At 35.4% G+C, this 57,671-nt stretch carries 36 protein-coding genes and 2 tRNA genes (2 of these 38 cut by a window edge); 15 read left to right on the forward strand and 23 right to left on the reverse strand.

Going from position 1 to position 57,671, the window contains the following annotated elements:
- On the forward strand, positions 1 to 1,228 hold the 3' portion of the coding sequence (gene htpG / locus ODR02_RS16625) for a molecular chaperone HtpG (protein ID WP_209789273.1). Its footprint begins 665 nt before the window's first position; only the last 1,228 of its 1,893 coding nucleotides appear in the window; its start codon lies off the left edge, out of view; it ends in the stop codon at positions 1,226 to 1,228.
- 473 nt (positions 1,229 to 1,701) lie between these two features.
- A complete protein-coding gene (locus ODR02_RS16630; RefSeq protein ID WP_209787255.1) occupies positions 1,702 to 2,097 on the forward strand; it encodes a helix-turn-helix transcriptional regulator in 396 nt (131 codons plus the stop codon).
- Positions 2,098 to 2,385: 288 nt separating this feature from the next.
- On the opposite strand, the gene ODR02_RS16635 is transcribed toward ODR02_RS16630, so the two are convergent.
- On the reverse strand, positions 2,386 to 2,682 hold the full coding sequence (locus ODR02_RS16635) for an MGMT family protein (RefSeq protein WP_209787254.1): 297 nt from the start codon (positions 2,680 to 2,682) through the stop codon (positions 2,386 to 2,388).
- A 73-nt stretch (positions 2,683 to 2,755) separates the two neighbouring features.
- Here ODR02_RS16635 and ODR02_RS16640 point away from each other — a divergent pair, with 73 nt between their 5' ends.
- On the forward strand, positions 2,756 to 2,902 hold the full coding sequence (locus ODR02_RS16640; RefSeq protein WP_185097866.1) for a hypothetical protein: 147 nt from the start codon (positions 2,756 to 2,758) through the stop codon (positions 2,900 to 2,902).
- 335 nt (positions 2,903 to 3,237) lie between these two features.
- Here ODR02_RS16640 and ODR02_RS16645 read toward each other — a convergent pair whose 3' ends face one another.
- The 5 genes from ODR02_RS16645 to ODR02_RS16665 form a co-directional block, all read right to left on the reverse strand.
- Entirely contained in the window at positions 3,238 to 4,212 is a 975-nt protein-coding gene (locus ODR02_RS16645; protein ID WP_105681482.1) for a deoxyhypusine synthase family protein, read from the reverse strand.
- Positions 4,213 to 4,541: 329 nt separating this feature from the next.
- Positions 4,542 to 4,922 carry a GreA/GreB family elongation factor gene (locus ODR02_RS16650; protein ID WP_105681483.1) on the reverse strand — a complete coding sequence of 127 codons (381 nt, stop codon included), beginning with the start codon at positions 4,920 to 4,922 and terminating at the stop codon, positions 4,542 to 4,544.
- Between the two features lie 294 nt (positions 4,923 to 5,216).
- On the reverse strand, positions 5,217 to 5,858 hold the full coding sequence (locus tag ODR02_RS16655) for a hypothetical protein (protein WP_309512824.1): 642 nt from the start codon (positions 5,856 to 5,858) through the stop codon (positions 5,217 to 5,219).
- 48 nt (positions 5,859 to 5,906) lie between these two features.
- Positions 5,907 to 6,299, reverse strand: a complete 393-nt coding sequence (gene arfB / locus ODR02_RS16660) for an alternative ribosome rescue aminoacyl-tRNA hydrolase ArfB (RefSeq protein WP_309512825.1) — start codon at positions 6,297 to 6,299, stop codon at positions 5,907 to 5,909.
- A gap of 10 nt (positions 6,300 to 6,309) precedes the next feature.
- Positions 6,310 to 7,338: an AMP-binding protein gene (locus ODR02_RS16665; RefSeq protein ID WP_309512826.1), complete on the reverse strand. Its 1,029-nt coding sequence runs from the start codon at positions 7,336 to 7,338 to the stop codon at positions 6,310 to 6,312.
- A 99-nt stretch (positions 7,339 to 7,437) separates the two neighbouring features.
- Between ODR02_RS16665 and ODR02_RS16670 the strand changes: the two genes are divergently transcribed.
- The 5 genes from ODR02_RS16670 (at position 7,438) to ODR02_RS16690 (ending at position 14,246) form a co-directional block, all read left to right on the forward strand.
- Positions 7,438 to 7,508 (forward strand) — tRNA-Gln (locus ODR02_RS16670).
- A gap of 603 nt (positions 7,509 to 8,111) precedes the next feature.
- Complete coding sequence (locus ODR02_RS16675) at positions 8,112 to 8,852, forward strand: prefoldin domain-containing protein (protein ID WP_309512827.1); 741 nt, start codon at positions 8,112 to 8,114, stop codon at positions 8,850 to 8,852.
- Between the two features lie 82 nt (positions 8,853 to 8,934).
- Entirely contained in the window at positions 8,935 to 13,671 is a 4,737-nt protein-coding gene (locus tag ODR02_RS16680; protein ID WP_309512828.1) for a leucine-rich repeat protein, read from the forward strand.
- Between the two features lie 9 nt (positions 13,672 to 13,680).
- Positions 13,681 to 13,881, forward strand: coding sequence for a hypothetical protein (locus ODR02_RS16685; RefSeq protein WP_209787232.1), 201 nt, complete (start codon positions 13,681 to 13,683; stop codon positions 13,879 to 13,881).
- Positions 13,882 to 14,175: 294 nt separating this feature from the next.
- Positions 14,176 to 14,246 (forward strand) — tRNA-Gln (locus tag ODR02_RS16690).
- 356 nt (positions 14,247 to 14,602) lie between these two features.
- On the opposite strand, the gene ODR02_RS16695 is transcribed toward ODR02_RS16690, so the two are convergent.
- The 7 genes from ODR02_RS16695 to ODR02_RS16725 form a co-directional block, all read right to left on the reverse strand.
- A complete protein-coding gene (locus ODR02_RS16695) occupies positions 14,603 to 14,938 on the reverse strand; it encodes a hypothetical protein (protein WP_209787167.1) in 336 nt (111 codons plus the stop codon).
- A gap of 384 nt (positions 14,939 to 15,322) precedes the next feature.
- Positions 15,323 to 15,955 (reverse strand): HdeD family acid-resistance protein, encoded by a 633-nt coding sequence (locus ODR02_RS16700; RefSeq protein WP_309512829.1) that lies wholly within the window; start codon positions 15,953 to 15,955, stop codon positions 15,323 to 15,325.
- A 235-nt stretch (positions 15,956 to 16,190) separates the two neighbouring features.
- Positions 16,191 to 17,297: an agmatine deiminase family protein gene (locus tag ODR02_RS16705; protein WP_209787163.1), complete on the reverse strand. Its 1,107-nt coding sequence runs from the start codon at positions 17,295 to 17,297 to the stop codon at positions 16,191 to 16,193.
- 342 nt (positions 17,298 to 17,639) lie between these two features.
- Entirely contained in the window at positions 17,640 to 19,058 is a 1,419-nt protein-coding gene (locus tag ODR02_RS16710) for an amino acid permease (protein ID WP_209787161.1), read from the reverse strand.
- A gap of 260 nt (positions 19,059 to 19,318) precedes the next feature.
- Positions 19,319 to 19,933, reverse strand: coding sequence for a response regulator transcription factor (locus ODR02_RS16715; protein WP_309512830.1), 615 nt, complete (start codon positions 19,931 to 19,933; stop codon positions 19,319 to 19,321).
- The gene (locus ODR02_RS16720) at positions 19,930 to 22,899 is read right to left on the reverse strand and encodes a sensor histidine kinase (RefSeq protein WP_309512831.1); all 2,970 of its coding nucleotides are present in this window, start codon (positions 22,897 to 22,899) and stop codon (positions 19,930 to 19,932) included. The genes ODR02_RS16715 and ODR02_RS16720 overlap by 4 nt, the downstream gene beginning before the upstream one ends.
- Positions 22,900 to 23,184: 285 nt before the next feature.
- Complete coding sequence (locus ODR02_RS16725; protein WP_105681498.1) at positions 23,185 to 23,478, reverse strand: helix-turn-helix domain-containing protein; 294 nt, start codon at positions 23,476 to 23,478, stop codon at positions 23,185 to 23,187.
- Positions 23,479 to 23,661: 183 nt separating this feature from the next.
- On the opposite strand from ODR02_RS16725, the gene ccoN reads away from it, so the two are divergent.
- The 5 genes from ccoN to ODR02_RS16750 all read left to right on the forward strand — a co-directional run bounded on the left by ccoN (position 23,662) and on the right by ODR02_RS16750 (position 35,467).
- A complete protein-coding gene (gene ccoN / locus ODR02_RS16730; RefSeq protein ID WP_209787152.1) occupies positions 23,662 to 25,941 on the forward strand; it encodes a cytochrome-c oxidase, cbb3-type subunit I in 2,280 nt (759 codons plus the stop codon).
- Between the two features lie 19 nt (positions 25,942 to 25,960).
- Positions 25,961 to 26,848: a cbb3-type cytochrome c oxidase N-terminal domain-containing protein gene (locus tag ODR02_RS16735; RefSeq protein ID WP_309512832.1), complete on the forward strand. Its 888-nt coding sequence runs from the start codon at positions 25,961 to 25,963 to the stop codon at positions 26,846 to 26,848.
- Positions 26,849 to 27,139: 291 nt separating this feature from the next.
- Positions 27,140 to 32,167: a translocation/assembly module TamB domain-containing protein gene (locus tag ODR02_RS16740; RefSeq protein WP_309512833.1), complete on the forward strand. Its 5,028-nt coding sequence runs from the start codon at positions 27,140 to 27,142 to the stop codon at positions 32,165 to 32,167.
- A complete protein-coding gene (gene tamL, locus ODR02_RS16745; RefSeq protein WP_309512834.1) occupies positions 32,167 to 34,494 on the forward strand; it encodes a translocation and assembly module lipoprotein TamL in 2,328 nt (775 codons plus the stop codon). Before ODR02_RS16740 ends, tamL begins: the two co-directional genes overlap by 1 nt.
- A 1-nt stretch (position 34,495) precedes the next feature.
- A complete protein-coding gene (locus ODR02_RS16750; protein ID WP_309512835.1) occupies positions 34,496 to 35,467 on the forward strand; it encodes a YihY/virulence factor BrkB family protein in 972 nt (323 codons plus the stop codon).
- A 52-nt stretch (positions 35,468 to 35,519) separates the two neighbouring features.
- On the opposite strand, the gene argS is transcribed toward ODR02_RS16750, so the two are convergent.
- The 8 genes from argS to ODR02_RS16790 all read right to left on the reverse strand — a co-directional run bounded on the left by argS (position 35,520) and on the right by ODR02_RS16790 (position 52,426).
- Complete coding sequence (gene argS, locus ODR02_RS16755) at positions 35,520 to 37,280, reverse strand: arginine--tRNA ligase (RefSeq protein ID WP_209787136.1); 1,761 nt, start codon at positions 37,278 to 37,280, stop codon at positions 35,520 to 35,522.
- Between the two features lie 139 nt (positions 37,281 to 37,419).
- On the reverse strand, positions 37,420 to 39,066 hold the full coding sequence (locus ODR02_RS16760; protein ID WP_209787134.1) for a SusD/RagB family nutrient-binding outer membrane lipoprotein: 1,647 nt from the start codon (positions 39,064 to 39,066) through the stop codon (positions 37,420 to 37,422).
- Positions 39,067 to 39,090: 24 nt separating this feature from the next.
- Positions 39,091 to 42,117 carry a SusC/RagA family TonB-linked outer membrane protein gene (locus ODR02_RS16765; protein WP_209787132.1) on the reverse strand — a complete coding sequence of 1,009 codons (3,027 nt, stop codon included), beginning with the start codon at positions 42,115 to 42,117 and terminating at the stop codon, positions 39,091 to 39,093.
- Positions 42,118 to 42,450: 333 nt separating this feature from the next.
- Complete coding sequence (locus tag ODR02_RS16770; RefSeq protein WP_209787126.1) at positions 42,451 to 42,897, reverse strand: lipocalin family protein; 447 nt, start codon at positions 42,895 to 42,897, stop codon at positions 42,451 to 42,453.
- Positions 42,898 to 42,947: 50 nt separating this feature from the next.
- On the reverse strand, positions 42,948 to 44,408 hold the full coding sequence (locus ODR02_RS16775; protein WP_309512836.1) for a SusD/RagB family nutrient-binding outer membrane lipoprotein: 1,461 nt from the start codon (positions 44,406 to 44,408) through the stop codon (positions 42,948 to 42,950).
- A 4-nt stretch (positions 44,409 to 44,412) separates the two neighbouring features.
- A complete protein-coding gene (locus tag ODR02_RS16780; RefSeq protein WP_209787122.1) occupies positions 44,413 to 47,373 on the reverse strand; it encodes a SusC/RagA family TonB-linked outer membrane protein in 2,961 nt (986 codons plus the stop codon).
- Between the two features lie 409 nt (positions 47,374 to 47,782).
- Complete coding sequence (locus tag ODR02_RS16785; protein WP_209787109.1) at positions 47,783 to 49,396, reverse strand: SusD/RagB family nutrient-binding outer membrane lipoprotein; 1,614 nt, start codon at positions 49,394 to 49,396, stop codon at positions 47,783 to 47,785.
- 24 nt (positions 49,397 to 49,420) lie between these two features.
- Positions 49,421 to 52,426 (reverse strand): SusC/RagA family TonB-linked outer membrane protein, encoded by a 3,006-nt coding sequence (locus tag ODR02_RS16790; RefSeq protein WP_309512837.1) that lies wholly within the window; start codon positions 52,424 to 52,426, stop codon positions 49,421 to 49,423.
- A gap of 296 nt (positions 52,427 to 52,722) precedes the next feature.
- Here ODR02_RS16790 and ODR02_RS16795 point away from each other — a divergent pair, with 296 nt between their 5' ends.
- Positions 52,723 to 53,307, forward strand: coding sequence for a ribonuclease HII (locus ODR02_RS16795; RefSeq protein ID WP_309512838.1), 585 nt, complete (start codon positions 52,723 to 52,725; stop codon positions 53,305 to 53,307).
- A gap of 132 nt (positions 53,308 to 53,439) precedes the next feature.
- Here ODR02_RS16795 and yidC read toward each other — a convergent pair whose 3' ends face one another.
- Together yidC and ODR02_RS16805 are read right to left on the reverse strand one after the other, a co-directional pair.
- Complete coding sequence (yidC, locus tag ODR02_RS16800) at positions 53,440 to 55,239, reverse strand: membrane protein insertase YidC (RefSeq protein WP_309512839.1); 1,800 nt, start codon at positions 55,237 to 55,239, stop codon at positions 53,440 to 53,442.
- A 178-nt stretch (positions 55,240 to 55,417) separates the two neighbouring features.
- On the reverse strand, positions 55,418 to 57,025 hold the full coding sequence (locus ODR02_RS16805) for a CTP synthase (protein ID WP_309512840.1): 1,608 nt from the start codon (positions 57,023 to 57,025) through the stop codon (positions 55,418 to 55,420).
- A gap of 153 nt (positions 57,026 to 57,178) precedes the next feature.
- On the opposite strand from ODR02_RS16805, the gene ODR02_RS16810 reads away from it, so the two are divergent.
- Positions 57,179 to 57,671: the 5' portion of a CDP-alcohol phosphatidyltransferase family protein gene (locus ODR02_RS16810; protein ID WP_309512841.1), read on the forward strand. It continues 110 nt past the right edge of the window; 493 of the gene's 603 nt are visible here — the first part of the coding sequence; its start codon is at positions 57,179 to 57,181; its stop codon lies beyond the right edge, outside the window.

A 57,671-nucleotide genomic window follows, 5' to 3' on the forward strand; every position in this document is an offset into this window, starting at 1 on the left:
AGCTGAAACAGAAGAGGTAGACAATATTATCAACAATCCGGTACCAGCGTGGACAATTGCTCCAAGCGAACTGACCAACGAGGATTATATGAAGTTCTACCACGAACTATATCCTATGCAGTTTGAAGAACCGTTATTCAACATCCACCTGAATGTTGATTATCCTTTCAACCTTACAGGAGTTCTGTTCTTCCCGAAACTGAGCAACAATTTAAATATCGATAAGGATAAAATTCAATTATACCAAAATCAGGTATTTGTAACGGACGAAGTAAAAGGAATTGTTCCAGACTTCCTGATGCTTCTGAGAGGAGTAATTGATTCTCCGGATATCCCATTGAATGTATCCCGTTCTTATTTACAGGCAGATGGTGCCGTAAAGAAAATTTCATCTTATATCACGAAAAAAGTTGCCGACAAAATGGCTTCTTTAATCAATGAAAATCGTGAAGACTACGAGCAAAAATGGAATGATATTAAAGTCGTTATCGAGTACGGAATTGTTACGGAAGAGAAATTTGCTGAAAAAGCAGACAAATTCACATTATATCCTACAACAGATGGGAAATACTTCCTTTGGGATGAATTGGTAGAGAAAATCAAGCCTATACAAACAGACAAAGACAATAAACTTGTGGTACTGTATGCAACGAATGCTGATGAACAGCACAGCTACATTCAGTCTGCGAGAGATAAAGGGTATGAAGTTCTGTTATTGGACTCTCCTATTATTTCACACGTGATTCAAAAACTGGAAACTTCAAAAGAAAATATTTCATTTGCAAGAGTAGATGCAGATCATGTAAACAACCTGATCAAAAAGGATGAGCCGGTAATTTCAAAATTAAACGAAACTGAAAAAGAATCTTTGAAAAAGAATGTAGAAGAGGCTATTCAGGATTCTAAATTTACGGTTCAGCTTGAAGACCTTGACAGTAATGATGCTCCGTTCACTATTACACAGCCAGAATTTATGAGAAGAATGAAAGAAATGCAGGCAACAGGCGGAGGAGGAATGTTCGGAATGGGAGGTTTCCCGGAGATGTATAATCTTGTGGTGAACTCCAACAGTGAACTTTCTAATCAGATTTTAAAAACGGAGAATGCTGAAGAGAAAGAAAGCCTGATCAAATATGCGCTGGATCTTGCGAAACTTTCACAAAATTTACTGAAAGGAAAAGACCTGACAGATTTTATACAGAGAAGCTATAAGCAACTTGAAAAATAATACACTAGAGACTGTTTCATTTTGAAGCAGTCTTTTTTTATCTTTTTAACCACAAAAGCCACAAAAGATCCTGGGCACTTAAGCTTTTTGAAAATCTTAAATTTCCACAGATGTTTGTGGAGAGTTTTTTGGGAAACGCAAAGACGCTATTTTTTTATATACTATGTGTTTTAAGGCGCAAGGATTTTATCTCCGATAAAATTGTATCCTGCTAAGTCGTTATCCATTATTCTTGCTGAAAATCTTTGATTTTCTTGCGTCTTACAACAGTTTAAAAATAGAAATCCTTGCGCCTTTGCGTTTTTCCAACAATCCCAAACAATCTAAAAATTGTACACAATTAATCCAAATAAGATTTATATTATACAGCTTTTCTGCCTTTTCTATTCGCTTTCATTGCTTTGCTCTACATTTTTTCTGTTTTCTATTGTATAGATTCTGCTTTTTTGCCATTTTTGTATAAAATGTCGGTCATGCAAAAAGAAAAATTACGTCTCATCAGAAAGCAAAAAGGCTACACTCAACAACAGGTAGCTGACTTCATCGCAACGGATGTATCGAATTACAGCAGAAAAGAAAGTGGTGATGTAAGGATTGTAAAAGATGAATGGGACAAACTTGCCCGTTTTCTGGATGTACCGTTTGAGGACATTTATGAAGAGGATGAAGCAACGCTTGTTGTTAATAATGATCATCCTGTGTTTAATGACAATTCTGGTACTTCTGCTGGGACAATTAATAGTCAGAATAATTATAGTAATATTCCAGGATCTATTATTGAAAACCTTCAAGGTTATATCGCTTTATTAAAAGAAGAAAACGAAAGGCTAAAAGAAGAAGCGAAAGGTCTCCCAAAAGGAAGAAAATAATATGGTTTTAAACTGTAAAAATATAGATGTCACTCATATTAAATTATGGAGTGACATTTTTTCTGTATTAATGCATACTAGTTTTTTTTAACGCAAAGAACTAATGATTCGAATGTTTTATTTCAGGAAGCAAAGAATTCCGACTTTGTCGTTGAGGAAGCTGTGTGGTAATGCGTTCGCTTAGAAAGAATCAATGGAATTGATTCCGACTTTGCTCTCTTAAAAATATTACAGAATACGGAGAAAATCTTTGCGTTAAAAAATTCTTTGATTTAAATCCTTTGAAATTTACAATTCAGTCAATGGATCCCAGAATAGTTTTTTAAAATTTTTTATTCTAAGATTTTCCACAGTGATTCCTTCTGCTTCCAGTTTAGGCTGAAATTCCGGGACAGATAATACTCCTGAGCTGGAAATCACACGGTGGGCAGGAACATCTTTCGGACATCCACCCATTGCTTTTCCTACATGCCTGGAATGATTTGGATAGCCAACAGCCTTTGCTATGGCTCCATAAGTAGACACTCTCCCTTTCGGAATAAGTCTTGCCACTTCGTAAACCTGTTGTTTGAAAATTTCTTCCATAGCTGAGTATTCTCTTTTTGCATCATTTTTGAACTCTATCAAATTCGATGATGTTTCATTAAAAGATAAAGATATGAAAAAATCATTTTTCAGGCTGCTGAATGCCGTTAATAAAAAAGTTCTTCCGAAGCTGAGTAAGAAAGATCCTAATCATCTGACTAAGGTTGAAAAGGGAATTCTGGCGTATCGATATTTTGTGCTGGTGAATTCTTTGGATTGATTTTTCTGGATTTGTGTGAATGTTTTTCCCGCAGATGACACAGATTTTCATAGATTTTGGTGTTGAATTTTGGGAAACGCAAAGACGCTATTTTTATATACTATGGGCTTTAAGACGCAAGGATTTTATCTTCGATAAAATTTTGGACTATTAAATCTATACAGAATCCTTGCTGAAAATCTTTGATTTTCTTTCGCCTTAAAAATATCCACATACTTAGGAACTCTTTGCGCCTTTGTGTTTTCCAACAAAATTACACTTACTTATGGTAATAAAAAAAGCGCTCCAAATGAATTGAAGCGCTGATATTGTAATCTCTGATGAGATGTTTATTCTTAAGCGTTTTCTAAGATATAAGAGAACATTAATGGTGCACAGATTGTTGCATCACTTTCAACGATAAATTTCGGTGTAGTGATATCCAATTTACCCCAAGTGATTTTTTCATTGGGAACAGCTCCTGAATATGAACCGTAAGATGTTGTAGAATCAGAAATCTGGCAGAAATAAGACCAGAAAGGAATGTCATGCATTTCCATATCCTGGTACAACATTGGAACTACACAAATAGGGAAATCTCCTGCGATACCTCCACCAATCTGGAAGAATCCAACTCCTTTTCCTGCAGAGTTTTTAGTATACCAGTCCGCAAGATAAGTCATATATTCAATTCCTGATTTCATTGTAGTAGCTGTAAGCTCTCCTTTGATACAGTAAGAAGCGAAGATGTTCCCCATGGTAGAATCTTCCCATCCCGGAACTACGATTGGTAAATTGGCTTCTGCCGCAGCAATCATCCAAGAATTTTCTCTAGGAATTTCATAGTACTGCTCCAATACTCCTGAAAGGATCATTTTGTACATGAATTCGTGAGGGAAATATCTTTCTCCTTTAGCTTCTGCATCTTTCCAGATCTCTACGATATGTTTTTGTAATCTTCTGAAAGCTTCTTCTTCAGGAATACATGTATCAGTAACTCTATTTAAACCTCTTTCTAAAAGATCCCACTCATCCTGAGCCGTTAAATCTCTGTAATGAGGAACTCTTTCATAGTGAGAGTGTGCCACAAGGTTCATTAAATCTTCTTCAAGATTCGCCCCTGTACAAGAGATAAAATCTACTTTCCCCTGACGGATCATTTCTGCAAGAATTTTACCCAATTCAGCAGTAGACATTGCTCCAGCTAAAGTGATCATCATTTTCCCGCCATCTTTAAGATGGGCAACATACCCTTTAGATGCATCCACCAATGCAGCTGCATTGAAGTGCAGGTAATATTTCTCTATAAATTCAGAAATTGGTTTGCTCATTTTTTTAATTTTTGCAAAGATAAAACTTAAAAACGGAATGCAGTCAAAGCACTTGAAGAAAGTATCATAGAGAAGTATTTTTTTATCATTTGTTAAATAAGTTGTTGGAAAACGCAAGGACGCAAAGGATTTTATATTATCTGCAAAATTAACGTGAGACAAATTATACAATATAAAATTTTATCGAGATAAAATCCTTGCGCCTTACAACTATTTAGTATTTAAAAAATTTGCGCCCTTGCGTTTTCCAACACATTACTATAAAAAAGCGCAGCCCAAAATGAGCCACGCTTTCATTAACAATCAACTTAATAATATTCAACAAAGGGTTATCCTTCCCAGGTTTCCACTTTCAGAATCTCGATTTTCCTTTCTCCGTCTCTGAAAGGCCAGTCTATCACATCTCCTACTTTATATCCAACGACTGCCAGGGCAATATCCGAAAGGATAGAATGTTTATTCTTTTTTAGCTTTTGTTTGGTAGAAGGCACAAATATATATTCATGCTCAAAATCTAATGTATGGTCTTTTAAGGTCACTTTTCTGTCAACGGTTACAATATCGGCAGGAAGATCTCTTCTCAGAACCTGTTTTGCCTTTCTAAGTTCTTCCGTTAATCTCTTTTCTTCTTCGATGCTCACTTTTTTTCTTCTGAGTGTATCTTTTATAGCATCATAAATTCCGGTGGTTACAATAATATGATTGGACATTTTCTTCAATTTTTAAAATTAAATGCAGTTATTCCCTGATGATCCAATGTAGAATCCAGGTGTAGAACAGCCTTCTTCCATAGAAAACTGCAAAAAAGTAATACATAAAATCCGAATTGATTCCCTGTCTTGGATCCTGACAGGGCTTATGTGATGAAGTCCTTAGAACTTTTCAGAAAAGAATCTGTGTGAAGATAAAGTAAAGACAGCAGCAATCCTGACCGGCGGCGTTCTGCAGATAAAAAGATTGTTGCTGTCATTATCAATTATTATTAACTCTAACAAAGATACAGCTTAAAAACGGAATGTGGCAGCTGCACTTAAAGAAACTCTGTGCAAACCTTCTTTTTGATCACCATCAAATTTATAAGTGACTCCGTTATACTTCATTTTATTGAGGGTTCCACCACTTAAACCTACTTTTGGGCCAATCAGAAAATTCTTGCTTACCTGATACTGATACCCAAGATCAACTTCTGCCCCGAACGTGGTTCCTGTACCTTTTACATCTCCTGTTTTTGTGGTATAAGACATTACTCCCAACGCTACATCTGCAAATATTTTATGTCTCGTGGCCAAATGATTATTTGAAATAAGCCCGGAGAAACCGAAAAATGTAATATTATCCTTTGTCGTTACAGGAACAGACACAGGCATTCCATTTACATAACCAAGCAGAAATCCGTCACTGGATGCACTGTAATTAGAATATTTTAATCCGAATGCAAGACCATTTTTCACTTCATAATGGGCTGCAATGTCAAAGTTCAATCCATTTTTCAGGTCTTTTACATATTCTTTTTCTTCTTTACTAAGTCCGGAAATTGTTTTTGCAGTTCTCCATGCGTACCCAACGGAAGGTCTGATGGAAAATTTCTGAGCGAAAGACATGATGGAGATTGAGAATACTCCAACTAAGATTAATTTTTTGATCATGGTTTTAAAAGTTTCCGCAAAAATAATGCTTTCTGTGAGAGAAACAAGTTAAAACCTGAAGCGTCTGTTTTCTTTTTTATCTGAAAGTTTTTTCTTGCCATCCAGCCTTTTTTGCTTCTGCGCTTTTGAGGGTTTTGTTGCCGTTCTCTTTTTGGGAACAATGAGTGCTTTGTTTACGATTTCAATTATTTTTTCAATGGCTTTATTTTTATTCATCAGCTGGGTTCTGCTTTCGGAAACCGTCAGGAATAAAAAACCATCGATATTGATTCTGTTTTTCAGTTTATTATGAATCAGTAATTTTTCATCTTCACTAAAAACTTCTGATGCACTTACTTTCCAAAGCACGGTAACAGCAGTTTCCACTTTGTTGACATTCTGTCCTCCTGCACCACTGCTGCGGGAAGTTTTGAAACTGAGTTCTTTTGAAAAGTCTTTCATTTTTTGGTGACTAGAGGTTTATGTTGATGCTTTTATACAGTTCCATTCTGTTTACTTTCCCGTTAGGGGTTCTCGGAATTTCACTGATGAAGATAATTTCTTTTGGTTTGTGGAAATTTTTATCAAAAGGGATATCCATCACTGTTTTTATCAATTCATCGGATTTATTTCCTTCTATAATCAATATCAGTTTCTGACCCAAACTTTCATCAGGCAAACCCATAAACACCGCTTCATTCGAAAGTTCTTTTTTCACCAATGTCTCCAGTGTTTCCGGGAAGATTTTTGCTCCTCCTGAGTTAATCACATTGTCAATTCTTCCAAGGAATTTAAACTGTTTTTCATTTCTAATATCAACTAAATCATTAGTTTGCAGTTCGTCAGCATTTACATTGGGAGCAAAGATCTTCAGGCAACCTCTGTCGTCCAAAGAAATAGACACATTTTCAAAAACAGTGAAATAGTCTTCCTGTTCCGGCATCAATTGTTTTAAGCCAATATGGGAAAGGGTTTCAGACATTCCATAGGTTTCAAAAATACGATTTGAAGGGCTAAGGTTCATTTGCAGAATTTTACTTTTCAGGCTTTCTGAGACGGCAGCCCCTCCAATGATCAGGTTTTTAATCAGATAAAGCTTTTCCAGAGAGTTTTCTACCTGAAGAGGTGTCATGGCACAAAAGTCTATTTCTTCATCCAGATTTTCCACTGGTTTTAAAGAGGGTTCAGCAATTTTTAATTTTAATTTTCTTTCTATGGAACGGACAATCATCATTTTTCCTGAGATGTATTCTACAGGCAGGCAAAGTAATGCACTATCCCCTTCTTTTAATCCCAGAAAATTACAGGTCATTACTGCGGAATTGATCATTTTCTTTTTCTCAATTTCAAAAATTTTCGGAACTCCGGTAGAACCTGAAGTCTGAACATTTACTTCTGTTTTTTCTGAAAACCATTCTTCCAGAAAAATTTTCACTTTCTTTTCAAATTCCGTATCGAATGATAATTTATTAGTATTGAGATTATTGAAGTCTATCAGCATGTTTTCTGTAAATAAATTCTACAGTAAATTTAAAAAAAAAATCAAAAAGTTCTTGTATATAAAGAAAAAAGCTGTAAATTTGCACCACCAAAATAAAACAGACCTATAGTGTAACGGTAACACTCCGGTTTTTGGTACCGTCATTCGGGGTTCGAATCCCTGTGGGTCTACAAACCACTCTTTTTTAAGGGTGGTTTTTGTTTTTTGTTCTCTTTTGAAAAATAAAAAAGGATAAAAACTTAGAGCCGGATAAAGATAGGCGGCTTTATCAAAAAATGATCAAACTCAAATCTGTTTCCTTATTTCAAATCACTTCCCAGTAAAAATATATAACTGCGATTACAATATTCACGAGTCCATTTATCGTGAATTGATTATTAATTCACACCGTCTTATCTCTGTTAAAAATACGTATTACTGCAACTACAGAATAGCGAGGTCAAAAAACTTTTATAAGGACCAAAAAACAATGAAATTTGCACTCTAAAGAATGTGAATGATCATTGGAATCAAAAAAATATACCAAGAAAACAGTATAGAAAAAATGTAAAAGAATGTAGTTGATTTAAAATAAATTACAAAAAAACATTGCGAAAATATATGTTTTCTAAGTTGCAACCATATTAATAATTCACTAATTGACAGTACGATAAAAGAGGGCGAAAATCAATAATTACCCAAAAGAAAGAGACTTCTATTTAACTACAATAAGTCTATCAGGAACCAACTTTCCCTCAAATCATCAATTTTATAAAAACTAATTTTCAATAATAATGAAAGTACCATTAAAAACAATATTTAGCTGGTTTGAAAAGGGTGATATACCCACAGAAAATCAATTTCAGCAGACCTTTTCTTCATTCCGTCATTTAGATGAAAATATCAGGATGGATGAGGTAACGGGTTTAAATGAAACTTTTCAAAAAACGGTATCCAGCACAACTTTTACAAATCATCTGCAAGATGAAAGCGCACACCATTTAGTGCTCGCAAGACTTAATGCATCCAATCTTACTGCCAGAAATATAGAAGAATGGAAAGAAAAATTAAAGATCAAACTGGCAGCCACTATAGACGATGGTGAAGAGACCGGAAATGTCTATACAAAGGAGCAAATCGAGGAAATTGTAAATATACTTCAGGCAAAAGATAATGAAATGCTTGAGCTGATTGCAAAAATCAACGAAATACTAACTTCGAATGATGATAATCTTGATAAGCTTCAGAAAATCGTAGACTACATCAAAGAAAACAGGGAGCAGATAGAATTGCTTAAAGGTTCAGGAGCAAATTCTTCCTTTGGAGGAATTTTAAGGCCTACTGATCATATTATTGTTGAGCCTGGATCAGCAAAATGGTTTTGGGCAGGGAGTGGAGTCTACGAAAATGCTTCAGGAGTTAAGGTTGAAAATTTCGGGATAATTTCCTATGACGGTTTGGTTTGGTCTGTTCTGGAGGTTAATATGCCTGGAGGTGGAACAGATGGTTTTATTGATTTAACACAAGAAGATTAAAATGAGATATACAGGAAGAATTTATTTTACAAATTATGAAAGATCAGATAAAGAAGTTGCAGATAACTTCATTTATCCCGTGATGTTCTTCATTAAAAATGAAGAGGGAAAAATCATTAAACAGATTGCATATTCAGCGTTAGGAGAAAAGTCAGAAAGTGAATATGGAACTGGTGGAGGAACCGGAGGAGCCAATGGAATTGTTTTCCGCGCAAAATCTGAAATACCTGCATCATTCATAAAATCATTTGGAAGCGAAGTTAAAATAGTTTTTTCGTGGTCATCCATCGACAGCGTTGATGGTAGTGAGACTGGCGGAGGAACTGCAAGTATTTTAAAAGGAAATACGATTCTATTTAATAAAAACATTAATCAGGGAGTCAATGAGATAGATATTACGTCATATATTTTGGCGGGAGATAATACAATAACGCTTAGTATCACCGATAGTTATGGAAATAATAGGAAATTAAAATATGACATTCAAACAATAGCACTTGCTTTAAGTACTACCTACGACAAGACCACTATTAATTCGGGACCAATCATTTTTCGATATATTCCAACCGGGAATGTAGAGAAGACGATTCATTTCAAATTAAATGGATCAGATCTTCCACCAGTAGTTACGTCAATAAATAACAAAGAGCTTCTTTATGAAATTCCTGCACAGTCGCACGGAGTTCATATTTTAGAGGTGTATATGACCGCTGATTTGTCCGGAGAGATCATTGAAAGCAATCACTTATTTACAGATATTATCAGTGTTGCTGCTGGTAATTTAACACCTCTGGTGTCTTCAGCAAATAATGTTGCCGCTAATCAATATGCTCCAGCTTCGATTGAATATCTGGTATATTCACCATCATCAAATTATAGCGATGTTGAGATTTTGGTCGACGGATTGAAGGTTTCAGAATTGGTAGTAAATAGAAGTTTGCAGAAGTTCACCTATACATTTATGGACTCAGGTGCGCATACTGTAACTTTTAAATGTGGCAATGTCACGAAAAATACTTCAGTAGTTGTAACAGCATTTGATATTCAGGTTGAAGCCGAAACGTTAGGCCTGGAATTATTTTTAAGCAGTCGAAACAGAAGCAATTCAGAGATTAACAAAAACGAGTGGAAATACAAAAACCTGTCATGTACTCTTACTGATTTTGATTTCAGCACCAATGGATGGGTTCAAGATTCAAAGGGTTCTGTGGCACTTAAAGTGAGCGGAAATGCAAGGGTTGAGATTCCTTTCAAGATTTTTGAAAATGATTTTAAAACAGGTGGTAAAACATTAGAATTTGAATTTTCAACTTCAGATATAAAAAACAGTGACAGTACTATTTTTTCTTGTAAAAATGGAAATGTTGGATTTGTTGCTACCTCAAATTCGTTTTCGTTCAGTTCTGAGCAGGACAGTACTTCCATATTTTTTAAAGAAGAGGAAAGGATCCGTGTAAGTGTAGTCGTTACAAAGGTTGCAGATCAAAGATTGGTATTTGTGTATATCAATGGAATTATATCTTCATTATATCAGTATAATTCATTAGACAGCTTTTTACAACAAGCTCCTCAAAACATTACCATTGGAAGCAGTGATTGTACTATTAATCTATATAATATCAGGGTGTATAATAATAATCTAAACGCCGATCAGATGTTGTCAAATTACATCGCTGACATGGATAACCTGGTTGAAAAAGTCAATATTTACGAGAGAAATAAATTGTACGATGCATTCGGAAATTTGTCCTACGATAAATGTTTACAATCAATTCCATGCTTAACCATTGTTGGAGATCTGCCAACTTATAAAGGCGATAAAAAAACAATTGTTGGAGAGTATGAAAATGCTCAGGATCCTACAAAATCGTTTTCTTATGTAAATGCGAGTATTGATGTCCAGGGTACATCATCACAATATTATCCCCGAAAAAACTTTAAAATCAAATTTAATGGAGGTTTTAAAAATGGTGAAATAAATTCTTCAAAATACAAGCTTCGTGATAATTCATTGGCGGAAAAGACATTTACTTTTAAAGCCGATTTTATGGAGTCTTCTGGCTCTCACAACATAGGTTTGGCGAGGCTTGCACAAGATTCCTTGAATCAATTGGGTTATTTAGTTCCACCACAATTAATTAATCCTGATATCCGTACTACGATGGACGGGTTTCCAATGCTTATATTTCACAGAGCGACACCAGATTCGGAGCGTATTTTCTTAGGAAAATATAATTTTAATAATGATAAGTCTAATGAAGCAACAACAGGTTTTACAGGGGGTCAGGAATGCTGGGAATTTTTGAACAATACGTCAGATAATACATTATTTATTGCTACAGATTTTCAAAGTGTAGACGGAAATGGTAAGCATTTATGGAAGAATGATTTTGAGGGAAGATATCCGGAAGATAATGAAGATACATCGAATCTTGAAGCTTTGCATACATGGATTGTGAGTTGCAAAAATAATCCTGCAAAATTCAAAGCCGAGGCTCAAGATCATTTTAATATTCAATTTTTATTGTTTTATTATGTATTCACTGAGTTTTTTGCAATGGTTGATCAGCGCGCTAAAAATCAGATGTTTGCGATGTATCCGGATGCGCAAGGAAACAACCGTTGGTATCTTATATTTTATGATAATGACACGGTTTTAGGTCTTAATAACGAGGGCCACAATGTGTATGATTATTGGGTGGAAGCTCACGACCAAGTAGGAAGTGGTTTTGTCTGGAATGGCGCGCTTTCAGAGCTTTGGAAACTGGTTGAAGTGGCTTTTGATACTGAAATTACCGCATTATACCAGCAAATGAGAACTTCAGGAATTCTGACTTATGATAAGTGTAATACTTATTTCAACACATTAGAATCTGACAAATGGGCGGAAAGTATTTTCAATGAAGATGCGAAATATAAATATATAGATCCTTTGGTTATTGCCGGGAACGGAAGTTACTTATACACCGCACAAGGCTCAAGAAAATCGCACAGAAATTATTGGTTATTAAATAGATTCAGATATATGGACGGAAAGTATGACACGTCTACTTTCTCATCTGATTATATCACGATGCGACTTTATACACCTTCGGGCACGCCTGTAGTTGCTCCCAATGCTAATTTTTTACTAACTGCTCAAAAAGACGGATACACTAAAATTAAATTTGGTTCCTATATCAACCGTGCGAGGCTTAGAAAAAATGTTGCATCTTTAGTTCAAGCTCCGGCTATTACTTTTAACGATACAGAAACCATTATTTATGGTGCATCTGCAATTAAAGATCTTGGAGATTTGTCAGGAAAGTATCTGGGTACTTTAGATGTTTCAAAAGCGACGAATTTGTCGAGGCTTCGGATTGGAAGTCAAATTTCCGGTTATTCAAATCAAAATTTAAGAAACTTGTTTATTGGTAATAATACAATTTTAGAAGAATTAGATATTTCAAATTGCCCAAATTTAAAACAATCAATAGATTTAACTGCTTGTACAAGTATTAAAAATATTTCCGCTGCAGGAACAGGAATATCGTCGGTATTATTGCCAAAAGGAGGTTTGCTTGCTTCTTTAATTTTGCCAAGTACAGCAAATACTTTAATATTAGATAATCAAAAATTTATTAAAAATTCTAATTTAACTTTTACGGAAAGTTCTATAAAAACTCTTGTAATTAAGGATTGTCCTTTAATTAATGTTAATGATATTGTTTCAAATCTTAAAAATTTGAGCAGAGTGAGAATTAATAATCTAAATGGAAGTAGTACTTCTAGCGAAAATTTCTTTCCACTTATAAATGCTAAAGGAGTTGATGATTTAGGTAATACAGCCCCACATTCTATCGTTGAAGGAAAATGGACTTTTACTAATATTTATCAAGAAGATAAAGATTTCATGGAAGCTAATTGGCCCGACTTTCATTTTACTTATACAAACATTACCAATTTTATTCAGATTTCGGATATAACAAGAAAAACTACATTATTAAAAGCCTATGATACTAATGGTGATGGTGAATTAAGCTTTTCAGAGGCAAGATCTGTTACTGATATACCTGCCAGTAGTTTTAATCCTTTTATTAATTCAGAAACATTCTTAGGTGGAAGTTTTGATGAATTTAGATTTTTTACAAATGTAGAAACTATTGGAGATCATGCATTTGACAACAACTCATTGCTAAGTATAACTTTTCCACCCAATATCAAGAAAATAGGGAGAAATGCCTTTCAATTATACGAAACAAGTATTATAAATGGCAACTTTGATAACGTTGAAGAATTGGGTATTTCCCCAATTATGGGAAAATACCTAGACATTAATTTGTTTAAAAATGTTAAGATTTACGATGCATATTCGTTTACCTACAAGTATCCCAAAGCTGGTAAGTACAATCTCCCTTATATCACGCGAATATTTCCGGAAATGCTTACCACGAATATAAACAATCCAAATGTTGAAGATTATGTTACTAATTTTATTGATCTTACAGGATGTACAAGTCTGGAAAGAATAGATTCATTTGGTTTAAGACTAAGATTAAGAACGGGTGAAAGTGAAATAACTATTATATTTCCCGCTTCTATTAATTATATGGCAAATGGCTGCATGCATCTGATTGCAGCTGGTGGTCAAACCAGTGTTAAAAAAGTAGTAGTAAAAGTATTGGCAACTACACCTCCTATTTTGGTAGGTACAAATCTCGTTTCTGATGGGATTATTATTGATAAAGTAGAAATTCATGTTCCTGCAGCAAGCGTTTCTGCTTATAAAACGGCAACCAACTGGAGCTATTTTGCTGCAAAAATTTATCCGATAACATAATAATAAAATATGACACAGACAGACAATATAATTAAAGCGGATCCTGGGAAATGCTTTAAAAGAAAAACAGATGGAGTTGTTTTTGGCGATGAAATCTATTTGGGAACGACTTATTATCTTGATGGAATTAAGCTTCAAGAACCCATTCAGGAAACTCCTGATGATTTTGAAGAAATTGATATTGAGGTGAAAACAGAAGAAATTAATTAATATGCTCAAAATACGACCGAATATAATGATGAATCAGTTAGAATAATACTATAATTACAAATATGTTTTTATGATGTTAGCTTTGATAGAACTATAAGGTCTTCAACTATTTGGTTCGACATTTGTTCGCTTTTGACCACAAACCATCCTTTTCAAGGATGGTTTGTGTTTTTATCCATCCATCAATTGTTATGGGAGTAAAAATCTATTTTTTTAAGGTAAACAGCAGAAAATTGAAAGAAGATATTTGTAAATAAGAAAAAAATATATAAATTTGCATCACCAAAATAAAGCAGACCTATAGTGTAACGGTAGCACTCCGGTTTTTGGTACCGTCAGTCGGGGTTCGAATCCCTGTGGGTCTACAAACCATCCTTTTTTAAAGATGGTTTTTGTTTTTATTCTACATAGTAAATTTTATAATAATAAGAATTATTATAAATCAAACGCAAAATTTGGGGATTAAACCAAAACACCAACTAGTCAACACTCTTTCTTTCAACCATCTAAGCTAGATAGTACAGGAAAATATTCTTCTATTTTAATAATCAATCTTTCAAATTTAAATTACAAAAGTTGAAAATTCTATTTTTCATTGCTTACTTTCAGGCAAAAGAATCCTTTGATATGAAAAAAATAAAGTGAGATTACGAAAAAATAAGAGTGGAATTTCTTCCACTCTTATCTAATTGGATGATAATTATTAGAGCAAGTATTAAACTTACTTATAAGGCTTTCCTTTACAATACCAATCATGTCTGATAATAGTATCTTTTTTATGAATAACAAGTTCTAGATTTCCTGCTCTCTTAATTATTGTATCTCCCGCTTCCACTTCATTATAGTCGTCAATCCAATTATTATGTACCATAATATTTGATTTTTCATAGGTTATGGGATGATAGCCTGTAATTTTGATCCAGGAATTATCTATACTTGCTTCTCCGACAATCAAATTATACTCATCAGGGTAGAACGCTTTTTTCACATCATTGCAATCAGGTTCTCCACATGAAGACACCAAGATTAAAAAGCTAAAAAAGACAAATATTTTCATAGTTTAATCGAATTGAGGTTTAAGGTAAATATGTTTTTTAAACCAACTTTCATTTATTCTTGTTGTCTCAGTAGCAGCAACTCCTATATCATTACCTATCATTAAATTTATACTTCTAGTTGCTGTCCCATAGTTTACAGCACGTCTATTTTTAGAACTTCTATTCATTTCTCAACCTAGTAAGAATGATCCAGCCTCAAAACACTATTAGCAATGTTTAATATGAGTTTTATCATTTATAAATGCAAAGATATTCATACAAAACGACCGATCTTGTCGCAACAAAATCCAATTGATATAAGTATTCAAAATACTATTGAGGTACAAAAAAAGCATACAAAAAGACCTTTTGCAAGGCCTTTTATATTTAGATTTATTCGTTTATTATTTTTTAAGCTCATCAATCTCTTCCTGTATCGATTTGATTCTGTCTCTTAATTCCTGGCTTATTTTTCCCGGAATCTTTTTGACTTTCCTTAAATCCAGAGCGAGCATAATGGAAGCAATTCCCATGAAAATGAAAGAAACGCCTGTAAGGGTCACTAACGAAATTCCTGTAAACATCGGATTAAATATCAGCAACAGAGAAAAAATGATTCCTCCTACACTGGCCAGCGCTACATTTCCCCAACTCATAATTCTCATGCTTTTCAGATCGAAGGCAAATCCTAATAATTGAAAGGAGCGAAACAGCAAAGTAAATCCTATTACAAAAGGAAGTACTGTCATAGAAATCTGAGGGTTTGCAATAAGATAAACCCCTATTGCAGTTGTTAATAATCCACTTACAAGAAACCAGCCCCATCCCTGTAAGGATTTACTGTTTTGCAGGGAAAAAAATATTTCAGTAATTCCTGAAAATAAAAATGAAACACTGAAAAAAATAGAAAGTGTAACATACGTTGCAAGGGGTACACTGAATACATAAAAACCACAGATAAGGAAAAGAATTCCAAAGATTAATGGGATGTACCAATGTTTTACAGTGTTGGTAAGGGTTTGAAATAAATTGGCCATAGGTGTCTTTTTTGGTCCTGCCTACTTTTTTGTAACGGTTTTCGGCTTATCCGCAGGTATTTCAAACAGATTATAATTTTCACCTGAATTTGAAATATACCCTCTTACCAATTTACGAAAAATAACCGAGGAACCTTTCAGATTCCGTGAATTGTTTTTACAAAAATCAAATGAAGCAATTTATTCAATTAACTTCATCTGATCTACAAAAAATTAATTTCAATATTCTTTAAATTTATCTTACCAGATTTCCGGCAGGCTGCTGCTGGGTTACACAATGCACCATTCCTCCGTTTTCATATAGGTTTCTTACATCTATTCCTATTACTTTTCGATCCGGATATTGATCCTGAATAATCTTATTGGCAATTTTATCATTAGGATCTCCATAATTCGGAACTAATACAACAGTGTTGGCGACATAATAATTAACATAGGAGCCTTTTTCTTCCAATTGCTTTCCGTACGCTGTTTTCACTTTATTTTTAGTGGATGGTACGTAGACTTTTTTATATTCTTTTCCGTTGACATTGGTTGCTGTATAAAGGGTATTGACATCTTTTTCAGAAAGTCCCAGCTCAAGAAGATCATCATCTTTCATGGTAAGCATCGTATTATGGTTAATAAACTTCATAAATCCGTCAATATGCATATCGGTAACATCCAGGCCTGTCACTCCTTCCAGCCAGATTACTTTAGATACTCCATAATAAGTTTCAAACATTTCTTCTGCTTCCTTCTGAGTGATGTCTTTGTTTCTGACAGCTCCTTTTTTCTGACTGATAACAGAGCTTTTGCAAGCCATTAAAACACCATTTCCATCAGTTTCTACAGAACCTCCTTCGTTGACCATTTCTTCATTCAGGTTGATTACTTTTACTCCAAGGTCTGCCCCTATCTTTTGTGGAATTTCATCACAGTTTTCAAAATCAAATTTCTCACCCCATCCATTAAATCCCCAATCTTCAATAAAAACATTTCCTTTGTTGTCTTTTACGAAAATAGGTCCGTTATCTCTGATCCATACATCATCGGTAGGATAAACCTTAAAATCAACGTTTTTCATCGGAACTTCATTTTCTTCCAAAAGATGGATAATTCTGTTTTTTTCTTCATCATTATAGGTAATAATGTGAACTTTCTCGCCGGACTGAAGGGCTTTTGTCATATCTACCCATGTTTGCTCTACCCTTTTACGGTAAGTCATTCCATGTTGATAGTGATGCGGCCACTGCAGCCATGTTCCTTCATGTCGTGAAGATTCCTCTGGAAAATGATAGTCTGTCTGTGCCATACTTAGTATAAAACTCAATACAAAAGTGAGTGTGAATAATTTTTTCATATCATTAAAATTTCTTTTCAATTAATACCTCCAAATTAGTAATGGCCTGCGTAGAAATCCGTGACCAGGAAAAAAAAGCAAGAGGATGAGGAGAAATATATTTTTCATTCTATTTGTTTTTTAAGTTTTACACTGCAGCTTCATCATTGTGATGATTTACAGGTGCAAAATTACATCTCTCAAAAAACCAAATCTTGTCCTAAATTGACATTCTTTTCATACAGAGAAAATAAAAGACAGGTACTCATATTCTCTATCTAATTTACAGAAAATAAAACAAAAGAGGTGAAAACCGTATGATTTTCACCTCTTCCAAACCCATCTGAATGAGTTGTTATATTCTTATTTTGGTTTGTACAATTTATACATTACGAACAAAAAGCCAATCCATATCGGAATCAGGATCACCTGAATTTCCATTCCTGTGATACTCATCAGCCCAAGAATCAGAACCAAAAATGCAATACAGATATAGTTGGAAATCGGGTAAAATATAGATGGGAATTTTGATTGAACACCTTCTGCATTTATAGATTTTTTAAACTTCAAATGGGTGTAGCATATCATCAGCCAGTTGATAATCAATGTAGATACTACTAAAGCCATCAGGTATTCAAAAGCTTTTTCCGGTACTAATTTATTGATGATAATACAGATCCCGGCAAAACATGAAGAAATAATGATTGCATTAGTAGGAACGGAGTTTTTGTTCAGTTTTTTCAGGAATTTCGGAGCATTTCCCTGCTGGGCTAATCCGAAAAGCATTCTGCTGTTACTGTAAACACTACTGTTGTACACGGACAAAGCAGCTGTCAAAACAATCAGGTTAAGAACATTCGCAATTAATGTATTGAACTGTACAACCTTTCCAAAAAGACTGAATTCAAGCCCATTCAGATTTTGAAATACCATTACAAACGGACTGGATCCTTCTGTAATATCTCTCCACGGACTTAATGAAAATAAGATCACCAAAGCACCTACGTAGAAAATAAGAATTCTATAGATCACCTGGTTGGTAGCCTGTGGAATTGTTTTTTCCGGATTTTTTGCTTCTGCAGCAGTAATCCCGATAAGTTCAAGGCCTCCAAATGAGAACATGATCATCGCCATTGCCGCAAACAATCCTGAATATCCGTTTTCTGTTTTATTAAATAATCCTTTCGGGAAAAATCCGCCATCATTCCACAGATTGGTGATCGTAGCTTTTTCTCCTCCAGTACCACTGATTAAAAGGTATACTCCAAAGATAATCATCGCAATAATAGCGACTACTTTAATGATGGAAAACCAGAATTCAGTTTCTCCATAAACCTTTACAGAAGCCAGATTAAGGGCATTGATGACGATAAAAAAGAATAAACTGGAAACCCAAAGTGGTATTTCCGGCCACCAAAAGTGGATATAATGCCCGATTGCCGTGAGTTCGGCCATACTTACCAGAATATAGAGAATCCAGTAGTTCCATCCGGAAGCAAATCCAGGGAAATTTCCCCAATATTTGTAGGCAAAGTAGCTAAAACTTCCCGATACGGGTTCCTGAACGACCATTTCACCAAGCTGACGCATAATAAAAAAGGCGATAATTCCAGCCAAGGCATAGCCTAAGATTACGGATGGTCCTGCCAGTACTGCAGCAGGTCCGATTCCTAGAAATAACCCTGTTCCTATGGCACCTCCAAGGGCAATTAATTGTATGTGTCGGTTTGTTAATCCCCTAACTAAAGTCTCGTTTTGTCCTGTTTTATTTTCGTTGCTCATTGAATGAATTATTCGGTCGCTAAATATATAAAAACTTTTCAGAGAAATTCACATTCCATGGGGCAAATTGACAATTTGTAATTCACGGGACAAGAAAAAACCTTAACAATTTGCCAAGGCCTTTTCTGAGTATAAATATAAAATCGTTGATCTTTTTTATTGCAATTGGTTTTAAAATTCTTTTTCGTAGAAATGTCCAATAATTTGTAAAAAATTCTTTTCAGCGGTTTCATCTCTTTAACAAAAATAAAGAAGTTGTATTAATGAATTTCGCTGTAGATTTCCAGCAATTCAACAAGATTGGTGATCTTTAATTTTTGATAAACCCTTCTTTTATAAGTTCCTACAGTAGATTCTTCGATATCAAGAACATTGGCAATTTCAAGATTACCATTTCCTTTTGCCAGAAGATTAAAAACCTGCAGTTCTCTCTCTGATAAATTCTCAACGGCTTTTCGTTTTTTATTTCCTTTCAGCAATTCATTCAATATCTCCGGAGTGTAATACTGTCCATCTTTAAAGAGCGCCTCAACAGCTTTGACAAAATTTTCGGGATCACTTTGCTTATTCAAAAAACCGTTTGCTCCTTCTTCAATGTATTGCAACGCAATATTTTCTTTGTAGGATGTAAATATTAAGATGAGTGTGTCTTCAGCAATTACTTTGATCTCTTTCACCATTGATTTGAGAATACTTCCCGGAAGTTCAATATCAAGAATAACCAGATCATATTTTTCCGATTGTATTTTCTGTTTTACCTCATCATAGGTTTCTGCAAAATCGACCTCAAAATGGTTAAAATTTTTCTCCAGGATCATCGCGGTTCCAATTCTTACCACATGATGATCATCTGCAATGAGTATTTTTTTCGTCATATTTTAATAAAGATTTTAATGGTGGTTCCTTTCGGAGTATTTTTATGAAAAGTCATTTTGGAATTAATCTTCATGAGCAGCTGAACAACCATATGAAGACCTAACCCATAGTTTTTGAAAATCATATGTTCATCATTTTCCTTTTTCTTAAAGAGCCCAGAATAGTAAATTCTCTGTTCCTCAGACATTCCGTTCCCTGTATCTGAGATATTGATTTCCAAATGGGACGCTGCGGAAGCTGATGTAATGGTAATTTCTCCGTCTGAAGTATTTTTCACCGCATTATCTATGATATTGTGGAAAACTGCAAGGAGAATGTTTTTATTGAGCCGTGTTCTCAACTGGTGATCACAAAAGTTGTAGATAAATGTATTTTTCTGCGCTGCAATTTCTTCAAACAGTAATCTTTTGGTTTCAATCAGATCATAAATAGAGTATTCTTCATTGGCTGTATTTTCCTGCTTGTACAGTTCGGTGTATTCTTTAAGGCTTAAAGTAAATTTATACAGCTGTTCGGAAGTTTTGTAAATACTGTCAAAATATTTTTTCTGTGTCTTCAAGTCCTGAGACTGGTTGAGTTCCTGAGAAAGGAGGGCAATAAATTTCACAGGTGTGGTAATATCATGACTGATGCTTTCTACCAGTTTTTTTTGATAGTCGGACGCATTTTTAAGTTTGTTATTCGTTTCGAGAAGTTCTTTGTCTTTATGAACAAGGATATTTTTCAGCACTTTATTTTTCAGTCTTAAAAAATTGGTTCTGATCTGTACAATCACCAAAACAATGAAAATAATAATCCCAGCGATCAGTATTTTAAAGATAAGCGTCTGATAAAAATAGGGGTCTACTTCTACAGGGATGGTTTTATACATAAATTTCCCTGTTTCGGAAGACAGAAACCGAACGAGAAGATTGTAGGTTCCAGGATCTATATTGGCCAACCGGAATGTTTTATCACTTTTAATATTTATCCATGAGCTGTCTTCATTGTCAAGCTTAGCCTGTAAATAAATATTTTCCAAATCGGAATAGTAAGGAACATCAATATAGATTTCTGCATTTTTATAACCTCGTTCCAGAAAGAGTTTATCTTTCACCTCAATCATCTTTCCTTTTATCTTTGCTCTTTCCAGATGTATGTCTTCAAGCCGGGGATAATACGTTTTTACATTTTCAGGATTAAAAAATACGAATCCCTCCATGGAAGGAAATACAAACTGTCCATCTTTCAGAATGTGGGCACAGGGATTTGCACTTCCGTTGAATTCATTATTTAACAGTCCCTGTCTTTTGGTGTATCGGTAATAAGTGAGATCTCCTTTCGGATCATTTATATATTGTAAAAGTATATTTTTATTGATTTTAAACAATCCGTTATTGGACGGGATCCACAGATTGGAATTCTTATCTTCCAACAGATAATGAGCATTCGCCAGGAAATCATTTTTATCAGACGGAACCTTGACTGCCTTTTGATCTTTTAGTAAGTAAAGCCCTCTATTGTATGTGGTAAACCAGATATTTCCGTCTTTTGTCCTAATAATTTGTTTTACCGGAAGACCTTTTCCAATAAGCTTCACCACTTTATTCGCGGTAAGAGAATACACATATATTCCACCGCTGCTTCCCAGATAGAGAAAATTTTTATCATATCGGAGAACAGCATCTATATTATCTTTACAGGGAATGATTCTTTCAATTTCTTTAAAATGGTCTTTCTTAAACAGATAGAGATAAGACCCTTTTCCACTGACAAACGATGCCATATAAAGCGCTCCGCTTTTATACAAACCATCAAGTTCCTTATTTTTAAAAGAAATGGAATCATATTTTGTAAATCCGCTGTTCTTATATCTGATGTAAATGGAATTATTTTCCCTGTAAACCAGATTTCCGGCATTATCTTCCAAAATATACCGTTTATCATAAGATTGGGGAGCCGGATATAGTCTTTCTGATGTATTCTGATAGTACCTGATACCTTCTGATGTCAGGACAGAATTATTATCATAGCGTAATGCAGCATAGCAAACCTCATCCTGATAAGGTAAGTTCTTTCTGGAAACTGAAAAATCGGATAAGCTTAGGATTTTAAGCCCGTTAATAGAGCTCCCGATGTATAACTTCCGGGCCGCTTCATCGTAAAACATAGCACCGGAAATATCTTTATTAATATCCTTATATTCCAGCAAATAAGTAAGCTTCAACTTTCCATCTGAAAATTCACTTCTGTATATTTTACCATGACTGATCATGAACACCTGTCCGGTAATCTGCTGCCAGTAAATTTTAGTTTCCGCATCCGTATAAACAGATGGTGCGTTGATATAAGAATATTTCCCCTGATAGAGCTGAAGAATTTTTTTATTCTCAGCATCAGCAACAAAAACGTAATCTCCATGAACAAACAATCGGTTCAATCTGCTTTGTGAAAATGCCAGATCAATTTCCGTACGCTTCTTATTTTTCTTTTCAATATAAATAATTCCATTCTTTTCAAAATAATAAGAACCTTTATTTAAATGGATGAAAAACGAATCTACAATCGAAACATACCGTACCGTGAAATTATTTTTAAAAATCTGTTTGTATATTTTATTGTTTGTTTTATTTCTGAAATTGGATACCAGTCGGGAAGATATAATATGGGGGCTTCTATGGGAAATCATCAGAACATCTTTTTCAGAAGCATTAAAAACAGCAATACTGTCTTTTTGAATGTTTCCGGAGAAATCACCAAAACTTAAATTTTTAAGTTTAAAATTTTTGTACTCAACGAAATTACTTCCATCGTACCGTACAATTCTGCCTTCCATAGACAGCCATATAAAACCATACTTATCTTTTACAATGTCCTTGATGCTGTTTTGAGGCAAACCATTGTCCATGTTGTACCAATGGGTAGTATAGCTTTGCCCGTTGACACTTAAAAAAAACAAAAGTGAAATAAAGTAAAGAAGCTTCATTCAATAGGGCAGCGTTATATTTAAGACAAATATATTATAGAAAATCAAATCTATTGTAAATATTTATCCACAATTATGTGAATTTTTCTCTACATAATTATTTATGAATAACATATCCATTATAATAAATTTGAAAACACTAAACACTTGTCCCTGTCAATGCCTCATTAGGCATGGTGCTAGAAACACAGTCTTTTTTGTCCGAAAAAAACATGATCTCCTTCTGTCCGGGGAGATCATTGTTTTATGAGCGTTAAAATGTAATATAAAGGGAAAGGGTAAAGCTTATAACAATTCTTTCGGAATAGAAATATTATTCTTTTTCATGTACTCCAGAAGATTTTGATATTTATCTTCATAGGCATCATTACCACACTTATGCGAAATACTACAGATATCCGATGGCTTGATGTCTAAAATATCAGATATTTTAGTCAGTATCTCCAGGTTGATCTTCACTTTGGAATTCTCAATATCGGAATATGCTTTTTGGGATATGCCCATTTCAAAAGCCATATATTCCTGCGTAAGATCTTTGCTCCTACGTATTTTCCTGATATTTTGTCCACATACTTTCATCGTTTTTGTTTTAGTAGTTTTCGGTATATTTTAGAAGATTAGCTATTAGTCTCTAACAAAGTTAATAAATACCTTTGGCAAAACATTACACACGTTACATGATATTTATTTTCAATATAGAAAAGGCCTAAAAATAAGGTTTTTTCAGAGAAAATATCACTTCGGTAAACACTATTGGAATTTATGGAGACGCAAAAATTTAATTATGACAATAATATTGTCAGAGCATTCCTCTATGCGACTATCGCATTCGGACTTGTAGGATTTCTGCTGGGGCTTACAGCTGCACTGATGCTTTTTTATCCTGAATTACCTGAATTTTTATTCGGTACGGATGATACAACTATTAAAAGCTTAGCTTCGGGTAATATTCAAGGACTGATCAACACTCAGGGAGCCATGGGCTTCGGAAGAATCAGAATGCTTCATACCAGTGCGGTAATTTTTGCTTTCGTATGTAACTCCTTTTTCTGTGGTGCTTATTACAGTATGCAAAGGCTTCTTAAAACCAGAATGTACAGTGACACGCTTTCATGGCTTCACTTCTGGTCTTGGCAGTTTATGATTGTAAGTGTAGTGATTACATTCCTTATGGGAATCAATACTTCTAAAGAATATGCTGAACATGAATGGCCAATTGATATCTTAATTGCTTTCTCCTGGATCATTTTCGGAATCAATATGTTCGGAACTATTGCCAAAAGAAGAGTGAGACATTTATATGTTGCTATATGGTTCTATCTTGCAACCTGGATCGCTGTAGCAATGCTTCACATCTTCAATAATCTGGAAGTTCCGTTATCTTTCACAAGCTGGAAATCTTATTCTGTATATGCAGGTGTAAAAGATGCATTAGTACAATGGTGGTATGGGCACAATGCAGTAGCATTCGTATTAACCACCCCTGTATTGGGTCTGATGTATTACTTTATGCCAAAAGCAGCTCAACGACCGGTATTCTCATACAAATTATCCATCATTCACTTCTGGTCGCTGATCTTCGTATACCTTTGGGCCGGGCCTCACCACCTGCAATATACAGCTTTACCGGCATGGGCTCAGGCTGTGGGAACAGGATTCTCCATCATGCTGATTGCTCCATCATGGGGAGGAATGCTGAACGGTCTTCTTACCTTGAGAGGAGCCTGGGATAAAGTAAGAGAAAATCCTATTCTAAAATTCTTTGTTGTGGCAATTACCTGCTATGGTATGGCTACTTTCGAAGGACCTTTATTAGCAACAAAATCATTAAATAAAATTGGTCACTATACCGACTGGGTTATTGGTCACGTACACTTAGGAGCTCTTGGATGGAATGGTTTCATGGCATTCGGAGTGGTATATTACCTGGTTCCTATTATGTGGAGAACACCTCTTTGGTCTAAAAAATTAGCCAACTGGCACTTCTGGCTGGGAACATTAGGAATTATCTTCTATGCTGTTCCGATGTATATTGCGGGATTCACACAGGGATTGATGTGGAAACAATTCAACCCGGACGGAACCTTGTTATGGAAAAACTGGCTGGACACTGTTACAGCAATCATTCCTTACTTTAAAATGAGATTCTTAGGAGGTGTATTTTATCTTTCAGGAGCTATTTTAATGGTGGTCAATGTTATCAAAACAATTAAAGCTGGTTCATTCCAGAAAGAAGTTCCTGCGGAAGCTCCTGCATTAGCCAATATCGGAAGTTCGAGAAAAGAAGGCGAGGGAGTGCACTTATGGTTGGAAAGAACTCCTACTCTCCTTTCTGTATTAGCTTTCATCACTGTAGCAATCGGTGGATTGGTGGAAATTGTCCCGACCTTATCCCTTAAACAAAGTGTTCCCAACATTACAGCAGTAAAACCTTATACTCCATTGGAACTGGAAGGTAGAGATCTGTATATCCGCGAAGGCTGTAATGCTTGCCACTCTCAGATGATAAGACCTTTCCGTGATGAAGTAGTAAGATTTGAAGGAAAAAACGGACAGTATTCCAAAGCAGGAGAATTCGTATATGACAGACCATTCTTATGGGGATCTAAAAGAACAGGACCGGATTTACACAGAGAAGGAGGAAGAAACCCGGATTCATGGCACTTCAAACATATGTATAACCCAAGAATTACTTCTGCCGGTTCCATCATGCCACGTTTCCCATGGTTAATCACCAATAAACTGGACAAAACAGAAATGGTAGACAAAATGAAGCTGATGAAAAATGTCTTTGATGTTCCTTATACAAAAGCACAGATTGATTCTGCCAACCAATGGGCGGATAACCAGTCAAAAGCAATTGTACAGAGAATTTACGCTGAAGCAACAGATGTAAAAGATCAGATGGTAAAAGAAAAAACAGCAAAAGGATCTGCCTATGTACCGCTTGAACAAAGAGAAATTGTAGCTATGATTGCTTACCTGCAAAGATTAGGTACAGACATTAAAACAACCCAGGTACAAACCGCAAGCGTAGAGTAACATTTAAAATTGAATTGCAATGAAAACGAGAACCCCAATTTCAATATATATCGCCACAACGATAGGTTTAACGATCATGGCCTTTGAAATGTTCGCCGGAGATTCAGGATATTTTTCTTCTCCTTTTTTCTGGGCGCTGATATTAATCGCCGTTATCCTTCTGCTGATTATGAATTCTATTGGAGATCTGGTGGAAAATGAAAATTTCAACAGATTATCTGAAGAAGAGAAAAAACAATACCTGGAAGAGAAAAAAGTTCCGTATTACCAGAAATTATGGAACTCTGCCTTCAAAAAACAAACCGCTACGGAAGAAAAAGATATCCTTATCGACCATGGTTTTGACGGAATTACAGAGCTTGACAATTCTCTTCCGAAATGGTGGATAGGTCTGTTCTGGTTCGGATGTATCTTCTGTGCCGTATATCTTTTTGCCTTTTCTTTTACAGATTATGCCCATCCGGATGTAGAATATACCAAAGAAACAAAAACGATGTTAGCTTCCATTGAAGAGTATGAAAAAACCGCACCTCAGATTAATCTGGAATCGGCAAAATACAGTGCTGATAATATCGCAGAAGGACAGGAACTTTTCAAAACGAATTGTGTTACCTGCCATGGAGACGGTGGAAAAGGAGGCATAGGACCTAACCTTACCGATACCCACTGGATCAATATTAAAGAAAAAAGTTTATTTAAAAATGTTTTCTGGATGCTTGAAAACGGCTCTCCTAACAATCCTACCATGAGACCTTTCATCAAAGAAGGAACCATTACCGGAAGAGATGCTGAAAAAATTGCCGCTTATATTTACCATATCAACCAGGAAACTGCTCCCATCACAACGGCACAAGGTGGTGCCGCTCCTCAGGGAGAAGAAGTGAAATGGGAAAACGGAAACAATTAAAATTATTATCTATCATATAAACCATGCCACGCCCCCATCACAACTACTAACATTTGAATTTTCATTTTTGCTAACTAACCTTTTCAACATTAAAAAAATGATAAAAAGGGGGCGTTTTTTAAAATAACAATCACTGCCTTGACCCGTCTTACTCAACTATTCACTTGACAACTACAAACTAGAAATTCCATAAAAAGACAGCCAAGGCAGGATTTTTGCATTCGCAAAAGGGTACCACAACAAGGACCAAATAAAATAGTATTATTATCTTTGTTAGAAACCACTTCGCATTTGAAACTGAAAATCAACACTACAAAACTTTTAAGGCGTATTGCAATAACCATTATTTCAATATTGGTTCTTCTTACCCTGTTGATACTAAGCTTAAGACTTCCTGCCGTCCAAAACTTTATCAAAGACAAGCTCATTGTTTATCTGGAGAAAAAAATAAAAACTCCGGTAAGCCTTGAAAGAGTTTACATCGGATTTCCCAACAGCCTTGTCATGGAAAATCTCTACCTCAAAGGACAAGATGTAGATACGCTTCTTGCAGTAAAGAAACTGGATGTAGGGTTACACATGCTGAAACTCCTTAATTCTACAGCAGATATCACTTCAGTCAATATGGAAGGTGCCCGTGCTCATGTGGTACGGAAACCGGATGGCAAATTCAATTTTGATTATATTATTGATGCATTTGCGTCCAGTGATAAAGAAGAAAGCCCTTCCAAACCCTTTATTATTTCTCTTGATAAAATCAATTTAAAAGATATTGGAGTAACCTTCAACGACCAACAGTCGAAGAATGACATCAAACTCTATTTTAAGTCGTTTGATACCAGAGTCAAAACTTTTGATCTCAGCAAAAACAAATATGCAGTCAATGACATCAATCTTGACGGATTAAAATTAAAGTTAAAACAGGGACTTGTAGAAGAAGTTGCTCAAAAAGTTGAGAAAAAAGTAGATTCCCTCAATGAAAAGAAACCGATGAATATTGGATTGAGAGGCATTAAACTTACTCATTTCGATATTGATTACGGTGATGAAAATACCAAAACATTCGCAAAAGTTATATTTAAAGAACTGAGCACAAAGGTTAATAAACTTGATCTGGAAAACAATGCCTACCATGTAGCCAATGTATTTCTTTCCGGAGCAGACATCAATGCCAATCTCTATCTTCCCGCTCAGAATGCCAATCCGAAAAAAACACAGGAACCTGAGGTTTCCAAAGCTTCCGATCAGGATAAAGCCATGAAACTTCTCTTAGGGAAACTTGTTTTGAATGATGTAAAGGCAACTTATAACAATACTGCTATTGCTCCAACTAAACAAGGTATGGACTTCAATCATCTTAATTTTTCAAAAATGAATGTTGAGGTAAGAAGCTTCAAAATGGAGAATAATACTTTTGCAGGAACTGTAAATTCTGCAGAAATCAAAGAAAACAGAGGCCTGGATATCCAAAAATTCAATACGGATTTCGTGTATGCAGAAAAGGAAGCTTATCTCAAAGACCTTTATCTTCAAACCCCAAAAACAGTATTGCGTGATGAGGTTATTTTAAACTATAACTCCATTGATCAGCTTAGCTCAAATTTAGGTGCTGTAAAGATTTCAGCCAATATCAAAGATTCAAAAATAGGATTCTCTGATATTCTGAACCTGGTTCCCACTTTAAGAAATACAGTTCCATTCAACAAATATCCAAACGCTGTTCTCAATGTAAATGCTAATGTAAAAGGAAGCGTCAATGATCTTTTAATCCATGATCTTAAAGTTTCCGGGCTTGATCAGCTGAGGGTAATGGCATCCGGGAAAATCAAAAATGCGATGAATCCTGATCAGTTGTATTATGATCTGAGAATCGGAGAATTTTCTTCCAGTGCCAAAACGATATTCAATCTTGTCCCTAAAAATACGATTCCTTCCAATATTTCGCTTCCTTCCCATTTCAGCATTAAAGGAAATGCAAAAGGTACAACCAAAGTGGTGAATACAGATCTGAACCTCTACTCTACTTTGGGAAATGCAGCCATCATCGCGCAGGTAGACATGCGTAGAAAGAATCACGAACTCTATGATGTAAAAGCAAATCTTCAGGGAATACAGGTAGGAAAAATTATTCAGAATAAAGATATTGGTCCAATCACCGCGCAAATTGCGGCAAAAGGTGAAAGTTTTGATTTTAAAAATGCCAAAGCGGATTTAAAGGGGTATGTTGCTTCTGCCGTTTACAAAGGATACCGTTATCAAAACATGAACCTTACCGGAAAGATCAACAAAGGAGCATATCATGTGATTTTAGATTCCAAAGATCCGAATGCCAGTTTACAGCTGACTGCTTCCGGAGTGTATGATGAAAAAAATCCTACGGTAAAAGTGAATGGAGAAGTCATCAAACTGGATGTCAACAAACTTGGTTTCTATGAAAAACCGATGATCATTGCCGGAAAAATTGATGGAGATTTTACAAGCTTAGATCCCAATAACCTGAACGGATACTTAAACCTTAAAGATTTTGCATTCTCGGATACGAAAGAAGTGTATCCCGTACAGGAAGTCAATCTGAAAGCTTCATCTACTCAGGATTCTACCCAGATTGTTTTTAACTCTCAGGTGGCAGATGTTGAACTGAAAGGTAAATATAAGCTTACCCAGATCTTTGGTGCTTTAACCCAAACGATCAATCAATATTATCAATTCCAGAAGCCGGATAAAAGCCAGAAAATTGATCCGGGGCAGCATTTTACCTTTACCGCCAAAGTAAAAAATGATGATCTGATCAGAAAATTTGTTCCGGAATTAAAAGATTTTGAAACCATCAATCTGACAGGAAACTACGATGCAGATTCTCAGAAAATTGAAATTGACGGGCAGATTCCAAGATTATTATATGGTGAAAATACCATTGAAAAAGGAGCCTTGAAAGTCACCAATGAAAATCAGGCATTGCAGTACAGCCTTAATGTTGCCGCATTAAAAAGCTCGAGCTTTTCTTTAAATAAAATTACTATTGACGGTGATGTTGCTGACAATACCATTCGTTACAATGTTACGACAAAAGATGAAAAAGATGCAACCCAATTCCTGATTGCCGGAAATGCAAAATCATTGAATGACATTACCGAAATATCTCTGAACCCGAACGGACTTAAACTTAATTATACGGATTGGAATGTTGCAGAAAATAACAAAATCCAGATCAGTGATAAAGGAATTCTGGCTGATAATTTTATTCTATCCAATGGAAACAGTGAAATCGCTGTTCAGTCGGAAAGCAGAAGCCCAAGCAGTCCTTTGAATATTTCGTTGAAAGATTTCAAGATTGAAACCATTACGGAACTCATTAAAAAAGATACGGTTCTGGCAAGAGGAACCATCAACGGGACAGCACAGCTTCGTGATGTGACTAAAAATATGACCTTCACTTCGGACCTTAATATTTCAGACTTAATCGTCTATGGAAGCCCTGTCGGAAATCTTGCGGTAAAAGTAAACAATGCTTCACCGAAGATTTTAAATGCAGATATTGCCCTTTCCGGAAATAATAATGATGTAAAAATCCTGGGTGATTACAATACTTCTTCCAGCACTTTTGATCTGAATATGGCGATCAATCAGCTTCAGATGAAGAGTATTCAAGGGTTTTCCATGAATGCAATTACCAATACGGAAGGTTATCTCTCAGGAAATTTAAAGATCACCGGAACTACTGCTCAACCTAATATTTTAGGAAAAGTAAAATTCAATGATGCCGGATTGGAAATTGCCAAAACCGGAAGTGATTTCAGACACCTGAGTGATGAAATAGATTTTACAAGCCAGGGAATCGAATTTGATAAATTTAAAATCAAAGATAAAGACGGAAATGCTCTTGTAGTAGACGGACAGGTCCTGACTCAGACCTACAGAGATTTCGCCTTTAACCTGAATGTGAATGCTAAAGACTTTAAAGTAGTCAATTCAGAAAAATCCAATGATGCAATGATGTATGGTGTTCTTGCTATTGATGCCGGACTTCATATCCGCGGAAACCTTGATCTTCCAAAAGTAGATGGAAGACTAAGCGTGGCAGACAATACGGATTTCACTTTTGTTCTTCCTCAATCCAGCCCTACTTTACAGGAAAGAGATGGTATTGTAGAATTTGTGGATCAGGATCAGGTGGTTTTAAACAAAACAATCAAAGCAGATTCTCTTAATGCGCAAAGCCGTATCAAAGGGATGGATGTGAGTGTTAATATTGAAGTCAGCAAAGAAGCAAAACTGTCACTGATCATTGATAAAGCCAATGGTGATTTTGTACAGCTCCAGGGTGAAGCAGAATTAACCGGAGGAATAGATCCGTCAGGAAAAACCACATTGGTAGGAGTATATGAAGTGGAAAAAGGAAGTTATGATCTTTCTGTGAGTTTCCTGAAACGTAAATTTGACATCCAGAAAGGCAGTACCATCACATGGACCGGTGAACCTACAACGGCTCAAATGGATATTACGGCCGTTTATAAAACAGAAGCTCCGCCTATTGACCTTGTAGAACAGCAGATCAGTGGAGAAAGTGCTTCAACATTGAACCAGTTTAAGCAGAGAGTTCCTTTCAATGCTTTATTAAAAATGAAAGGGGAATTATTGAAACCTCAGCTTTCTTTTGATATCACTACAGACGAAAAAAATAATTCTGTATCTACGAATGTGAAAGATGTTGTAGATCAAAAGCTTGCCCAGATCAGAACTCAGGAATCTGAGCTGAATAAGCAGGTGTTTGCCTTACTTCTTCTGAACCGTTTTATCGGAGAAAATCCATTTGAAAGCGGTGCAGGAATGTCTGCAGAAACCATGGCGAGACAGAGTGTGAGTAAAATTCTTTCTCAGCAGCTGAACAATCTTGCCGCAGGTCTGATCAAAGGAGTAGATCTTAATTTTGGTCTTGATTCTTCAGAAGATTATTCCAGCGGAGAAAAAAATACGCGAACTGACCTGAATGTAGATATCAGTAAAAAATTATTGAATGACCGACTGAAAGTAACGGTAGGAAGTAATTTCGGACTGGAAGGTCAAGCCCGTCAGAATGAAAATATGACCAATATTGCGGGTAATGTTTCCGTAGATTACAGCCTTTCTAAAGATGGAAGGTATATGTTACGAGCTTACCGTAAAGATGAGTATCAGGTGGCTCTTCAGGGGCAGATCATAGAAACCGGAGTCGGATTCATTATTACATTGGATTATGACAAATTCCGCGAGATTTTCCAGAAATCTAAAGAGAAGAAGCCTAAAAAAAATCTAAATAACCAAGTGGTAGAATTTAAATAATGAGTAATAAGTTCCATATATATTGTAAGTATCTGTTGGTTTCCGGAATGGCATCCACTGTGGTCTCGTGCAGCAATACCAGGTTTTTGAAAGAAGGCCAGATGCTTTACACGGGAGCCAAAGTAAAGATTGAGAATGATACGATTTCCAAAAAAGAAAAAAAAGATCTTCAGGCTGCTTTGGAAGCCAATCTTACTCCAAAGCCCAATTCTACGTTTTTAGGACTGCGCCCAAAGCTGTATTTCTATAATATAGCCAAGGAACCTAAAAAGGATAAGGGTTTTAATTACTGGCTAAAATATAAAGTGGGTGAAAAGCCTGTATTATTGGGTGATGTAGACCGTGAGTTCAATAAAGATATTATTGAGAATTATTCTGAAAACAAAGGGTATTTCAATGCTAAAGCTTCTTATGATACGGTTTCAAAGAATAAAAAGGCTCAGGTTATTTATACGGTAAGACCAGGTTCCAGATATCTGATTGACGGCGTAAAATTCCAGAAAGATTCTACACTGGTTAATCAGGAAATTCAAAGCCTTACTGATAAAACGCTTCTTAAAAACGGAAGACCATTTGATCTGGATGTTATCAAAGCTGAAAGAGACAGAATTGACAATAGATTAAAAGAAAGAGGTTTTTATTATTTCCATCCTGATAATATTATTGTTCAGGCAGACAGTACGGTGAGCAAAAATCATAAGGTGGAACTTAATGTAAAACTGAAAGACAATACACCTGATTTAGCCACACAGCAGTTTAGCATTGATAATGTTATTGTATTTCCCAATTACAACATTCAGGACGTAAAAGATGGTAAATACAGTATACCGATGGACAAAGATTCTCTTTCCAAATATCGTTTCGACGACATTTACGTTATTGATCCTCAGCATAAATTCAAACCGAAAATTTTTGACAGAGCATTATATTTCAAAAAAGGAGATCTTTACAACCGCTCTAATCATAATCTTACCCTGAACCGATTAATCAGTCTGGGTGTATTCAAATTTGTAAAGAATGAGTTCATTGTATCTGACTCTTTAAGCCATAAATTTGATGCGTATTATCTATTGACCCCTAGACAAGTCCAGTCGCTGCGCCTGGAAGCATTAGGAAGAACGAACTCTGGCAACTACGCAGGTAGTGAGCTGAACCTTAACTGGACTCACAGAAACTTTTTCCGTGGTGCCGAGCAATTCAAAGCCGCCATCTACGGAGCATTTGATTTCCAGATGGGAGGTGCCCAAAATGCCAATAATATTTTCCGTGCCGGAACAAACGTACAACTTTCTATCCCGAGAATTGTAGCGCCATTCCGTTTTCACTCGTCCAGTGAATTTGTTCCAAGAACAAATATTACATTGGGATATGAATTCCAAAACAGAACACAATATTACACGCTTAATAATTTCACCGGATCATTCGGATATGTTTGGAAAGAAAATGCAAGAAAGGAACATGATCTGAAAGTGATTGATATTACATTGGTTTCTCCTGCCAATGTTACGGAAGAATATGAATCTATCTCTGCAAAAAATCCTGCCATGAAAAGAGTTGTAGCCAAACAACTTATTTTCGGTCCTACCTATTCTTATACCTACACCAATACGATGCTGCCAAGAACCAATACCTTTTACTACAAAGGAACACTTGATCTGGCAGGAAATATTACAGGTCTGGTTACCGGAGCTGATGTAAAAAAAGACAAAGAGAAGAAAATATTTGGGATTCCTTTCAGCCAGTATGTAAAGATTGAAAATGATTTCAGGTTCTATCATAAGTTTACTGAAAAATCTTCACTGGCAACGAGATTTATCGGAGGAATCGCTTATCCTTACGGAAATTCAGAATTTATTCCTTTCTCTAAACAGTTTTTCTCAGGAGGGAGTAACAGTATCAGAGCATTCCGTGCAAGAACATTAGGGCCGGGAAGTTTTGACCCGAGAACGATAGATCCGAGTATTTACTTTGATCAGTCCGGAGATATCAAACTGGAATTAAATGCTGAATACAGAGCCAATCTTTATAAATTTTTAAATGCTGCCGTTTTTGTAGATGCCGGAAATATCTGGCTGCTTCACGACGACAAAGACAGACCGGGAGCTAAATTTTCAAAAGATTTTTTAAATGAAATTGCGGTGGGAGCCGGAGTAGGTCTGAGACTGGATTTTTCTATCCTGATTCTAAGACTTGATCTTGCCATGCCATTGAGAGTTCCTTACTATCAGAAAGGAGACAGATGGACCTTCGACAAAATCAACTTCGGAGACTCAAGCTGGAGAAAAGATAACCTTGTTTTTAATATTGCCATCGGATATCCTTTTTAATATGATCAAAAATCTTAAATTTTTCTGGGAAGTTCTTAAAGATACATTTACTGAATGGAACAATTCTACTGCATCAAAAGATTCAGCAAGTCTTGCCTATTATGCTATCTTTTCTATTCCGGGATTATTGATTATTATTATCTGGGTCCTTGGAAACTTCTTTGGTGAAGAAGCCATCCGCGGGCAGATCAGTACACAGATCAGCGGTATCATGGGACCGGATGTAGCGAAAAGCATTGAAGGCATGCTGGCAGGTGCTCTTATTGATAAAAAGAATATTTTTATGAAAGCGGTAGGAGTCGGATCATTGGTTTTTGGTTCTACTACACTCTTTTTTCAACTTCAGCATTCTTTAAATATACTTTGGGAAGTAGAAGCTGCTCCAAAGAAAGCGTTGCTTAAATTTTTACTGGACAGAGCGAATTCTTTAGGGATGATTCTTATTCTGGGATTTCTTCTGATGATCACCATGATTTTATCTTCTCTGATCAGTCTGTTTAATACGATTATCACCCAATATTTTGGTTTTGAAACGTATATGCTGGTAGAAACCGTAAATTTCGCTGTAGGCTTTGGACTTGTCATGCTCTTATTTGCTTTAATGTTTAAAGTTTTGCCGGATGTTTTGGTCAGCTGGAAACCGGTATGGAAAGGAGCTTTTCTCACTACGGTTTTATTTACGCTAGGGAAATTTTTATTAAGTCTTTATTTTAACCAGGTAAAACCTACCTCAGCCTTTGGCGCTGCCGGAACAGTGATTCTGATTATGATGTGGATCAATTATTCCTGCATGCTGATATTCTTTGGCGCAGAATTTACCAAAGTTTATACTTACAAAAAAGGATATAAAGTTATTCTTTCCAAACATGCACGGTGGACTCCAGCCAAACTGTATGCTGATAGTTTGAAACAGATGAAAGATAATCAAGAAGAGACCAAAAGTCCAGAAACTTCGGAATCAAAACAATCTTAGTATTAAATAGCTCTATAATAAAGCCTCCTGAAATTCAGGAGGCTTTCTATTTTTACATTCTGTTTACCGTTCCGATTCCCAGCAACTCTAACGATTTTTTGATCGTCTTTGCTGTGATATCTGAAATATTTAAGCGGAATTGTTTTACGTTTTCATCTTCCTGATTCAGAATTGGATTATTCTGATAGAAAGAGTTATATGCCTTAACAAGATCGTAAACGTAGTTGGCAACCAAAGCCGGGCTTAATGTTTCCGCTGATTTAGCGACTACAGTTTTAAAGTTGGCCAACTGCATAATCAATTCTTTTTCGGATTGATTCAATTCAATATCTGCAGTCTCTGTTTGTAAAGCACCCGCTTTAGACAATAACGACTGAATACGTGCATAGGTATATTGAATAAACGGACCTGTATTTCCATTAAAATCAATACTTTCTGCAGGATTGAAAAGCATTTTTTTCTTAGGATCTACTTTAAGCATGAAATATTTCAATGCTCCCAATCCTACTGTTTCATAAGATGCTTCTTTATCTTCTTCTGAAAGAGTTTCCAATTTTCCTAACTCCTGAGCTTTAGATTTTGCCGTTTCATACATCTCCTGCATCAGATCATCTGCGTCTACTACAGTTCCTTCACGGGATTTCATTTTACCTTCAGGTAGTTCTACCATTCCATAAGAAAGGTGGAACAACTGATCAGCCCATTCATACCCTAATTTTTTCAGGATTTTAAATAAAACCTGGAAGTGGTAATCCTGTTCGTTTCCTACTGTATAGATCAGCTTTTGGATATTATTTTGCTTGAAACGCTCCACGGCTGTTCCAAGATCCTGTGTCATATAAACTGATGTACCGTCTGAACGAAGCAATAGCTTCTGATCAAGTCCCTCATCGGTAAGGTCGCACCAAACAGAACCATCTTCTTTCTGATACAAAACTCCTTTATCTAATCCCGCCTGAATGAGATCTTTTCCTAAAATGTACGTGTTGCTTTCATATTGAACCTGATCAAAATCAACTCCTAATCTTTTATAGGTTTCATTGAATCCTTTGTAAACCCATGAATTCATCTCTGCCCAAAGTGCTCTTACAGTTTCTTCACCATTTTCCCAATCCAAAAGCATTTTCTGAGCTTCTTTCATTACCGGAGCATCTTTTTTCGCCTGCTCCTCTCCTACACCTTGGTTTACAAGATCTGCAATTTCTTTTTTGTAGTTTTTGTCAAATTCTACATAGTAGTTTCCTACAAATTTGTCTCCTTTTGTATTGGTTGTTTCAGGAGTTGCTCCGTTTCCGAATTTTTCCCAGGCCAACATAGATTTACAGATATGAATTCCTCTGTCATTGATGATCTGAGTTTTAATCACATCATATCCTGCTTCTTTTAAAATCTGAGCTACTGAAAATCCTAATAAGTTATTTCTGATATGCCCTAAGTGCAATGGTTTATTAGTATTCGGTGAAGAATATTCCACCATCACTGTAGCATTTTTCTTTTCTATAGTAGAGAAGTTATTAGTTACTGATCTGAAGTTGTCTACAAACAATTGGTTTTTAACTTTAACATTCAGGAAACCTTTTACCACATTAAAGCTTTCAAAAATTTCCGTCTGCTCTGTCAAAGCTTCACCTAATTCAACCCCGATGCTTTCAGGATTTTTTTTCAATTGTTTTACCAACGGAAAAGTGACAATGGTAAAATCACCCTCAAATTCCGTTTTATTTTCCTGAACTTCCAGCTTGATGTCTTTTAACTGATATACGTTTAAAATGACCTCCGAAAGTTTTTCTTCGATAATATATTTAATATTCATGTTTCTAAATTCTCTTTTTAATGCTTATCGCCGAAACATTTTACCGTGTGTTTCTGCTCAAAATCCAAGTTACAAATATACGGAAATAAAAAAACCGCCCGAAGGCGGCCAAAATATATTAAATGTTAAAAAGTATTTGTTAAAATTTATCCCAGAATAGTTTGGTCGTTGCTTTATCTCCTCCTATTGCTGCAGCCGCTGCTGAAACATTATCGAAGTTTACGACATACTCCTGATCGGAATATAACATTCTATAGGGCACACCTCCTATCTGACTGTTGGGTGGAGTCTGAAGAGCCGGATAATCCAGTCTTCTAACAAAATTCCATGCAGAAAAAGGATTATTCCACATAGCAATCCAAGATTCGTATCCAATAGATTTTTTCCAGTTTGCAGCATCTAATGGATGAGCAGCGATATAAGCAGCAGCATCTGTGGATGACACTTCGTGTTCAGACATAGAAGATTGTATAGCAGAAGAGAAAAACAAAGATGCAGTCCCACCAGCATTATAACCTCTAGCTGCAGCCTCTGCTTTCAAAAACTGAACTTCTGTAAAGCCAAATAATTTAGCTGGTGCATTTGCCCGTTTATAAGCAGGGTTAATATGACTATTAGAAGTATAAGAGTTTTGAGATCCATAAGTTCCTCCCTTATAATAATCAAAAGTTAATAAATTTTCGGCATTTACAGCCATAGACATATTATCCAGAGTAATCGTAGTGGAGGTAGAAGAAATTACGTTTCCTATAAAACTTGTTGCTGTAGTATCATCAGCATATAGATATACTTTTGATCCGACGGTTACCCAAGAAGGAATATTACTAGAAAATGTAATCACATTACTCGTTACACTTGAAACTTTAGCAGGTGATATATTTTCAAAAAGCATTCCATGTCTTCTAGGATCAGAATTTGTATTCATTGGAGTAACTAGTACTGAAGAAGGAATAAAATCATTTCTACTTGATGCCACTAAATCATCGAATAAAGGATTTGAAAATGTTCCCCCATCAAATGTTAATGAAAATGAAGAAGCTTCAGAATCAATTACTCCAGCAGCTATAGCAGCTTCAGCTACTGATTTAGATGTTGCAGGATCTACATCAGCTAAATTTATAGCTAAACGCAGCTTAATAGAGTTGGCTAATTTTTTCCATTTGGACATATCTCCTTTGTAAACCAGATCAGCTGTATCATAGCTTTTTTTAGCTGTATTAATTTTTGATATTGCTATATCTAATCTTTTAATAAGGTCCAGATAAATAGATTTGGCATCATCATATTTAGGAGACTTGATTGTTTCTGCCTGTAAAGCCTGGCTATATGGTACGTTTCCATAAGTATCAACAATATTTTCCCATACGAATATTGAGGAGATTTCTAAAGTAGCCCATTTATTATTTACAATACCATCATCCGCATTTAGTTCAGCAGGCAGGTTTTTCATTGCCTGATTTAAACTATTCAGAGCATAAACATACATTCTATTAAAATGAGACCTAGGTTGTGCTCTAGTAATTAAATTATAATTGGTTTCTTCGGTATAAGTTGTTTCTGTCCACTGTTGTGTGAAAAATCGGTAATTATTAAAGTTCACACTACCAGTATACATATAATAAAAAGCTTGATATAGACCTGTAGCAAGCAAATTACTTGAAGGTACTACAGATGGGTGTTTAGGATCTTCGTTCAACTGTGTGATATCACTCTGGCAAGAGTTGATCATAAACAATGATGAAGCCAAGGTACCTGATAATAATATATTTTTTATCTTGTTATTCATAATAATTATAAATTATATTAATATTTAGAATTTACATGTGAAGTTTATTCCTACCTCTCTAGTAGTTGGTAAGGCCCCTATAGATGAACCATAAGAATATAACCCTCCCATCTGTGTTGCTTCCGGATCTGCATAAGGTAAGTTTTTATGAAGAATCCATAAGTTTCTTCCTACTAATGAAATTTTAGCATCATTCATAAAAGTATTAGCGATTAATGTTTTAGGCAACGAATATGTGATACTTGCTTCTCTTAATTTTACAAAAGAGCCATCATAAACAAATCGTTTACCTGGTGCCTTATCATAACTATCATTTGGATTCATATCATAACCTGCTACATCTACCTGAGCTTGGGTGGTATTTACCTGACCATTAGGATTCACTCCCTGAAGTACAACTCCATTTGTTCTATACCCATCCACAGCAGTTTCAGGATACAAACCACTAGCTAAGCCATAATATAAATCTGATGAAAAGATATCACCTCCATGTCTTACATCAATCAGGAAGCTAAGAGATATATTTTTATATCTGAATGTGTTTCTTAATCCTCCTGTCCATTTTGGCTGTGTATTACCAATAACTCTATTACCTTCTTTTAAATATAGCCCTGTAGTGGGATCAACAACCTTTTGTCCATTCAGGTAAACATAATCTGTTCCGAAGATATCTCCCCACGGATTTCCTACAGAAGCAACAATAGTTGCTCCAACCATACCCACTAATGGATACACTTTCAAACCGTCTTCCAAGGCCACAACTTTACTTGTATTTTTAGCCCAATTGGCATCTACATCCCAAGAAAAATCTTGTGTTTTTATGGGTGTAATCCCTAAATGAACTTCAACTCCTTTGTTATTAATTTGTCCAGCATTGATTGCCGCCGCTAATTGTCCTGATCCGGAAGATATATTAGGTGTAATAATCTGATTAGATGTTTTGGTATCATAATAAGCGGCATCTAATATAATTCTGTCTTTTAAAAAGTGTACTTCTGTTCCAAATTCAAATTCTTTAGATCTTTGAGGTTTAAGATCCGGATTAGGCAATGTGGTTTGAGGTTTATATATTCCAATCTGTCCATTGAATGAACCCGCTGTGAAATATTGTGGTGCTAATTGGTATGGATCAGCAGTACCTCCTACTTCAGCATAATTCCCTCTTACTTTCCAGAAATTTACAATAGAGTTTTGAGATTTAAGCAGCTCTGACAATATCAATGATCCGGAAAGAGAACCATAATTATATTTATTATTCTGTTTAGGAAGAGTTGAACTTACATCTCTACGGAATGTTCCATCCAAATAGAAAATTTTATTAAAATCAAGCGATACTGTTGCATACAAGCTATTCGTTTGAATAGTTGAAACATTTTCTACTGGATTTAATTCTGGTTTTAACGAATTATCCAAAGAATATAACCCAGCTTTTATAAGTCCCCCTTCTGTTGATGCTTCGGTTGAACTTGCATTATTTCTACGCACTGTCCCTCCAACAATACCACTCATGTTTAACCAAGGAAGCAAATCATATTTATAGTTGGCAAAAAGATCATAATTGATCTCTCTTCTTGTCAAATCATATCTGTCATAACCTGACCCTACACTTTTTTGTGAAATCCCAAATGCCTGAGGATATGATCCTACAGCCAATCTTCTTTCAAAAAGTAAATTGGTATTATCATAACTAAATTTACCTGTAATATTTACATGGGAATCAATATCATAAGTTAACTGTGCATAAGTAAATATTCTGGTTCGATCATCAGATTCATAATTCTTGTATCGTTGAAAATATGGGTTATTCCAAAACGCAGGAGTTCCATTAGCTGCAGATTTTCTATTCCAGGTTACATTTCCATAATTATTAGCGGCTGTAGGATTGTTAATATTGTTATTATATGAATTTTGTAACGCAACTACATCCACGTTGGTTTGCCACCATTGTCTGAATCCTGTAACAATGTTATCACTATATCCAGTTTCAGTACGGCCAATTGTACCTTGCACAGTTAAGGTTGAATAAACTGTAGCATGTAACTTAGATGTCAAATCATAATTAATCTTAGTAGATAAAGTATTCTTTCTTAAATTCGAATTTGGCAATAATCCATTAGACAGATTATTATCATAAGTTAAATTAAAATTAAATCCTTTACTCCCCTTAGATAAAGCTATTGAATTTATATACGACATTGGGGTTTCAAAAAATTTTAAAGGTCCGTTTTTGGCTGCTACCCACGGTGTTGCCTTACCATAATTTGGTGATGTAGGATCAAAAGAATCCCATTGATAAACCAATTTATTTGGATCATATTCCGGGCCCCAAGAAGCATCTTCACCAAAATTCACGTTATTAATTCCATTTGCTCCCGTCCCATAATAAAAAGATGGATCATACCCGGCTCCATATCTGTTTTGATAAGTAGGGAATGTAGATTTATCTATAAAACCGGCTTGTACAGACGATGATAATGTAACTCCCCAAGATCCATCTTCTTTACCTTTACCATTTTTAGTTGTAATTACAATCACCCCATTTAAGCCTCTTTCTCCATATAATGCAGAAGCAGCAGCTCCTTTTAGTACATTTATTGATTCAATATCTTCCTGGTTGATATCGGATAAGGCATTCCCTAAATCAAACCCTCCATTCGCACTACCTGAAAATGTAGAAGTGTTATTTACCGGAGATCCATCAATTACAATTAATGGGTTACTTCCTTGTAGAGATTTAACACCTCTGATTACTAAATTGGTTGCGCCACCAAAGTTGGAATTGGTATTAACATTTAATCCAGCAACTTTTCCAGAAAGCTGGGAAGCTACATTTCCAGTATTAGTAGTTCCACCAAATAATTTATCAGCTTTCACTTCCTGAGAGGAGTATCCAAGAGCTTTCTTTTCTCTCTTAATACCTAATGCAGTTACTACCACACCTTCAATCTCTTTTGTCTGTGTAGTAGTATCTTTTTTCTTCTGCTGAGCATTTACAATAGCAACGGAAGAAGATAATACAACGACAAGTAGACTCATTGTTAGTTTCTTCATATCAAAATTAATTTTTACTCATCAAAATTGTGTTTTTATTAACAATTCAACAAGTAAAACTTGAAAAAGTTAAAAATAAACCAGTATAAAGAAGTAAAAACCCATAAAACAATTAAAAAAAAACATTAAAAATAAAAATTTAAATAAAAAAAATAACATCAATATTTCAATTGATGCCATTTAAATCCACCTCTCAACAAAACCACATAACACATTGAATAAGTGATTAATATAAATACAAAAACCAAATTTAATTCCCAAAATTCTTTATTAAAACGATTACAAATAAAAAAAACCGCCAAAAGGCGGTTTTTTATACATAAACAAGAATATTTATTCTTTTCTGAAAACAAGAACAGCCTCGTCATTCCCAGGCGTATTATCCAGGTTTTTACTGTTGTCATTAATTCTTAATTCAGTATCAGAATAAGACTGTACTACTTTTTTCATTGTTTTAGTAACTCCAGCATCTGTATAAGTGATTGTAAGTGTATTATATAAACTATCATAAGCCCATTTTCCTACGAAAGAATCTGATAAATTACAATTTCCTGAAACCCCTGATTCATATCGATCATAGGCTCCTGAGAAATCGGCATTAATCATGATGACTCCTTTATCTTCACAATCATTCAATGCAATAGTTTTACCTCTGAATTCATATTTAAATGGTCGCCAGGTTCCGTTTATACTTACATTATTGGCCACTACATGAGTATCATCATCACTAGAACATGAAGCAACTCCCATTAATAAAAGAATTCCAATAAAATATTTCATAATTAAGTATTTTCTACATCCGGTTATCATTAACCGGATTATTATTCACATTAAAATTTATCCCAGAAGATCTTCGTGGAAACTTTATCTCCTCCAATTTTTGTTGCAGCTGCATTTACGTTAGTTGCATTCAAAAGATATTCCTGGTCGGAATAACGCATTCTAATGGGAACAGCTTCTACTCTGGAGTTTGAAGGGTTTACGAATACCGGGAAGTCTAGTCTTCTTGTAAAGTTCCATGCCTGGAAACCTTTATTAAACATGGCTACCCATGATTGCTCTCCAATTGATTTTTTCCAATTAGCAGCATCATATGGATTAGCCAAAACATAAGCTTCAGCATTGGCAGTACTAACACCATATTCTGTCATAGAAGCCCTAATTGCATCAGAATATAAAGTGGCAGCAGCTCCTCCTACACTGAATCCTCTTTGTGCAGCTTCAGCTCTTAAAAACATAATTTCTGTATAATCTAACAAGAATCCCTGAGCATTTTCCCCTGAAATAGCATTCGTAAAATGAGAATATTGTCCGAAAACGTTTTGCTTAGCATATTTTCCTCCAATATATACACCTCCCACAGTGGTAAACCAAATGGCTCTTCTTGGGTCATTTTTACCATTCATAAAATTCATTAAGACATCAGATGGTAAAAAGTCATTTCTACCAGACTGAATCACATCCTGATAAACAGGGTTTGATAATAAACCTGAAGGGAAAGTCTGTAATCCGAAGTTATCTAACTTCTCGGTAAATAATCCACCTGAATAAGCAGCTTCCGCATAAGTTTTAGCTAAAGCAGGTTCAACATCAGCAAGGGTAACCGCTAGTCTGAATTTCAAAGAATTACCCATTTTTTTCCATTTTGACATATCTCCTTTATAAATCAGATCATTGGAATATCCAGTACCTGAAGTATCGATCATAGCAAGAGCTGCATCTATTCTTTTAATAAGATCAAGATAAATAGTTTTTGCATCATCATAAGGAATTTCTGAATTTCCCGGATTTTCTGCAGTTGCCTTAAGAGCTCCAAAATAAGGAACATCTCCATATGTATCTACTAAATTGGCCCATGCATAAGCATTTACCAATTCAATCATAGCAATATTATTGTTTTTTGCAACACCACTTACTCCCTCGTTATCAAGAAACCTTCTGGCATCTCTCAATGCTGAAAGAACTCCTGGAGAATTTACTGTAGCCGAAGAAGAAGCCATCATACGATTGTAATGGTTTCTAGGAATCGGTCGTGATACCATATCATATCTTGATTCATCAATATAGGTTGTTTCTGACCATTGCTGAGTAAAAAATCTGGTAATATTACGGTTAACATTAACATTCAATATTTGATCCAGTAAAACCTGTTCGGCACTTGCAAAAAGTACTCCGGAAGGCACTTCCGTTGGGTGCTTAGGATCTTCATTCAATGAAGTAATCTCTCTTTCACAAGACGTAAAAGTTAATGATAATGAAGCTAAGCCTATAATTAAAAATATTTTTTTCATTTTTTTAGAATTTTAAAGTTATATCTATTCCAATATCACGAGTCGTAGGCAGCACCCCGATAGACTGTCCTTTTGCAGCTAATCCGTTACCTGTACCTGCTTCCGGATCAGCGTATGGTAAATTCTTATGGATAATCCATAAATTTCTACCTACAATAGATATTTTTGCATCTCGAATAGAAGTATTCGCTAAAATAGATTTCGGCAATGAATATCCTATACTCGCTTCTCTTAATTTCACATAAGAAGCGTCATATACGAATCTCTTGTTTGGCATAACACCATACCCGTCTACACTACCAGCAGAGGTTGGATCACCTGCAACAGTAGTATTGACATTTCCATTAGGATTCACTCCCGGATTGATCACTCCACTTTCTCTATAATAAGCGGTCTCTTCATATAAACCAGTAGCTGTACCATAGGCCATATCCGGAGAATATACATCTCCTCCCTGTTTTACATCAATAAGGAAACTTAAAGAGAAATCTTTATAACGGAAACTGTTTCTTATACCTCCTACCCAGTCTGGGGTAATATTTCCAATAACCTGGTTGTTATTTCTAAGATAATTTCCGCTCACCGGATCTACAATTTTGTTACCATTGGCATCATATTGATAATCTGATCCTACCAACGCTCCAAAAGCTTCACCTACACGAGCATTCAAAGACACTCCGTTCTGATACGTTGCCATTAGATAATTCTGTGAATTACCGTTTAGAGCAATAACTTTATTTTCATTCTTAGACCAGTTCACATTAACATCCCAGGTAAAGTTCTCTGATTTGAATGGAGTACCATTCAACTGAACTTCTATACCTTTATTATCAATTTGTCCGGCATTTACTAAGAATGTTCGGTATCCTGTAGCTGAAGATACGGGTAAATTGATAATCTGATCAATCGTTTTGGTCTTATAAATAGCGATATCAAATCCTAATCTATTTTTGAAGAACTGAGCCTCCATACCAAATTCAGTTTCTTTAGACCTTTGAGGTTTCAAATTAGGATTCGCAAGGAAATAAGGCTGATCAAACAATCCTTCTCCTCTTGCTTTAAATGTATTGGCTAATCTGTAGTTCGATGTAGAAGAACCTACTTCTGCATAGTTTCCTCTTACCTTCCAGAAGCTAAGCCATGGTTGTTTTACAAATTCCGACAGGATAAGGGATCCTGTTACGGATGGATATGAGTAACTGTTATTTCCTTTTGGTAAGTTTGAAGATTGGTCAACACGGAAAGTACCATCTACAAATAAGAAATTCTTATAACCAAATGATGCTGTCGCATATAAACTTGAAGTTAAAAACTTCGCATAATTTTCATCAGGAGGAAGTATTGTTCTTACCGAGTTGGATATAGCAAAAAGTCCTGGTTTAGATAAACCACCTTCTGTACTCATATATACATTATCGATCAAATTTCTTCTCACGTTTCCTCCGGCAATCCCACTCACATTCAAATCAGGAGTGATATCAAATTTATAGTTCGCAAATAAATCAAAATTCATTTCCGAATTTTTAACATTCGTTCTTGCATATCCTGAGCCCACATTAAGACCGGAAGCTCCGAATACTTGAGGTAATGATCCGTTCATCAACCTTTCTTCTACCACCATCTGCAAATCATCATAGGATAATTTTCCGGTAATACCAAAGTTTTTAGAAACGTCATATTTTAATTGTGCATAGCTAAAAACTCTTGTTCTATCATCTGACTGATAACTCTGGTATCTTTGGAAATAAGGGTTATTCCAATACTGAGGAGTTCCATCAGTTGCAGAGGTTCTGTTCCAGCTGAAATTACTGTTGCCATTGTTTTGGTAAGCATTTCTTAATGCAGCTACATCTACATTGGTTTGCCACCATTGTCTAAAACCAGAAACAATATTATCTGAATATCCTGTTTCATTACGTCCTCTTGTACCTTGTAATGTTAATGTAGTGAAGACTGAAGCGTGGAGTTTATCTGTAAAATCATGGCTAAATTTTGCAGAAATTGTATTTTTTCTTAATTCTGAATTAGGCATCAGACCATTGGAAAGCATATTGGAATAGGATAAGGAAAGATTTGAAGTTTTATTTCCTTTTTCAATGGTAAGTGTATTAACGTATGTGACTGGTGTTTCAAAGAATTTAATAGGTCCGTTTTTAGCAGCTACCCAAGGTGTTGCTTTACCATAGTTTGGAGAAGAAGGATCAAATGAATCCCATTGATAAACCAATGAATTAGGATTAAACACAGGACCATAAGATGCGTCATCCCCAAAGTTAGCATAATTATACCCTCCAGGCCCCGGATCTTCATTCCAAGATTCTCCTCCATATCCAGCTCCATATTTTGTCTGATATTTAGGGAATGTAGATTTATCAATAAAACCAGCGGTAATTCCTGAGTTTAAAGTAACTCCCCAGCTTCCGTCATTATTCCCTCTACCACTTTTGGTCACAATAAGGATAACCCCATCACTTCCTCTTTCTCCGTATAAAGCAGATGCTGCTGCACCCTTTAGTACGTTGATTGATTCAATATCTTCCTGGTTGATATCTGATAAGAAATTACCATAATCGAAAGGAGCTCCTGTTGTTACAGTTGTATTATTTACAGGGGAACCGTCAATTACAATAAGTGGAGAACCTCCGTTTAATGATTTGTATCCTCTGATCAAAAGGTTGGCAGACCCGCCAAAGTTGTTATTTGTATTTACCTGTAGTCCGGCTACCTTACCTGAAAGAAGAGATGCTACGTTACCTGTATTGGTAGTTCCACCAGTTAACTCTGCTGCTTTTACTTCTTCAGAAGCATAACCAAGAGATTTTTTCTCTCTTTTAATCCCGAGTGCGGTTACTACCACACCCTCAATTTCTTTTGTTTTAACAGTATCATTCTTTTGCTGGGCATTGGCAACAGCTATAGAAGAAGATACTACTAAAACAAGAAGACTTGCTGTTAGTTTCTTCATATCAAATTAATTTTTGTGACTGTACAAATTTGTAAAACTTTCTTAATACCACAAAGAAAAATGTAGAAAAATTGAAACTTATTTAATATTTTAGAATAAAAACAATCAATAAATTATTAAAATAAGTTAAAAACAAAACATTTAACAAAAACCCCTCATTTAAAACTTATTTTTTTTAAGAAATAATAACAATCATTTAAATTGATAGAATCTATAATAATTTGCGCTCCTAAAGAAGTTAAACAAACTGAATGTCAATAACTTGAAAATCATAAAAAGAAAGAAAATATCTATACCCATTACAGATGCTATGTTGTGCATATTTTCATAAATAAAGAAACTTTTGCTTTTTAAAACAAAAAAAACCGCCCGAAGGCGGTAAAATATATTAAAATTGTTTTATAAAAAATTAGTTCTGATTCCAGAATGGAGTCGTTTGGTTCTTAGTAAAACACTGAGCATTTGAAATCTGAGGAACGTTCGCTGAGTTAGCTACATATTCAGATGACGGATACATCAATCTGTATGGCTTATTAGGCTTCGCTGAAGTTGTTGCCATAGGAGTAACCGGGTAACCAGTTCTGTTATAATCAATGAAAGATTCCGTAGGGTTAATTCCTGCAGTAGCTAACCATTTTTGAGTCATGATCGCTTCAATCTTATTATCGTTAGTACCATTCCAACCTAAACCTACTTTAGCCTGAATAGCAGTAATGTATGTAGCAGAAGTACCCGCTGTAGCATATAGATAATCAAAAGATGCTTTGATACCATTTTCAAATTTGGCTTGTCCATTAGAGAAGATAGATGGATATCTAACAGCAGCTTCAGCCTGAAGGAAGTTACTCTCTGAACGTGTCATTAAAACACCAGATTTCGCAGATCCAACCGATGTAAGCTGAGCAGTAGTACTAGGGCTACCTTGACCAAATATCCAACCATTTCCAAATCTTGAAACCGTTGTAAGATCAGTCGGAGCTCCCGGCTGTCCTGGTGTAGCACCCTGTCTAACTCCTTTAACAACTGAAAGACCATTATAAGCAACTAATGAGAACATTCTTCCTCTTCTTGCATCAATGATACCATTAAATTTCTGATAAACATTATCAGCCATATTATAAGGGTTACCATTAAGACAAGTTGCAATATGTTCAGATGCTGTAAATAATGTATTATTCTGCAACTGAGAATTAGAACTGTTTCTCACATAGTATCCATAAAACGGGTTCTGCTGGTCATCATTAGCAGCACTGTACCCAGGATTTACTAAAACATCGCTATCTATAAAGTCTGCCCCTGCTAAAGTTTGAAGTTGCTGATCTCTAAAAGTAGCCATAGAACCTGTTACTTTAGACATTCTAACCAACATTCTTAGTTTCACAGTATTCGCAAGACGCTTCCAGTTATCCATTGTTCCCTGGAAAACAATATCAGTAGCACCAAGTTCAAGTGCAGCAGCATTACCGTTATCAATAAGAGTGATAGCATCATTCAGACCAAGAATTAATGATCTGTAGATTTCCTCATCATTATCGTATTTTGGAGTTGCATTAGCCTGACCCATAAATGCCTGGCTATAAGGAGCATCCCCATACAAATCTACAATAGTCTGCATATAAAATGCTTTCATCACTTTTGCAGCAGCTACATAATTATCATATTTATGGTTAGAATTATCATATTTCTCAATAGCAACAAAGTTACTTACGTTTCTGTATAATCCATCCCAGATCTGTGGATAAAAAGAACTATCTACATTTAATGTATATTCGTTACCAAATGGAGCTCCAAAAGAATAAGAGTTACCCGCATAAGAGTTCATCATAAGCCCTCCAAATCTATTCATCCATGTAGCTTGTGTTCTGTAAGTCTGAGCAACAGCACCAGGAAATAATAAAGTTGGTGTAATAGCTTCCGCATGAATATTATTTGGATTTTCATTAATATCCAGATAATGATCACATGAAGTCAACGTCATTGAGGTAACGATTAAACCAAGTATTGTATATTTAAATTTTTTCATTTTCAAGTAATAATTAATTAAATTTTAGAAAGATGCTTTAAGGTTAAATCCAAAGCTTCTAGTTGATGGATACTGCGTTGTATAAGCAAAACCTGCAGCATTCCCTGTTGTACTTGCAGTTTCCGGATCAGCATAGTTTCTGTTATTATCTGCGTACTTAAAGAATGGGTTTCTTGAATAAACACCGATTGTTAATGAGTTCAAGAAAGTTGAGCTTAATACTGATCTTGGTATATCATAGCTTAACGCAATTTCTCTAATCTTCAATGCAGTTGCATCAACTACCAGGTTTTCACCTACAGCTCTATACGCACTACTTGAGAAATAGTTAGTAACGTTAGTATACGTTCCTGCACCTCCTACTGGCGTATTATTTGGAGTGTAGATTGGGTTAGCAGCAGTTCCTGTATTCTGTACTGAATTAGGAACAACATATCCTTGAGTTCTGTCAAACTCAGCTGACTCCTCTAAACCTCCTGTAAATGCAAGTAAGTTTTTCGTAAAGGATACAAATTTACCACCTTTTCTAAAATCTCCCATCGCAGATAAAGTAAATCCTTTATACTTAATGTTTGTAGAGAATCCAAGAATATAATCAGGAGTTGCTCTTCCTAACACCTGAAGATTACTTGTTGTCAAAGGATTTCCTTTAGAGTCAACAATAATTCTTCCCTGATCGTCTCTCTGGAATGCACTTCCTTTGATAACCGGGAAATCAGATCCTTTTACAGCAAAGATACCTACTGCTGCTGAAGTACTGCTTAATAAAGATACTTCATCAGCTCCATCAGCTAATTCCAATACTTTAGATCTATATGTAGAGTAAGACACCTTCATATCCCAAGTAAAATCACTTGTTTTAATTGGCGTTATTCCTAAATCAAGTTCAAGACCTCTTAGTCTCATTTTACCCACGTTATCAAGAATACTTGTTAATCCTGATGTACTTGATGCAGTTCTTGCCGTAATTAAGTCATCAGTTGTAGATTGGTAAACAGACGCATCTAATCTAATTCTATCTTTCAGGAATCCTAGAGACATTCCGAAATCTAAAGTATTAACAAATTCAGGTTTAATATCTACCGATGTAGGCGTTTGATTATTAATATATGAACTTAATCCGTTAAATGGGAACCCTGTCGGGAATACTCCGATTTCATCTGTTCTGTAAGGATCTACTGCAGTTGTGTTACCTACTCGTGTATATGATCCGGTAATTTTTGCGTAGTTAAGAATATCTCCTTTTAAGTTAGCAAATGCTTTAGTTGGCACAAAAGATAAACCTACAGAATAATAAGGATAAACCGGGTTTGTTCTTTTTCCTGTGCTATAAGGTCTTGTTGACAATACTGAAGACTGCTCAATTCTAAATGTAGAGTTTAAGAACAAATAATCATTATAGCTTAAATCTAAATTCGCAAATCCTGCAATAATTCTACTGTTTGTCTGATAGTTATCAAGATTAGCACTAGAGAATGGATCTGGATTAAGTACATTTTTAATGTGATACCAACCTGGAATATCTAAATTATTACCTCCTACAGATGTTACATTGTAAGTTCTGTCCTGGATGTTATTACCAATGTTAAACTTTAATCCGATTTTATCCGTTAACTCATAATTAAAGTTAATCATTAAGTCACCATAGTAGTTTCTTTCCTTAGATGTACTTTCATAGAACCAAGAAGTGATATCACCATTTCCTAAATCACCAAAAGTAATTCCGTCGATGGATGCTCCAGGAAGGTTATATGTATTAGTAAAAATAGCACCATCATTATGTCTTGTATAAGTCATCCCTCTAGTAGTAACGTTTCCGTTATACGTAATGTTGATGTTCTTATTCAATTCATAATCTAAACCAAGGATAGCACTAAAGTAATCACTACGTCTGTCATATCTTTCGTGATCAATTGTCCAGTATGGGTTTACAGCATATCCTGTGTAATATCCTTCAATTCCACTATTTCTATACAGTTTAATGTTGTTGTTAGTAGGAGTTTGAAGAATATCATCATATAATGATGAGTTTGTAGTGGATATTATTCTATTGATATAGTTGATGTTACCATCAATTTTCAATTTTCCTATTTTCTTTCCAGCTTTAAAAATAAAACTGTTTTGTCTTAATTTATCACCCTCAACTACGAAATTATTTTCAGTTCTGTTAGCAGAGAAGGACACATATGAATCAGATCCACCTGCTGTTGCTGTAATTCCGTTTTGGGTTAATACTCCTGTTGAAAAGAATTTATTCATGAAATTCTTCACTGGAGCATATTTTTCATAAATAAATGAACCATCAGCCTGTGGAAGACCTGAAGGCATCATTGTTCCTCCGATAGCCGGGTTGTCATAAGCAGCTCCCCAAGACATGTTTTCCCATGGCACATAGTTTGTACCACCGTAATCCACATCACTCCATCCTTCATCCTGAACTCCTTTACCGTACTTCTGCTGAACTTTTGGAAGCATGAAAACATTAGAGATATCAATAGACGAATTGAACGTCATCTGAAGTTTCTCAGATTTTGTTCCTCTTTTTGTCGTCACAATAATTACCCCGTTCACCCCTTGCTGCCCATAAAGAGCTGCTCCTTGTAAACCTTTAATTACGTTGATGTTTTCGATTGCTTCTGGTGGTATCTGCTGTAAGATGTCAGCAGATGAAATAACGTTATCAATTACAATTAACGCTTGGTTATTACCCGTGATAGATTTAGCACCTCTTAAGACAACTCTATAGCTAGGATCCACACCATTGTTTGTCAAATTGATTTGTAAACCTGAAACCTTACCCGTCAATGCCTGTACAGCAGTTGGTGCTGACGCCTGATTCAGTTCTTTTGTCGTTACAACTTGCTGTGTATTTGTTATCGCATCAGCCTTTCTTTTGATACCTAAGGCTCCGGTAACAACTATCTCCTCTATATTTTTGGTTTTTAGAGTATCTTTCGTGTTTTGGGCTGATACCATCATAAATGACGACGACAGTACCACCGCGAAAACACTCGCAGTTAATTTCTTCATATCAAATTCAATTATTTTTACAGATTACAAATATGTGAAACTTTCACAAAATAACCAAAGAAAATGTTAAAATTTTATAATTAACAAAAACAAAAGCATTTAACATATGCCAAAACTAACAACTCATTAAAAAAATATACATTATTTCATCAATATGAAAAACACATACAATTAGCAACCCCAATAAAAAAAATTAAAAACAGTAAATTATACTTGTTATAACAATAAAAACAGTAAAAAACACACAAAATCACTTCCTGCAAAATTTTATATTTTTGCATTTATAGAAACAATTCATGGAGCTAATAAAAAACTGGTCAAACCTTTACATTGAAGCCGGATGTGATGAAGTAGGAAGAGGATGTTTAAGCGGTCCGGTAGTAGCAGCAGCGGTAATTTTAGATGATGACTTCAAACAAAATCTGGTGAATGATTCAAAAAAATTAACATTTAAAACCCGGATGGAGCTGGACCATTATATCAAAGACAATGTAAAAAGCTATGCTATTGCAGAACTTCCCCCATCCTTTATTGATGAACATAATATCCTCAATGCAAGCATTCATGCCATGCATCGTGCACTGGACAAACTGAGTATTACACCGGAACTTATTTTGGTAGACGGGAATAAATTCCATCCCTATAATTATATTCCTCATCAATGTATCATTAAGGGAGATTCCAAAGTTTTATCTATTGCTGCAGCTTCCATTCTTGCCAAAAATTACAGAGACCAATTAATGATCCAGCTTCATGAAGAACATCCGGAATACGGCTGGGATACCAATTTTGGCTATGCCACAAAAAAACACCAGGAAGCCCTTATAAAACACGGTCCAACAGTTTATCACAGACAATCTTTCAGACTGAAATATGATTAAAAACCTCTCATTTTCAATTATTAAATTCGCATATAACAATTAGAAATTTAAAATCTTTCTAAATAAAAATTACTATAAAAAAAGAGAAGCAATACTGTATTGCTTCTCTTTTTTAAGATATAATTAAGAAAATTATTTCTTTTTACTTCTTTGTTGCTCCTGAGTCTTTTGTTGCTCCTGAGCCTTCTCCATCATCTCTCTCATTCTCTTCTGGAATTTACCTTCTGCTTTTGGTTTTTCCTTGTTAGACTGAATCTGAGCATGGATTTTCTTTTCATCCAAAATCACATATTTAATAACAAGGATGATTAAGATGTTAATCGCATTCGATACAAAATAATACCATGAAAGTCCTGAAGCCGAAGTGTTAAGGAAGAATAAGAATGTCACCGGGAAGATGTACATTAATACCTTCATATTTGGCATTCCTTCCTGTTGAGGCTGCTGCATATTTCCTGAAGTCATTACAGTATAGATTAAAATAACAACGGTACAAGCTAATGCAAAAATACTTAAGTGATCTCCAAGGAAAGGAACTTTGAACGGAAGCTTGATCAAATCATCATAAGCTGTCAAATCCTTTGCAAACCAGAAGCCTTGCCCTCTAAGATCAATAAAGTTCGGGAAGAAACGGAATAATGCATAGAAGATAGGAATCTGAACTAATGCCGGTAAACATCCCGCCATCTGGTTTACTCCCGCTTTTCTGTACACTTCCATTGTAGCCTGCTGTTTCTTCATCGGATCTGCATCCTTAAACTTAGCGTTTACCTCATCAATTTCCGGACGGATTACCTTCATCATCGCACTCAATTTATGCTGCTTATACATAATTGGTGAAAGGATTAGTTTCACAATGATTGTCATTACGAAAATTACCCAACCTGCTGATAATCCCCACGCAGCAATAATACCATATAACCACATGAAGAAATAACGGTTCATCGCTCCGATGAATGACCAACCTAACGGAAGAATTTCATCAAAGTTTTTATCATAGGATTTAAGCAATGGTAAATCCAATGGCATGAAATACCATGTAAAGTCCTGGTTCAGCTCACTTCCTGTCATCTGAACAAAGCCTTCATAGTTGAGTTTCTTCAAATATTCACCTTCTTCAACATTTTCCTGGTTTCCTTTACTTTGGGTGAATCCGTTTTTCGCTTCAATTACTGAAGTGAAGAACTGCTGTTTTACCCCAATCCAGTTAAGAGTCTCCTTTTCTTCTTCCATCGTTGTTCTTCCATCATAATCATAGTCTTTATAATTATTGAATGCATAGGAAAATTCTGAGTGAGATTGCTCCTGAGCTCTACCTTTCTCTAAGTTTCTTACATTGTAATCCCAGATGAAATCTGCTTTGTTATCGGAAGTAATTTTGGAAAGTCCCTGAGTTCTTACTTTAAAATCAAGGGTATATTTTGGAAGTAGTGTGTAAATGAATTGAATTACAGCACCATTATAATCTGCAGTTAAGGTTACAGCATTTCCACTAACAGAAGGTGAGAAAACTAAATCTTTAGTATTAACAGTCTTTCCTGTTTTATCTTTAAACTGAAAACCGTAGTTTGAATTATTCTTAGTGATCAGATAAAGTGGCTGATCTGCATTGTCTGTTTTGTGGTTGTAGGCTTTATATTTTAAAAGCTCTACTTTGGAAACCTGTCCTCCTAAGCTTGAAAATTCAAGTTTCAGTTCATTATTTCCAAGACTTGCGGTCTGGATGGCGTTAGGAGTTACATTTGGATTGATATTGTTTGCCTGAGTTTGCTTTACGGCATTTTTAGCCTGTTCCGTTTTCTGCTCCTGAGCTTTCAACTCCGCTTCTTTCGTTTGTTTGTTCTGGAAATAGAACATAAAACCGAAGAGAACAAGGCATAAAACCGCGAAACTAATCATTTGCTTCTTATCGATTCCGTTGTTTTGTTGCATTTTATTTTATATTAAAATTTTAAATTTAAAATGTACGCACTGGTGTACGTAATTTGAGCTGACAAAAATACTGTTTTTTTATCAAAACTCTATGCTTTACGTTGTTACTATATAATAAACTCAAGCTGAGAATAATCAGCCTGAGTTTATATGTAGACGTTTATGATAAAATTTTACCTTATTTCTTTTCGCAAGCCTTAATGAAAGCTCTGAATAAAGGATGCGGTGTCGCTACCGTACTTTTATATTCCGGGTGGTACTGAACTCCCACATAGAATGGATGATCAGGAAGTTCAAGCGCTTCTACCAAACCAGTTTCAGGATTGGTACCTGTAGCAAGGAAACCGTTCTTTTCAAACTCCTGAAGATAATCACTGTTGAATTCATAACGGTGACGGTGTCTTTCAGAGATATTTTTGCTTCCGTAGATATCATAAAGCTTAGAACCATTTTTCAAAGAACACTTCCATGCTCCCAGACGCATTGTTCCACCTTTATCTACCACATTTTTCTGTTCTTCCATCAAGGAAATTACAGGATCCGGAGTTGCTGTATCAAATTCCATGGAGTTTGCTTTTGTATGTCCTAAAACATTTCTTGCAAATTCAATCGTCATGATCTGCATTCCTAAACAGATTCCCAACATCGGAATTTTATTTTCTCTTGCATATTTTGCCGTAAGAACTTTTCCTTCAATCCCTCTGTCTCCGAAACCTGGAGCTACAAGGATACCATTTACTCCTTTCAGAGTATCTTTGATGTTTTCCTCCGTGATATCTCCACTGTATACCCATCTTACTTTTACTTCAGTTTCAAGGTCAGCTCCTGCATGTTTGAATGCTTCAGCAATAGAAATATAAGAATCCTGAAGGGAAATATATTTTCCAACTAATGCAATTTCAACAGTTTTCTTTGGATTTTGGAATTTCTTAAGGAAACTCTTCCAGTCTTTTAGATCAGCATCTTTATCACTCTTCAGATCAAGTTCTTTCAATACTACATCATCGAAATTCTGCTTCTGAAGATACATTGGAACTTCATAGATCGTTTCAAGATCTTTACATTCGATAACATTATCTAAAGGAACGTTGCAGAACTGTGCCAGTTTTGCTCTCTGATCTTTAGGAATTTTGTGTTCTGTTCTGCAAACTAAAACATCAGCCATAATTCCGCTTTCCATCAACTGACGAACAGAGTGCTGGGATGGTTTTGTTTTTAATTCTCCACTTGAAGCCAGGTAAGGCAATAAAGTCAGGTGGATTACCATAGAATTACGCTCTCCCAATTCCCATTTCAACTGACGAACAGTTTCAATGTATGGTAAAGATTCAATATCCCCTACCGTTCCTCCGATTTCAGTAATGATGATATCGTAGTTCTGTTTTGAAAGGATTTTAATTCTACGTTTGATTTCGTTAGTAATATGAGGAATTACCTGAACTGTTTTTCCAAGGAAATCTCCTTTTCTTTCTTTTTCGATTACAGTCTGGTAAATTTTTCCTGTAGTAACGTTGTTGTTTTGGGATGTAGGAGCATCAAGATAACGCTCATAATGGCCTAAATCCAGATCCGTCTCCGCACCATCTTCAGTTACATAGCACTCTCCGTGCTCATAAGGATTCAAAGTTCCTGGGTCGATATTGATATAAGGATCTAATTTTTGGATCGTTACATTAAAGCCACGTGATTTTAGTAGAAGTCCCAGAGAAGCAGAAACGATTCCCTTTCCCAAAGATGAAGTTACACCTCCTGTCACAAAGATGTACTTTGTATTCTTTTTACTCATTAGATTAGGTTTGTGCAAAGTTAGGGGAAAAAGAAATACAAAGCAATCTTTTACATTTTGAAAATGGTAAAACATCCTTCAAACAATCATAAAACCTGATAAAAATTTTTATCTATATTTGGTATAAGCAAATGAAACAAAGCTATAACCATCATGATTTCCGTATATAAACTAAAACCAAAATTCCAGCAGCTCCTCACTCCTGTTTTGTTATTTTTTCATAGAAATAAGATTACGGCCAATCAGATTACGATCAGTTCTATTCTCTTATCCGTGGTTATTGGGATACTGTTCTGGAATGCGGATATTTCGAAATGGTTCTTCCTAAGTCTTCCCGTGGGATTGCTTCTGAGAATGGCTTTAAATGCTTTGGACGGAATGATGGCCAGAAAATTCAATCAGACCAGCAAACTCGGAGAGGTTTTGAATGAAGTGGGCGATATTGTTTCCGATGTCATTATATTTTTTCCTCTCCTTAAATTTCAGCCTGAAAGTTTATATCTTATCGTTGTCTTCATCGTTCTTAGCATCATTAATGAATTTGCAGGAGTAATGGGAAAAATCGTAGGAAAGGAACGCCGTTATGACGGACCTATGGGAAAAAGTGACCGTGCCCTTATCCTTGGATTGTATGGTTTACTCACCC

The organism is Chryseobacterium sp. CFS2 (assembly GCF_036543225.1).
GTDB classification, from domain to species: Bacteria; Bacteroidota; Bacteroidia; order Flavobacteriales; family Weeksellaceae; genus Chryseobacterium; species Chryseobacterium culicis_A.

Bases quoted from the DNA above. Each gene is read 5' to 3' on its own strand.
- ODR02_RS16630 (WP_209787255.1), top strand. From the start codon at position 1,702: ATGCAAAAAGAAAAATTACGTCTCATCAGAAAGCAAAAAGGCTACACT.
- ODR02_RS16700 (WP_309512829.1), bottom strand. From the start codon at position 15,955: ATGGCCAATTTATTTCAAACCCTTACCAACACTGTAAAACATTGGTAC.
- ODR02_RS16695 (WP_209787167.1), bottom strand. From the start codon at position 14,938: ATGAAAATATTTGTCTTTTTTAGCTTTTTAATCTTGGTGTCTTCATGT.
- ODR02_RS16650 (WP_105681483.1), bottom strand. From the start codon at position 4,922: ATGTCCAATCATATTATTGTAACCACCGGAATTTATGATGCTATAAAA.
- ODR02_RS16795 (WP_309512838.1), top strand. From the start codon at position 52,723: ATGGAGCTAATAAAAAACTGGTCAAACCTTTACATTGAAGCCGGATGT.
- ccoN (WP_209787152.1), top strand. From the start codon at position 23,662: ATGGAGACGCAAAAATTTAATTATGACAATAATATTGTCAGAGCATTC.
- ODR02_RS16685 (WP_209787232.1), top strand. From the start codon at position 13,681: ATGACACAGACAGACAATATAATTAAAGCGGATCCTGGGAAATGCTTT.
- ODR02_RS16710 (WP_209787161.1), bottom strand. From the start codon at position 19,058: ATGAGCAACGAAAATAAAACAGGACAAAACGAGACTTTAGTTAGGGGA.
- ODR02_RS16635 (WP_209787254.1), bottom strand. From the start codon at position 2,682: ATGGAAGAAATTTTCAAACAACAGGTTTACGAAGTGGCAAGACTTATT.
- argS (WP_209787136.1), bottom strand. From the start codon at position 37,280: ATGAATATTAAATATATTATCGAAGAAAAACTTTCGGAGGTCATTTTA.
- yidC (WP_309512839.1), bottom strand. From the start codon at position 55,239: ATGCAACAAAACAACGGAATCGATAAGAAGCAAATGATTAGTTTCGCG.
- ODR02_RS16675 (WP_309512827.1), top strand. From the start codon at position 8,112: ATGAAAGTACCATTAAAAACAATATTTAGCTGGTTTGAAAAGGGTGAT.
- ODR02_RS16720 (WP_309512831.1), bottom strand. From the start codon at position 22,899: ATGAAGCTTCTTTACTTTATTTCACTTTTGTTTTTTTTAAGTGTCAAC.
- ODR02_RS16805 (WP_309512840.1), bottom strand. From the start codon at position 57,025: ATGAGTAAAAAGAATACAAAGTACATCTTTGTGACAGGAGGTGTAACT.
- tamL (WP_309512834.1), top strand. From the start codon at position 32,167: ATGAGTAATAAGTTCCATATATATTGTAAGTATCTGTTGGTTTCCGGA.
- ODR02_RS16715 (WP_309512830.1), bottom strand. From the start codon at position 19,933: ATGACGAAAAAAATACTCATTGCAGATGATCATCATGTGGTAAGAATT.
- arfB (WP_309512825.1), bottom strand. From the start codon at position 6,299: ATGAAAGACTTTTCAAAAGAACTCAGTTTCAAAACTTCCCGCAGCAGT.
- ODR02_RS16645 (WP_105681482.1), bottom strand. From the start codon at position 4,212: ATGAGCAAACCAATTTCTGAATTTATAGAGAAATATTACCTGCACTTC.
- ODR02_RS16640 (WP_185097866.1), top strand. From the start codon at position 2,756: ATGAAAAAATCATTTTTCAGGCTGCTGAATGCCGTTAATAAAAAAGTT.
- ODR02_RS16775 (WP_309512836.1), bottom strand. From the start codon at position 44,408: ATGAAAAAAATATTTTTAATTATAGGCTTAGCTTCATTATCATTAACT.
- ODR02_RS16665 (WP_309512826.1), bottom strand. From the start codon at position 7,338: ATGCTGATAGACTTCAATAATCTCAATACTAATAAATTATCATTCGAT.
- ODR02_RS16765 (WP_209787132.1), bottom strand. From the start codon at position 42,117: ATGAAGAAACTAACAATGAGTCTACTTGTCGTTGTATTATCTTCTTCC.
- ODR02_RS16735 (WP_309512832.1), top strand. From the start codon at position 25,961: ATGAAAACGAGAACCCCAATTTCAATATATATCGCCACAACGATAGGT.
- ODR02_RS16680 (WP_309512828.1), top strand. From the start codon at position 8,935: ATGTTCTTCATTAAAAATGAAGAGGGAAAAATCATTAAACAGATTGCA.
- ODR02_RS16750 (WP_309512835.1), top strand. From the start codon at position 34,496: ATGATCAAAAATCTTAAATTTTTCTGGGAAGTTCTTAAAGATACATTT.
- ODR02_RS16725 (WP_105681498.1), bottom strand. From the start codon at position 23,478: ATGAAAGTATGTGGACAAAATATCAGGAAAATACGTAGGAGCAAAGAT.
- ODR02_RS16780 (WP_209787122.1), bottom strand. From the start codon at position 47,373: ATGAAGAAACTAACAGCAAGTCTTCTTGTTTTAGTAGTATCTTCTTCT.
- ODR02_RS16770 (WP_209787126.1), bottom strand. From the start codon at position 42,897: ATGAAATATTTTATTGGAATTCTTTTATTAATGGGAGTTGCTTCATGT.
- ODR02_RS16705 (WP_209787163.1), bottom strand. From the start codon at position 17,297: ATGAAAAAATTATTCACACTCACTTTTGTATTGAGTTTTATACTAAGT.
- ODR02_RS16760 (WP_209787134.1), bottom strand. From the start codon at position 39,066: ATGAATAACAAGATAAAAAATATATTATTATCAGGTACCTTGGCTTCA.
- ODR02_RS16785 (WP_209787109.1), bottom strand. From the start codon at position 49,396: ATGAAAAAATTTAAATATACAATACTTGGTTTAATCGTTACCTCAATG.
- ODR02_RS16655 (WP_309512824.1), bottom strand. From the start codon at position 5,858: ATGATCAAAAAATTAATCTTAGTTGGAGTATTCTCAATCTCCATCATG.
- ODR02_RS16790 (WP_309512837.1), bottom strand. From the start codon at position 52,426: ATGAAGAAATTAACTGCGAGTGTTTTCGCGGTGGTACTGTCGTCGTCA.